Source organism: Peribacillus sp. SRI_006 (assembly GCF_057586375.1).
On sequence record NZ_JBYCZT010000027.1, the window covers coordinates 1 to 45,479 of the forward strand.

At 35.8% G+C, this 45,479-nt stretch carries 42 protein-coding genes and 3 pseudogenes; 32 read left to right on the top strand and 13 right to left on the bottom strand.

The genetic code is table 11. The features are described from left to right. Positions 1 to 101: 101 nt before the first annotated feature. Positions 102 to 1,592 carry a DHA2 family efflux MFS transporter permease subunit gene (locus AC2YHV_RS26315; RefSeq protein ID WP_487374471.1) on the bottom strand — a complete coding sequence of 497 codons (1,491 nt, stop codon included), beginning with the start codon at positions 1,590 to 1,592 and terminating at the stop codon, positions 102 to 104. Positions 1,593 to 2,095: 503 nt separating this feature from the next. On the opposite strand from AC2YHV_RS26315, the gene AC2YHV_RS26320 reads away from it, so the two are divergent. The 5 genes from AC2YHV_RS26320 to AC2YHV_RS26340 all read left to right on the top strand — a co-directional run bounded on the left by AC2YHV_RS26320 (position 2,096) and on the right by AC2YHV_RS26340 (position 7,066). Beyond that, on the top strand, positions 2,096 to 2,914 hold the full coding sequence (locus AC2YHV_RS26320; protein ID WP_400449745.1) for a TIM barrel protein: 819 nt from the start codon (positions 2,096 to 2,098) through the stop codon (positions 2,912 to 2,914). A gap of 24 nt (positions 2,915 to 2,938) precedes the next feature. Next, the gene (locus AC2YHV_RS26325; RefSeq protein ID WP_400449747.1) at positions 2,939 to 4,282 is read left to right on the top strand and encodes an amino acid permease; all 1,344 of its coding nucleotides are present in this window, start codon (positions 2,939 to 2,941) and stop codon (positions 4,280 to 4,282) included. 134 nt (positions 4,283 to 4,416) lie between these two features. Beyond that, positions 4,417 to 5,430: an SIS domain-containing protein gene (locus AC2YHV_RS26330; RefSeq protein ID WP_487374472.1), complete on the top strand. Its 1,014-nt coding sequence runs from the start codon at positions 4,417 to 4,419 to the stop codon at positions 5,428 to 5,430. Between the two features lie 57 nt (positions 5,431 to 5,487). After that, a complete protein-coding gene (gene frlD / locus AC2YHV_RS26335) occupies positions 5,488 to 6,270 on the top strand; it encodes a fructoselysine 6-kinase (RefSeq protein WP_487374473.1) in 783 nt (260 codons plus the stop codon). Between the two features lie 67 nt (positions 6,271 to 6,337). Then, positions 6,338 to 7,066: a GntR family transcriptional regulator gene (locus AC2YHV_RS26340; protein ID WP_048678490.1), complete on the top strand. Its 729-nt coding sequence runs from the start codon at positions 6,338 to 6,340 to the stop codon at positions 7,064 to 7,066. A 36-nt stretch (positions 7,067 to 7,102) separates the two neighbouring features. Here AC2YHV_RS26340 and AC2YHV_RS26345 read toward each other — a convergent pair whose 3' ends face one another. Both AC2YHV_RS26345 and AC2YHV_RS26350 read right to left on the bottom strand, forming a co-directional pair. Continuing rightward, positions 7,103 to 7,273, bottom strand: a complete 171-nt coding sequence (locus AC2YHV_RS26345; protein ID WP_170946962.1) for a hypothetical protein — start codon at positions 7,271 to 7,273, stop codon at positions 7,103 to 7,105. Between the two features lie 43 nt (positions 7,274 to 7,316). Beyond that, positions 7,317 to 7,823: a DinB family protein gene (locus AC2YHV_RS26350; protein WP_214811805.1), complete on the bottom strand. Its 507-nt coding sequence runs from the start codon at positions 7,821 to 7,823 to the stop codon at positions 7,317 to 7,319. 314 nt (positions 7,824 to 8,137) lie between these two features. Here AC2YHV_RS26350 and AC2YHV_RS26355 point away from each other — a divergent pair, with 314 nt between their 5' ends. Then, positions 8,138 to 8,344: a hypothetical protein gene (locus AC2YHV_RS26355; protein WP_053534520.1), complete on the top strand. Its 207-nt coding sequence runs from the start codon at positions 8,138 to 8,140 to the stop codon at positions 8,342 to 8,344. Between the two features lie 270 nt (positions 8,345 to 8,614). On the opposite strand, the gene mscL is transcribed toward AC2YHV_RS26355, so the two are convergent. After that, positions 8,615 to 9,013, bottom strand: coding sequence for a large conductance mechanosensitive channel protein MscL (mscL, locus tag AC2YHV_RS26360; protein WP_400449877.1), 399 nt, complete (start codon positions 9,011 to 9,013; stop codon positions 8,615 to 8,617). Between the two features lie 473 nt (positions 9,014 to 9,486). Next, positions 9,487 to 9,954 (bottom strand): DUF2306 domain-containing protein, encoded by a 468-nt coding sequence (locus tag AC2YHV_RS26365; RefSeq protein WP_400449749.1) that lies wholly within the window; start codon positions 9,952 to 9,954, stop codon positions 9,487 to 9,489. Between the two features lie 331 nt (positions 9,955 to 10,285). Between AC2YHV_RS26365 and AC2YHV_RS26370 the strand changes: the two genes are divergently transcribed. Then, the gene (locus AC2YHV_RS26370) at positions 10,286 to 10,636 is read left to right on the top strand and encodes a hypothetical protein (RefSeq protein ID WP_400449750.1); all 351 of its coding nucleotides are present in this window, start codon (positions 10,286 to 10,288) and stop codon (positions 10,634 to 10,636) included. Between the two features lie 89 nt (positions 10,637 to 10,725). Here the strand turns inward: AC2YHV_RS26370 and AC2YHV_RS26375 are convergent, their stop codons facing one another. The 3 genes from AC2YHV_RS26375 to AC2YHV_RS26385 all read right to left on the bottom strand — a co-directional run bounded on the left by AC2YHV_RS26375 (position 10,726) and on the right by AC2YHV_RS26385 (position 14,544). After that, positions 10,726 to 11,550, bottom strand: coding sequence for a DUF2935 domain-containing protein (locus AC2YHV_RS26375; protein WP_400449751.1), 825 nt, complete (start codon positions 11,548 to 11,550; stop codon positions 10,726 to 10,728). Positions 11,551 to 12,103: 553 nt separating this feature from the next. Further along, positions 12,104 to 13,744, bottom strand: a complete 1,641-nt coding sequence (abc-f, locus tag AC2YHV_RS26380) for a ribosomal protection-like ABC-F family protein (protein WP_400449753.1) — start codon at positions 13,742 to 13,744, stop codon at positions 12,104 to 12,106. Positions 13,745 to 14,082: 338 nt separating this feature from the next. Beyond that, on the bottom strand, positions 14,083 to 14,544 hold the full coding sequence (locus tag AC2YHV_RS26385; RefSeq protein WP_063576757.1) for a general stress protein: 462 nt from the start codon (positions 14,542 to 14,544) through the stop codon (positions 14,083 to 14,085). Positions 14,545 to 15,122: 578 nt separating this feature from the next. Here AC2YHV_RS26385 and AC2YHV_RS26390 point away from each other — a divergent pair. Further along, positions 15,123 to 15,893 (top strand): GH25 family lysozyme, encoded by a 771-nt coding sequence (locus AC2YHV_RS26390; RefSeq protein WP_400449754.1) that lies wholly within the window; start codon positions 15,123 to 15,125, stop codon positions 15,891 to 15,893. Between the two features lie 236 nt (positions 15,894 to 16,129). On the opposite strand, the gene AC2YHV_RS26395 is transcribed toward AC2YHV_RS26390, so the two are convergent. Further along, a complete protein-coding gene (locus AC2YHV_RS26395) occupies positions 16,130 to 16,309 on the bottom strand; it encodes a small, acid-soluble spore protein, H family (protein WP_400449756.1) in 180 nt (59 codons plus the stop codon). A 521-nt stretch (positions 16,310 to 16,830) separates the two neighbouring features. On the opposite strand from AC2YHV_RS26395, the gene AC2YHV_RS26400 reads away from it, so the two are divergent. From AC2YHV_RS26400 to AC2YHV_RS26450, 11 genes and pseudogenes are all read left to right on the top strand, one after another. After that, on the top strand, positions 16,831 to 17,580 hold the full coding sequence (locus AC2YHV_RS26400; protein WP_487374474.1) for a TerC family protein: 750 nt from the start codon (positions 16,831 to 16,833) through the stop codon (positions 17,578 to 17,580). Between the two features lie 319 nt (positions 17,581 to 17,899). Then, on the top strand, positions 17,900 to 18,127 hold the full coding sequence (locus AC2YHV_RS26405) for a hypothetical protein (protein ID WP_487374475.1): 228 nt from the start codon (positions 17,900 to 17,902) through the stop codon (positions 18,125 to 18,127). 299 nt (positions 18,128 to 18,426) lie between these two features. Further along, complete coding sequence (locus tag AC2YHV_RS26410; RefSeq protein ID WP_487374476.1) at positions 18,427 to 19,530, top strand: endospore germination permease; 1,104 nt, start codon at positions 18,427 to 18,429, stop codon at positions 19,528 to 19,530. After that, positions 19,502 to 21,013, top strand: coding sequence for a spore germination protein (locus AC2YHV_RS26415; protein WP_487374477.1), 1,512 nt, complete (start codon positions 19,502 to 19,504; stop codon positions 21,011 to 21,013). Before AC2YHV_RS26410 ends, AC2YHV_RS26415 begins: the two co-directional genes overlap by 29 nt. After that, positions 21,013 to 22,152, top strand: a complete 1,140-nt coding sequence (locus AC2YHV_RS26420) for a Ger(x)C family spore germination protein (RefSeq protein ID WP_487374478.1) — start codon at positions 21,013 to 21,015, stop codon at positions 22,150 to 22,152. Before AC2YHV_RS26415 ends, AC2YHV_RS26420 begins: the two co-directional genes overlap by 1 nt. A 190-nt stretch (positions 22,153 to 22,342) precedes the next feature. Beyond that, positions 22,343 to 22,627, top strand: a pseudogene (locus AC2YHV_RS26425) (SDR family NAD(P)-dependent oxidoreductase); the annotation flags it as partial. 51 nt (positions 22,628 to 22,678) lie between these two features. Beyond that, positions 22,679 to 23,422 (top strand): SDR family NAD(P)-dependent oxidoreductase, encoded by a 744-nt coding sequence (locus tag AC2YHV_RS26430; protein WP_054396643.1) that lies wholly within the window; start codon positions 22,679 to 22,681, stop codon positions 23,420 to 23,422. Between the two features lie 632 nt (positions 23,423 to 24,054). Continuing rightward, positions 24,055 to 25,254, top strand: coding sequence for a C40 family peptidase (locus AC2YHV_RS26435; RefSeq protein WP_487374479.1), 1,200 nt, complete (start codon positions 24,055 to 24,057; stop codon positions 25,252 to 25,254). A gap of 415 nt (positions 25,255 to 25,669) precedes the next feature. Beyond that, the gene (locus tag AC2YHV_RS26440; RefSeq protein WP_487374492.1) at positions 25,670 to 25,825 is read left to right on the top strand and encodes a DUF1572 family protein; all 156 of its coding nucleotides are present in this window, start codon (positions 25,670 to 25,672) and stop codon (positions 25,823 to 25,825) included. A gap of 41 nt (positions 25,826 to 25,866) precedes the next feature. Continuing rightward, positions 25,867 to 26,028 (top strand): annotated as a pseudogene (locus AC2YHV_RS26445) (hypothetical protein); the annotation flags it as partial. Between the two features lie 437 nt (positions 26,029 to 26,465). Beyond that, entirely contained in the window at positions 26,466 to 26,888 is a 423-nt protein-coding gene (locus AC2YHV_RS26450; protein WP_034313108.1) for a hypothetical protein, read from the top strand. A gap of 207 nt (positions 26,889 to 27,095) precedes the next feature. On the opposite strand, the gene AC2YHV_RS26455 is transcribed toward AC2YHV_RS26450, so the two are convergent. Beyond that, entirely contained in the window at positions 27,096 to 27,236 is a 141-nt protein-coding gene (locus tag AC2YHV_RS26455; RefSeq protein WP_487374480.1) for a hypothetical protein, read from the bottom strand. 303 nt (positions 27,237 to 27,539) lie between these two features. Continuing rightward, positions 27,540 to 28,010 (bottom strand): DinB family protein, encoded by a 471-nt coding sequence (locus tag AC2YHV_RS26460; protein WP_487374481.1) that lies wholly within the window; start codon positions 28,008 to 28,010, stop codon positions 27,540 to 27,542. Between the two features lie 473 nt (positions 28,011 to 28,483). Here AC2YHV_RS26460 and AC2YHV_RS26465 point away from each other — a divergent pair, with 473 nt between their 5' ends. From AC2YHV_RS26465 to AC2YHV_RS26480, 4 genes are all read left to right on the top strand, one after another. Beyond that, complete coding sequence (locus AC2YHV_RS26465; protein ID WP_255294707.1) at positions 28,484 to 28,606, top strand: hypothetical protein; 123 nt, start codon at positions 28,484 to 28,486, stop codon at positions 28,604 to 28,606. Between the two features lie 44 nt (positions 28,607 to 28,650). After that, the gene (locus tag AC2YHV_RS26470) at positions 28,651 to 28,863 is read left to right on the top strand and encodes a hypothetical protein (RefSeq protein ID WP_057276196.1); all 213 of its coding nucleotides are present in this window, start codon (positions 28,651 to 28,653) and stop codon (positions 28,861 to 28,863) included. Positions 28,864 to 29,237: 374 nt separating this feature from the next. After that, positions 29,238 to 29,624 carry an SMU1112c/YaeR family gloxylase I-like metalloprotein gene (gloA2, locus tag AC2YHV_RS26475; RefSeq protein ID WP_187049170.1) on the top strand — a complete coding sequence of 129 codons (387 nt, stop codon included), beginning with the start codon at positions 29,238 to 29,240 and terminating at the stop codon, positions 29,622 to 29,624. Positions 29,625 to 29,837: 213 nt separating this feature from the next. Further along, a complete protein-coding gene (locus AC2YHV_RS26480) occupies positions 29,838 to 30,722 on the top strand; it encodes a DMT family transporter (RefSeq protein WP_487374482.1) in 885 nt (294 codons plus the stop codon). A gap of 97 nt (positions 30,723 to 30,819) precedes the next feature. On the opposite strand, the gene AC2YHV_RS26485 is transcribed toward AC2YHV_RS26480, so the two are convergent. Then, positions 30,820 to 31,506 (bottom strand): ArsR/SmtB family transcription factor, encoded by a 687-nt coding sequence (locus AC2YHV_RS26485; RefSeq protein ID WP_487374483.1) that lies wholly within the window; start codon positions 31,504 to 31,506, stop codon positions 30,820 to 30,822. A 765-nt stretch (positions 31,507 to 32,271) separates the two neighbouring features. Here AC2YHV_RS26485 and AC2YHV_RS26490 point away from each other — a divergent pair. The 3 genes from AC2YHV_RS26490 to AC2YHV_RS26500 all read left to right on the top strand — a co-directional run bounded on the left by AC2YHV_RS26490 (position 32,272) and on the right by AC2YHV_RS26500 (position 36,238). Next, on the top strand, positions 32,272 to 33,036 hold the full coding sequence (locus AC2YHV_RS26490) for a hypothetical protein (protein WP_487374484.1): 765 nt from the start codon (positions 32,272 to 32,274) through the stop codon (positions 33,034 to 33,036). Between the two features lie 713 nt (positions 33,037 to 33,749). Then, entirely contained in the window at positions 33,750 to 35,162 is a 1,413-nt protein-coding gene (locus AC2YHV_RS26495) for a DHA2 family efflux MFS transporter permease subunit (RefSeq protein WP_487374485.1), read from the top strand. Between the two features lie 917 nt (positions 35,163 to 36,079). After that, positions 36,080 to 36,238: a hypothetical protein gene (locus AC2YHV_RS26500; RefSeq protein WP_487374486.1), complete on the top strand. Its 159-nt coding sequence runs from the start codon at positions 36,080 to 36,082 to the stop codon at positions 36,236 to 36,238. Between the two features lie 128 nt (positions 36,239 to 36,366). Here the strand turns inward: AC2YHV_RS26500 and AC2YHV_RS26505 are convergent, their stop codons facing one another. Next, a complete protein-coding gene (locus AC2YHV_RS26505) occupies positions 36,367 to 36,603 on the bottom strand; it encodes a hypothetical protein (protein WP_404664448.1) in 237 nt (78 codons plus the stop codon). A 266-nt stretch (positions 36,604 to 36,869) separates the two neighbouring features. On the opposite strand from AC2YHV_RS26505, the gene AC2YHV_RS26510 reads away from it, so the two are divergent. The 6 genes and pseudogenes from AC2YHV_RS26510 (at position 36,870) to AC2YHV_RS26535 (ending at position 45,255) form a co-directional block, all read left to right on the top strand. Continuing rightward, positions 36,870 to 38,984: an AAA family ATPase gene (locus AC2YHV_RS26510; protein ID WP_487374487.1), complete on the top strand. Its 2,115-nt coding sequence runs from the start codon at positions 36,870 to 36,872 to the stop codon at positions 38,982 to 38,984. Further along, positions 38,981 to 39,811, top strand: a complete 831-nt coding sequence (locus AC2YHV_RS26515) for an HNH endonuclease family protein (RefSeq protein ID WP_487374488.1) — start codon at positions 38,981 to 38,983, stop codon at positions 39,809 to 39,811. Before AC2YHV_RS26510 ends, AC2YHV_RS26515 begins: the two co-directional genes overlap by 4 nt. Before the next feature lie 285 nt (positions 39,812 to 40,096). Continuing rightward, positions 40,097 to 40,237 (top strand): annotated as a pseudogene (locus AC2YHV_RS26520) (transposase); the annotation flags it as partial. 863 nt (positions 40,238 to 41,100) lie between these two features. Beyond that, positions 41,101 to 42,867, top strand: coding sequence for an ATP-dependent nuclease (locus tag AC2YHV_RS26525; protein ID WP_487374489.1), 1,767 nt, complete (start codon positions 41,101 to 41,103; stop codon positions 42,865 to 42,867). Beyond that, complete coding sequence (locus tag AC2YHV_RS26530; RefSeq protein WP_487374490.1) at positions 42,864 to 44,204, top strand: UvrD-helicase domain-containing protein; 1,341 nt, start codon at positions 42,864 to 42,866, stop codon at positions 44,202 to 44,204. Before AC2YHV_RS26525 ends, AC2YHV_RS26530 begins: the two co-directional genes overlap by 4 nt. A gap of 253 nt (positions 44,205 to 44,457) precedes the next feature. Beyond that, positions 44,458 to 45,255 carry a hypothetical protein gene (locus AC2YHV_RS26535; RefSeq protein ID WP_487374491.1) on the top strand — a complete coding sequence of 266 codons (798 nt, stop codon included), beginning with the start codon at positions 44,458 to 44,460 and terminating at the stop codon, positions 45,253 to 45,255. Positions 45,256 to 45,479 lie beyond the last annotated feature (224 nt).

The following is a 45,479-nucleotide window of genomic DNA, read 5'->3' on the forward strand; positions in this document are numbered from 1 at the left end:
AAGAGTCTCTTTTTTTTGCCTTGTTTTCATGGGGCAAGTCAGTTTAATAATATAAGAATTTTTTTTACCTTGGAAAATAGGTTGGATTTAGCCTTTTTTATTCAAGATGTTTTTTTTGATAGGCGATTTGTAATGGTATCTTCTTGTGGTGAAGTTTGCCGGATATAAAAGGCCAGTATGAATGCAACTATGGTCAAACCTGTTGCTATCATGAATGCATCATCCACTCCCATTACGCTGCCTTGTTTAATGGCCGTCGCCATTTGTGATGTATTATCCGGTGATATGTTCCTTTGAGATAAGATTTCCTGAACATGTTTCGTTCCTTGGTTTGTCATGATGGACACAAAGAATGCCATGCCAACGGCACCTGCCACCATTCTCAATGTATTGACCATCGCTGTGCCGTATTTATTTAGGCTAAGTGCCAATTCATTTAATCCGGCTGTGAAGATAGGCATCATCAGTATCGACATTCCGAACATTCTAATGGTATATACCCACACCACATAAGAATAGGACGTATCTGTTTGAAGCCGCGTTAAAAGATAGGTTGTAATGATAGTGATGGCAAGTCCGCTCACCGCAAGCCATCTCGCACCAAATCGATCAAACAGCTTACCTGTGATAGGGGACATGATCCCCATTAAAATCCCACCAGGCAATAGCATGAGACCGGATTCCATCGGAGTGAACCCACGGATATTCTGCATATAGATCGGCATGATTATCATTCCAGAGAACATACCCATGGTTGCGATGATGTTGATGATTGTCGTTAAAGTGAACATCCGATACCGAAAAATTCTAAATTCCAAAATAGGATGTGATACAGTAAATTGCCTCCAGACAAATAAAACTAAACTGATTCCTCCAACAAGGAACATCGTCAGTACTTCGGGACTGCCCCAGCCCTTAGTACCGCCAGTAGCAAATCCATATAGAACCCCGCCGAATCCGATAGTGGATAGAATGACACCCAGTTTATCGAGTTTAGGCCGGCTGGTTTTCCCTACTTTTTTAATGATGAAAATGGCAAAGATGAAGTCAAGCAGGGCAAATGGGAAAATGATAAAAAACAGAACCCGCCATGAATAGTTTTGGATAATCCATCCTGATAGCGTAGGTCCTACAGCCGGGGCAAAATTCATCGCGATACCAAATATGCCCATTGCGAAACCGCGTCTGTTAGGCGGAAATAAAGTGAAAATCACATTTGTGATCAACGGGAACAAAATCCCCGCACCTGCAGCTTGAACCACACGTCCGATCAATAAGACGGAGAAGCTGGGGGCAATTCCGCATAAAAAAGTTCCTATGGCGAAGAGTCCCATTGAAGCTAGATATAATTGTCTTGTATTGAATCGTTCCATTAAGAAAGCGGTAATCGGGATGACAATCCCATTGACCAATAAGAAGATAGTAGTAAGCCAATTCGCTGTTGCAGCTGATATGTCAAAATGAGTCATTAATTGGGGCAATGCGATATTAATTAAAGTCTGATTTAAGAAAGCGACTAGAGCACCAGCCAGCATCACCGCAAACATGGGACCTGTACGTACTTTAGTGATGGCTGTTTTGTCGTGATTCATTATTATGGCACGTCCTTTCCGCTAGGATAGTACAAATTGTACTGCCTGCTATTTTTTAAAGTTTTAGAAACTAATTCGTCTCACGAAGTATTAGTGTAAACCCACCTATATTTTCCGATAAAAATACAGCATTTAAGGAGATTCACCTCAATTACGGCTTTTTTGAGGTGTTTATTCTTTATTAACCACTCGCTTACAATATTTCAGGAAATCCCCCAGGTTAACATCCATTCTACAGGTATATCATATTTCAAACAATAATCACCCATATAATACTTACAATGTACCAGAGAAATTTGTTCACTAGGTATAATACTTTAACATTCTACCATTCGTATTAGCTAAAAAATAGTTAATTAATGTTGAACAATAAAATCACGACTTTTCTGTATTTTGCGAATAATTATTTTTTTAATATTCAAAATAATTATTGCAATCAATGTACTGGTTAATTATAATACAAAGCATAACAAATAAAAAGTCATTATGAGGGGGTGAAATAATTGAATATTGCAGGGATGAACATAACTTTTAGGCATTTCCCTTTTCATTATTTTTTGGATTGCATGGACAACCTTGGGATTAATAGCATTGAGTTATGGGGTGGGGAGCCACATTTGTATGTTTATCGAAACATATTAGGAAATATAAGGAGTTTGAGAAAGGAAATTAAGTCTAGAAATATGAAAATCATTTGCTATACCCCAGAACAATGTATCTATCCTTATAACATTGCATCCTCGGATGCTCATTGGCGAAAAAAAAGCATGGAATATTTTATGGAAAATCTTTATGCCGCGCTGGAGTTAGACACCAACATGATGCTTATCACTTCTGGAATAGGGGACTTTTCTATCTCACAAGAGGAATCATGGAAATATGCAAGTGACTCAATCTTTCAATTAACCAAAGTAGCTGAGATGGAAGGTTTGATTCTTGTTTTAGAGCCATTGACAAAGTATGAATCCAATCTGGTAATCGACTCAAAAGGGCTAAAGAAAATGTTAGAGGAAATCCAATCTACTTCATTAAAAGGAATGATAGATACGGTTTCCATGCATCTGGCGGGTGAAACACCTGATGAGTACTATTCCTTCCTTCCCGAATTAGGCCATTTTCACCTTATGGACGGAGATGGTCAATCAGATGCACATTTGGCACTGGATGATGGGGTTTTAAATTGGAGGGAATACTTAACAAGCCTTCAAAGCCATCGTTACAAAGGAAGTTGTACTTTAGAGATTATGGGATCAAATTATTATCAAAATCCAAGAGATGCAATCAAAAAATCAATTGAAAAAGTTAGGGAATTGGGAATTTAATCATCTAATTTGGAGGAACTCTTTATGAGTAATGGCACACTTACACGAAAACTGGGTTTTTGGTCTGCTCTGGCTATTGCTGTTGGAACTACAATAGGGTCGGGTATTTTTGTCTCATCCGGTGATGTTGCAAAGGCTGCGGGTACTCCTTCCATTTCCATTCTGGCCTGGATAATAGGCGGGGTGATTGCCATTCCACAAGTAATGGTACTGGCGGAGTTATCGACAGCATACCCCCAAAATGGAAGCGGTTACGTTTATTTGAATAAAGCTGGGTGGAGGCCTCTGGCATTTTTATATGGATGGGCCACTTTCTGGGCGTTAGATCCTCCATCCATATCGATTATGGCTTTAGCTATCGTTTCTTATTTAGCAACCTTTTTCCCATTTTTCTCTGGGGTCGCCGGGAAATTATTGGGTATTGCGATCATCCTGCTCATCACATCGATTCATTATCGAAGCGTGAAGGAAGGAGGTCTTTTCCAAGTCATTATCACGGCTATCAAGATCATTCCTTTCCTGATTGTCATTGTCTTGGGAATTATGTACATGAACCCTGATAACTTTGCTTATACACCAGGACCTGGTGCCCAAAATTCAAGTTTAATGGGTGGCGTATCCGCAACCACATGGGCATATACGGGAATGGCTGCGATTTGTTTCATGGCTGGGGAGTTCAAAAATCCAGGGAAAATACTTCCGCGGGCTCTTATTAGTTCGGTATTCATCGTGTTGGCTTTATATACACTGTTAGCCGTTTGTGTCATCGGTTTGATGCCGTTTGATGAATTAATCAACTCCAATGCGGCTGTTTCTGAAGCTGTAAAATATATTCCGGGATTATCTGATATTGCATCATCATTCGTGGCCATTACGGCGATTATTGTTATCTTGGGTTCGCTGAGTTCTTGCATAATGTTTCAGCCCCGCCTTGAGTACGCAATGGCAAAGGACGGACTATTCTTTCAACGTTTTGCAAGAGTTCATCCTAAATATGAAACTCCAAGTTTCTCTATCATCGTTCAGGTTGCGTATGCATGTATACTTGTGTGCTTCAGTAATTTAACTGTGTTACTGGGCTATTTCACACTGATTCAATTGGTAATTAACATCCTGGACTTTGCCGCTGTTTATAAATGCCGTAAAAGGGATGATTATAATCCAATCTATCGTATGCCAATGTGGAGGTTAACGACGGTTTTAGCTATTCTTGGAGCATCATGGCTTGCCTGGGGAACATTTACTTGGGCGCCTATTCAAGGAGTGATTGCAGCGCTGATCGTTATCGTAACAGGTCTGCCGGTATACTATTATTGGGAAAGGAAATATGGATCAAAGAAAAATAACGACAGCGATATCGTGGCTTAGCAGAATGATAAGGGAAGTTAGGCCTTCTTTTGATAAACCAAAAAAATTTTAAAATAAAACGATTGTGCAAATTATTATGTTTAGATATAATACAAGACATAACAAATAAAAAGAGGTAAAGGAGGAAGCTGTTAATGCTAAAGTTTGATGAGGAGTTATTTCTAAATCTTGTAGAAAAAGAGGGCCTTGCTTTTAGAGGCCAGATTGAAGAAATCGTAGATGGAATCACAAAAAGGGGCTACAGCAATATTTTCCTTATCGGTGCTGGCGGCACCATAGCCATGATGTATCCATATGAATACATTTTAAAATCAAATTCTACCATCGATGTCCATGCAGAAATTGCTGCTGAGTTCATGGTGATGAATCATAAGCATTTCAGCAAAGATTCAGTCTGCATTTTTACATCTGTATCAGGGACTACTCAAGAAACAGTTGCAGCGGCTGAGTATTGTAAAGAAAAAGGGGCCACTACAATCGCTTTAGTTGCAGAGCCAAATACTCCGTTAACACAAATTGCGGATTACTGTATAACGACCGGTTCTGAAACGCACTCTTTTGATACTTTCTTTATGCTTTTGTACATGGTCGTCTTCCGTTTCATGCATAACAACGATGAATTCCCGCAATATGAACAATTCACGAAGGAGGTCTCTCTACTTCCGCGTGCAATTCTAGATGCCGTTAAATCTTTTGACAAAAAAGCAGAGGAATTCGCCATTACACATAAAGACACGGATTACCACATGATGGTCGGCTCTGGTAACCTATGGGGAAACACTTATTCATATGCCATGTGCATTTTAGAGGAAATGCAATGGATCCAAGCGAGATCCATCCACGCTGCAGAATTTTTCCATGGTACGCTTGAACTTGTTGTTGAAGATACAAGTGTTATTTTATTAAAAGGGGAAGATGAAACTAGACCGCTGATGGACCGTGTAGAGAGATTTGTAGAAAAAATCTCAAAAAATATAACGGTTATTGATACCAAAAGCTTTGAAATGGAAGGCATCAGCGAAGAATTCAGAAAGCACTTTTCAGTTAGCATCAACTGGTCAGTATTAAGTCGAATCAGCGTATACCTTGAGCGTGAGAGAAATCATCCATTAACACTTAGAAGATACTATCGCCAAATGGAATATTAAGATAAGTGGAGCACTACTTAGTAGTGCTCTTAAGTTTAAAGAAAGCGGGGGAAAATGATGAGAACGGTTACAGTCGGAGATAACTGTATGGATGTTTATCAAAAGAGCGGGGAGGTCTATCCTGGCGGTAATCCTTTAAATGTGGCTGTCTATTTAAGAGGGTTAGGTGCTGAATCTGCTTATATCGGCTGGGTGGGCTCCGATCAATACAGTGAAAAAATGGTTAAAGCGATACAGGAAAAAGGTGTTGATATTTCTCATCTTTCGCGGAAAGAAGGAAAAACAGCTGTTACCTTTGTTGAAATGGTAGGAAATGACCGCAGGTTTGGAGAATACGATGAAGGTGTCATGAAACATTTCCGCTTAACGACGGAAGAACTCCATTACATTCAAACATACCAGCTCATACATTCAGGGATTTGGGGACATGCGGATAAGTACTATTCCTTATTTAAAGAAAATGGAATGCTCACGTCTTTTGATTTCTCAGATCAGCTAGATCACGATCTAGTGAAGACTTTACCGCAGTTTGTTGATTATCCTTTTTTCTCTTATACGAAGGATGATGCTTTTATCCGCCAATTTTTAAAAGATGTAAAAAATCAAGGATCTAAAATTGCGGTCGCCACTTTAGGAGAAAATGGTTCACTTGCCTATGACGGCATTCAATTTTATCAATGCGGTGCCGTTAAAGCGAATGTGGTGGATACAATGGGTGCGGGGGATTCCTTCATTTCCGGTTTTATTTATGGATTATTGAAAGGCCAATCTATCGAAAATTGCTTAGAATTGGGTACAGATTCTGCTGCGAAAACCATTAGCTATTTCGGTGCGTGGTGACTGGGACTGTAAATCATGTATAATAGGTAGTAAATAATAAATTTTGACGGATAAGGATGAATCTAATATGAATTTAAATCCTTCAACCCCCCAGCCACTATATATGCAAATAAGGCAAATGTTGAAGAATGATATTCAGAACGGTAAATACAAACCAGATGAACAAATCCCAACCGAAGCAGAGCTTTGTGAAACTTATAACGTCAGCCGCATCACCATTCGAAAAGCAATCGAGGAATTGGTGAAGGAAGGAACACTGACACGTATTCCGCGCAGGGGTACCTTTGTTGCATCTAATAAGTTTCATAATGAGTTGTTATCCATAAGTGGATTCTCAGAGTTTAGTCATCAGCTTGGGAAGATACCGAATTCCCGGATTTTAAGAAGTGAGGTCATAGCCGCACCAAAAGATGTTGCAGGTCATCTCCTCATTGAAGAAGGAAGCCCCGTTCTCGAACTGGAGCGACTCATGTATGTAGATGAGCGTCCGCTTTTCTACGATACCGCTCATTATTCGTTACTTCGTTTTCCGGATTTGGAAAAGAAGATTGCAAGGGATGAATCAACTTATAAGATCCTATTGGAAGATTACCATACCGAAATAGTCAGTAACGATAAAATTATAGACGTGATTGGTGCTACAAAAATCCATGCTAAATATTTAGAATGCGATATTGGCGCAAATTTATTTAGAATAGTGAAGATTGCTTTCGATGCAAACGACCAGCCTGTGCACCTCTCAACGTTCATGTGTGAAACCAACAAGGTCAATCTGACTGTTCATCGGGCAAAATAGGTCATGCCATTAATTTGGCATGACCTATTTAAACATCTAGTTTTGATTTTCCTCCTCCAAACTTTCTTCTTTGATCATCGCATTTAAAATATCCTTACAATTAAAACATAAGATATTCTTGTTATCTAAAAGAATACCGTTCAGAAAACCAGCCGTACAATACACATCATGTGCACAGCGAACACAAGAGCCAACTAGTTCATCCATCGATACATCCCCCTATTCAGGAAATGGTATATAGTTTGGTGTTCTATTTTGTATAAAGGTAAAGGCCAAAATCTTGCATAACGGAAGTGTGCCCCATTTGCCGTAACATGGTAGCTATATTGCCACGATGATATGATCCGTGAGTGACAACGTGTAATACCGATTCGGAAATGGTAGTTTCAAGCGACCCAGCATATGGGTTATCCACAACCATTACCTTTTCCATATCCTCTGTACTCAGAAGTGCTTTGTTTCTTTCGTACAAGTCTATAAATATTTTTTTCATTTCCTCAATACTTTTCTTTTCCACCTCTTTTTTTAATTCACTAGAAGATGCCATTGCTTCATCCATACTTATACCAGAGATAATATCAAACCACGTGTAATCTGTCAGATAAATGTGAGACAACACTTTTGATACCGACGAAAAACCACTCTGAATTTCCTTATGGTAAATGTGTTCTGGAAGTTCATTTAACCGATCGATGATGACTCCATTTGCCCATGCGTGATAGTTATACATTTCTAATACTGGCTCGGGGTGATTCATTAAAAAACCTCCATATACACTAGTTTTTTCGTATTGTACAATTTATGCAGTAAGAACAAAGTATTCAGGTTTATTCAATACAGCATATTCATTAATATGCTGTTCTATAATTTATATAACAATTCCTCCTTATGATTCTACGGGTATATGTGCTCCTCAAATGTAATATATATATAAATAAGGGGTTTTGAGATAATACGAGCTACGAACATATTGGTTATAAAATGAATAGATAGTGGAGCATCACATATAGGCTTTTTTTCTTGCAGGAAAATAGCTCCCAATATCGAACTCATAGTAAAGGAGATGGTAATATGAATCTAAGGATCAAATATAGGCTTTATATCCATGTAGACGGAAAACTTATTCCAGAACAGTATGACCGATACGAGATACTAAACGTCAGAGAAGGTATAGATCCCAATGATACTAAGGATTACCAAGAGCTTATTAAAAAATTGAGTAAGTCGATTAATCGGCCTTTAAATGAATTTGAAATAAAAAACTATGAAACAATGTAAGTGCATCCTTTCGGGGATGCTTTTTATTTGGAGAAGGAGAGGTGAATCAGGAAAATTTGAACTTTCAGCGTTATTTAATAAAACAAGAAAATGCCATTGGCAATTTAGAGGGACCAGTTATTAAACAGGCAGTGAAATAATCATGATGCACTAATATACAATTTGGTCAAAAATCACTGATAGAATAAGATAAAGCCACTCTCTTAATCGAAAGTGGCTAGTTAAAAGCGTTGGTTATTGAAGACACAATGAGTTGAATTAAGTATGAACTTATGATTTTTCGTCCTGCCGTGCATTTTTTTGTAAAAGATCACGGATTTCCTTTAAATATTGCTCGGATGCCGGTACCACTTCCAATACCTCTTCCTCGTTACTTTGTTTTTTTCTAATAAGCGAATTCGCTACCTTCATAAACATGAAAATCGCAAACGAAATGATCAAGAAATCAATCACAGCTTGGATAAATTCACCGTATTGAACTACTGCGTTTCCAACTGTAATCTTTAACGAAGAAAGATTGATCCCCCCTAATAAAATTCCTACTAGCGGTGTGATAATATTATTGACTAGTGATGAAACGATCTTCCCAAAAGCAGCACCCATCACTACAGCTATAGCAAGATCGAGAACGTTTCCTTTAGTTATAAACTCCCTGAATTCCTTTATCATCGTAACTACACCTTTCTTTTTTAATTGATAAAAGCATATCAGAAACATGGTGAAAATTGAATAGAGTAAGAGGTATCTATTATTTCCAAAGAGAGGACCACCCATCCGTTAAATCATTTGAATCCTTAAGTTTGTCGCAATGACGGCAGTCCGATCATAGAGGAAAGAACTCTGGCTTCCATTTAATAAACGTTAAAGATCCGTTATAATAGCAGGGACTTATTGTAGAAGGTTTAAGAATGGTCATGGAACAAAGCAAAAAAGTAATTGAAGGGCAGAGCGGGAACGACTAAGAGCCGTTTTCACCAACTTGAGGAAGGGGGTGAATATAAATGTATTCGTTTGGCGATAATTATATTATTGTACTACCCCCTAAGTGGTACTCCTCCATTGTTAAAAGCCCTTCTCTTAATCGAGAGGGCTTTTTTTGTTTAGCGCTTTGTTAAATAATTATAGGAGCTTTTGGACTGCAATTAGATTGATTTGCATTTTTTATACTTCTGTCCAACCAAAAATATCAGCGGGGAACCTATAATGCTTGGAAGAAACCAGAAAATTAATGGGTTCCATTGATTCAAGAAAGTTATATTGGATACATTCACTACAAGAATTGCTGTACAAATAGCGATATAGGAACCGAGCATCCCGCTTATATGAAAGGCAATCCAGTTGTTCCATTTCTTCTTAGCAGATACATAGCCTAAAAATGCGAAAGAATATGAAAATATCCCAATGAAAAATAAATATGCACTGCTATCCCAATTCAATATTGCCATTGTCAGGGATGTGACAAAGACTATAACATACGCACTGTGATAAATTTCACCACAAATTGTATGCATACCTCTTTTTTTCTTTGAAGACATAGCACCTATTCCACTAAAAAGACATATTGCTCCAGCGCAAATGTGAATGAACAGAATGATCTTAAAGATAAGCAACTTTCCCTTCGTTAAATAATCATTATCATAACGTAACAGAGTAAATATTTATTTTATTATAATATAAATATTTACCAAAAATATGAATATTAATTTGCAAAAAACAAAATCAATTTAGTCATGGCAGATTAGTTTCCATACAATGGAGCATCCTTTGCAATACGGTCAGGCGTTGTATGCGTTGCGGGAAATCGTCAGTGAATCTGGTTTTTATGTGTTAATTTCTATATTTGGAATAACTCAAAAGGGAAGTGTGTATCGTCCTTTTTAAGGAAAAAGGAGGATTTTACGTTTCGTTTGAAGAATGTTTTGACGAATGGGGGTGGAATAATTGCGACATGAAATTGAACAGGATTTAACTAAAGAAGATATTTTCAGAATGATTGTTAAGCACCTTGATGTATTTCCATTGACTAGTGTAGAGGCAATCAGAGAAGTGATCAGAAGTTCATTAAATCAAAGAGGCTTGATAGGGGGGATAACCAAACAAACAGGAGCCGCTTCTTTAACATTTAACCGGAAAATATCAGACCAAGATATCCAATTAATAAATGACTGTATTTGTGATCTATTAAATAGCCGCGTTATCCAACCTGGTATTAATGATGATAATCTGGATTTACCATGGATTTCTGTATCTGATAAAGAGAAACTTAAAACATTGGTGAACTCACTGTCTTAACTTTTTACATATAAAAGCCCTTCTCTAAATCGAGAGGGGCCTATTTAAGGTTAGAATTTCTTTATCCTTCATACTCAATTAATTGTATTTTAACCTGTAAGATGGGATTCAAACATATCAATAATTTCAAGGAAACGTTCGGCCTCACGGAAAACGTGATCAGCCAATAGTGGATGAATGATGCTCTTGATTTTGCATTCTTCAATTAAATCTCTGGCGGTTTTCTTAAAGTCTCGAAGTGATACGACGGAAACACGGTTCTGATCTAGAAATTGATCCAGAAGAGGGGCCGTTTGAGATTGCGGTTTCATGGACTCTAAGTCTACGGCTTGAAAGACTAATTGATCAAAATCATTACTAAAGTTTCGCGCCATATCCACCAGCTTTCTTTCCGATGGATCAAGGAGATGTCCAATGAATTTTGCATGATCCGCCATTATTCTTAAAAAGAAAACATTTTCTTTGATGATGGCATCTGCCAGTGGTTTCAATTTACCCTCATTTAATTCTTTTAATCGTTTTCTAAAATAATTGGCTTCTCTGCTTGTATGGTCAACTAAAAGTGGGAAGTTGTTTGCACCAGGCAATTTACAGGTGAGTATTAATCCTAATACCTTCCTTTTAAATAAAAATATGCCTGTAGCAGCTTGCTGCACCTCCGCGTTAAATCTCCTGATCTGTTCTGGATCAGCTTGATTTGTAAATGAATGGGATTGCTGTTCTATCCGTTCAAATAAAAGATAAAACTGATTAGCTTCCTCAATTAGCTGTGTATCTTCACATCTAAAACCTAGTCTTAGAAATAACGAGTGTTCCTTCATTATTCTTGACCAAAAACGAATCTCATCTAAAGAGCGTTCAACAAACATTCCAGAGTTTTTCCTCATATTGGCTTCCTGTGTGTTCTCACTCATAACTAATGCCCCCTTTTAACAAATCCATCATTAAAAGCATATTAAGGAGGGGGCATTATTATTCTGTTCAAATTGCAAATCGTATCATTACCGATATCCTTTTAACACCTCAAACCAATGAGTTTTTTTGTTTTCTCTTGTAGGAAAAATACCGTGATTCATCCATGTTCTTGAAGAAAAGTAAGCGAGTATAAAGGAGGGGATTTCGAACTGTGGGGTGTACAAAAACCCTGGACGATTGAGTCTTATCTAAAGGCTGTTTTCACATACTTTGTTGCTATTTACCAGGTAGTGAGTTGTGGTTGATTTCCCCTCCAGATGCTCGCTTTCCTTGGTGCGGGCGGTGAGCCTCCTCGGCGTAAACGCCTGTGGGGTCTCACCTGTCCCGCTGCTCCCGCAGGAGTCTCGCACTTCCGCTCCAATCAACCTTAAATAGTTTCGTTTAAAAACAACAATCTTTACGAAAAGAGCCTATCTAAAAAACCCTTAGACTTATATCATTCTAAGGGTTTCTACATTTAATTTATCCGTTTCAATAAGTTACAGTTGATAGTCATTTGTCACCAAGTTCGTTTATTTTTTTCGTAAGCTCATTAAACTTCTTATCGAGTTCTGTGTACGCTTTATCGTTTGGAGTCATAAAGCTAAGCTTTCCCAAAACTTCCTGCCTTTCTGTTTCAAGTGTTAATCGCAGTTCTTCCAAATTATCTCTTTTTGAGGATGTTGATTCATGCAATTGCTTTTGTATGCGATTATTCGAAATGACAAGTTTACTGCTTGTCGTTTTTTCGAGAAAATATCGATCATGCGAAACGACGATTAGCGTTCCAGTATACTGTGCTAAGGTTTCTTCAAGTTGTTCCCGTGAAGCTAAGTCCAGATGATTTGTCGGCTCATCCAAAATAAGCACATCTTTTTCTTCTAATATATATTCCATTAACTTACACTTCACCCGTTCACCCATACTCATATTCTTAATGGGTTCTGTCCAATGAGACGCCGTGAAGCCTAAATGCTTCATTAAAGTTTGAACGGTCCCTCTCGACTCGAATGTATCTTTATGAAAAAGCTGGGCGGGTGTTAGTTCAAGTGGTAAATCAAACACTTCTTGCGTCAGATAGCCTATTTTTGCAGATGGAGAAATCCATACATCGCCCGCAAAAGTTTCATGTCCAAGAATTATTTTTAATAATGTCGTCTTTCCGCAGCCGTTGGGGCCTATAATGGAAATCTTCTCACCATGCTGAATCGTGAAATTGACGTTTTTAAACAGTGTTCGCCCGCTAAAAGTCTTCGTTAAATTCTTAACTTCCAAAAAACGTTTTCCCGTCTTGTTTTTTGTTTTAATTGAAAAGCGTACAGTATATTCTGATTCAACAGGTTCAGCTTTTGCTTTTTCAAGCTCTTTTTCAAGACGCTTTTGTTTAGATTTTACCTGTGCATCCATTCGCTTCGCTTTCACGCGATAGTATTCCTTAACTCCTTCCTTTTTCGTCGATTGTGAATGGGCTTTTTTTGACCAAGAAGTAATTTCATTCATTTGTCCCTCGATCTGTTCAACCATTTTTTGCTGTTTTTCATATTCACGTTGTTGTGTAAGTCTTTTCTGTTTGCGAACCTCCATATAACTAGAATAATTCCCTTTGTGCTCAATTAGCTTTTTATCTTCAATCGACCAAATTTTCGTTACGACAGCATCCAAAAAATAACGATCGTGCGAAACAAAAATAATGGTACCTCTATAATTTTTTATTTGTTCATTGAGGAATCCTAAACTGGCCTCATCAAGATGGTTCGTCGGTTCATCTAATAGTAAAAGATCTGCACCTTTAGAAAGTCCTTTTGCTAGCCGGGCTTTGAGTTTTTCTCCTCCGCTTAATTGTGGGAAGTCATGGCTTGGTACATGCATTTTATCCAGTAATTTAACTTCGGTAGGCGTCTTATCTTCTGAAGAATGCGACTCGACTTCTTGTTCAACCATAAAAACTTTCAAGTCTTGTTGCAGCCATTGGATTTGTCCATGTGCAGGCTCTAAATCATTGTTAATTAATTGCAACAACGTAGATTTACCGGCACCATTTTTGCCAATGATACCGATGATTTCCCCTTGTTGAACACTAGCATTAACATTTTCAAAAATGTTCTGGTCCAATACTTCAAAGCTGATATTGGTTAATTTTAATAGTTCTTTCATATAATTATCCCTCTCCTTAAAGGGAGAATAAAAAAAATCCTCCCAGTTCATATGGAAGGATTAGCCGTACCTGTGCATTATCAAATAAGAGCTATTTTCATGATAGCTCTACAATTTATAGAAAATGGGCAGACTAATCCTATTTCGTATGATTTGAAATATGTGATTTCAAATTTTAAAAATAAGATTAGTTAATCATCGGCCACCCATCATCCCTTCTGATATTAATAAAATCAGTATAACATAAAATAATCTTTGAAAACAAAAGGAAGCTTTTCATTTATTGAAACAAATTATCTAGCCCTAATTACTGCTTTCTGAATGAATATTAGTGCCGGTTATCTTCTATAAGTAGAGGGGCCTTTTTTTATATCATTATCAACTAGTATTAAAACTTTTCCGGCCTTTATATCCGTTTCATAACTTTCTGCCTCTTTTTCTGAAATGCCTAATCCAATGAGAGTACCAGCCAATCCTCCAGTTCCTGCACCAACAGCCACTCCTGCCAGTGCTGAAACGATAGGTCCAGCAGCGAGCAGCGGTCCTATTCCTGGAATGGCCAATGCACCCGCGCCGGCAAGAAGGCCAGCCGTCCCGCCAATAACTCCACCTGTTGCAGCTCCAGTTGCTAATCCTTCTTCAGCCTTCGTACCCGTTTTTCTCTCGACCACTTTTGTTTCCTTCCGATCTTTGGCAACAACAGAAATTTCATCACGTTTATACCCTTGTATCAAAAGTTCTTCAACAACTTTTACCGCATCTTCACCGTTTTCATATATTCCTACCACTTGTTTACTCATTAAAGTCATCCTCCTTTAACTTCCATCTATTGTTCACCTCATAATATGAGTCATAAAAGGTTTATATTCGTTACGTTAAAATAACAATGTTAATAAGGATATTAGGCTTGGTGTCTCGATAGATTCAACACTTTTTTTTCGAATAAAAGGTTCAAAAGATGCAGTTAATATTTCTCCTGGAAGGGTATGGAGAGAGACATCATTTTTTAAAGTTGAATTGCTCTAATCCTGAAGAGGTTTAGGGTTATTTAATCTACATAATCGATGCTTGAGCTTTAAAGTAAGCAGGCTATGTTAGATATAGGGAGCGGGGTATTGATATTGGAGAAAGAAAAATAAAATAAACAACTCCCTGATACAAGCCGGATCAAAGATTTTTATAAAGAAGGAAAAAATATTAATGTTTTACTTGTATTATAACGGCAATAATATCCACAATTATAGTGTGGGCAATAGAACGGTATGTCTGCTAATTAGGTGTTAATAAAAACTGATACATAATGATAAAACATAGAAAAAAAGGATTATAATCATGTCCAATGGGTGAATCTTTTTTGAGAAAGGAGGAGGTCATTAATATGGAATATATCAAGGGAATCGATGTTTCACATTGGCAAGGTACTATAAATTGGGGGGAAGTTGCAAAGGCAGGCGTGAAGTTCGTTTTCATTAAAGCAACAGAGGGAACGAGTTATTCTAAGCTATCCTATTTCAAAGAAAATGCACCACTAGCATTGGCAGCGGGATTGAAAGTCGGGGCCTATCATTATGCAAAGTTTGCAACTGTTGCAGAAGCAAAGGCTGAGGCTGCTTATTTTTTAGATTCAATCAGCTCGTTTGCTTTAAATTACCCTGTTGTTCTTGATCTTGAGGAAAATAAAAAAAAGGCAAATAAAAAAACGCTGACCGATGCCGCAATCGCTTTTTTAGCAGCCATTGAAAAAGCTGGATACACGGCTATGCTGTATACTGGTAAATACTTTCTCGAAAATGATTTAGAGGAATCAAGGTTAAAGAATTACGCTTTTTGGATTGCCAGATACAACAGGACGTTGGGGCGCAGCACGGACATTTGGCAGCATTCTGATTCAGGTAAGGTAAGTGGGATCAGTACAAAGGTGGATTTGAATATAGCCTATAGGGATTTTACAAATACCATAAATACTTTTAGGACTGACGAACCACGTGCATTTAAAACTGAAACAATCTCAACTTATACTGTAACAAAAGGCGACACACTTAGCTTCATTGCAAAAAAACATAAAACAACCGTAAAATCGCTTGTCAGTCTAAACGGAATTAAAGACCCAGACAAAATTTATATCGGTCAAAAATTAAGGTTGAAATGAGCAAAGAAACTTTCAAAAGGTCAAAACAAGTAGGGGGAGCGGGTGTGCGAGACTCCTGCGGGAAAAGCGAGTCCAGGGGGAGACCCCACAGGCGCAAAGGCGCCGAGGAGGCTTCCCGGAACGCCCGCGGAAAGCGAATGCCTAGAGAGTAGATCAACGTACAATTTGTACAAATCCTTAATTTACTGTAGACAAACTGGCTCTTCTTATTAAGGAGGAGCTTATTTTAATGGATATTATATTTCTTTAAGTTCGTCTATTACTACGTCAGATCTTTCCTCTAATGGGCCTCTTAGATGTACTGTAGCTGTTCTTCCATCTTCATTTAAATTATCAATCCAAACTGAAGTGCCATTATATCTAACCTCAATGTCAGATGAAGACGAAAGAATCTGCTTTACACGCTTAGCATCCAAATAAATCCCTCCCTGTTAATTAGTCTTCCTATTATTTAGGGAAATCCTTGATTTTATTCATTTGATTAATGTTGCAACTAAATCATATAAGGAACAATGATGTTTACCTTTCCATGTTATCCGCCGTAGCTCTCTTTTTAATTAAGCTTGTATGAAAAGGTGGAAATTATTAACACTCAAAAATGAAAGTGGCTATGTTTTTGTTACGAATATCTCCGTACAATTGCAGACGCCAGGAACATCATAAAAATACATTGCGGAAATATCATTTAATGGAAGAATAGGAATTAAGTTGGTGCCTTTCGAAGTGCGAGGATATAAATCCTAACCAATTGGAATGAAGTCTAAGCATAAAAGAATATTATAGAGCTGACGGATGCTTTACTTTAAATAGGGAGTAAGCTAATTGGACGGAAGGATTGAATAAGGAAGAAGAGAAGATGGGACAATATTTGGAGGAGAAAGTGTTGTTGGGTTTGAAGTCATATACGCATTCTTTTACATGCTTTTAGGGGGGTATCATGGAACTATCGTTATTATTGGAATATGGCTGGGTGTTAATTATTCTAATTTTTTTAGAAGGTTTATTATCTGCTGATAATGCATTGGTTTTAGCCATAATGTCAAAGCATTTACCAAAAGAACAGCAAAAAAAAGCGATTAATATTGGGTTGCTTTTGGCTTTTATATTTAGGATTGGTGCAATCTTCATCATTTCGTACCTTTTCCATGTTTGGCAAGTTCAAGCCATTGGGGCTGCATATTTGATTTTCATCTCATTAAAGCATTTATTAAAAAGGGACCACGGTGACAAAGAAAAAAAAGGGAAAAGCTACCGGATGACCATTGCGCAAATTGCATTGGCTGATATTGCTTTTGCTATTGATTCCATTTTAGCTGCAGTCGCTCTAGTCATTGCCTTGCCAGATACGCCAATGGGGGATATAGGAGGAATGGATGGGGCAAAATTCATTGTTATTTTATTAGGGGCCATTGCAGGCTTAATCGTCATCCGGTTTGCGGCAGGATACTTCGTTAAGGTACTGACGGAGCGGCCTAGCCTCGAAACGGCAGCCATGTTAATCGTTGGTTGGGTAGGGGTTAAGTTATTAATGCATACCCTTGCACATCCAGCCGTGCACATTATCTCTCACGATTTTGTTGAAGGACCGGTTTGGAATATAATTTTTTGGTCAGTCATGCTTCTTATCGCTATAGGCGGATGGTTTTTATCTGGAAAAACAGTGGAAAACGATAAGCAAAATCACTAATGTTATTAAGAGTTGAAATAGTTCATTTAATTCCCTGAATGAGCTCCTTAGGGTTATTTTTTTGTTAACGTTGCCAAATTAGAACTTTAGACAGACTTCAAGTTTGAACTGCACCTCCAATTGTTAGACATCATTCTAACAATTGGAGGTGCTTTTTTTGCCATTGCTGCCATTTACCAAAGCCTTCCCGGCTTCAGTATTGCCTTGTTTTCCATAACATTATCACGCTTATTTTTCTTTTAGTGACACTAGACTCTTCGTCATTCACAGTAGCAAGCGCAGCATCAAAAAAGTTGTCATTAGATTAAGAGCTAGCTGGATGGCACAAAATATTTTGGACTTTGGTCACAGAACTTTAGCGTTTTCCATGATGTTTGGAGAAGGACTGCATGCACTTCAACCAGTAGTCTTCGTTACCTACGTTACACTCATCTTAATTATGGCGATGGCATCGATATCTCTCATTAAATGGATTAAAGAGGATCAAGCAGAATGCAGCAGTATAGAAAAAACTATCAATGAAGAACCTATAAAGCTAACATCTTAAAGTGCCATTCATACTCAGAGGATACATTATAAGGGATAAAACGCCAACAGGCACCATCATAAAAAAAGCTGGTGCCTGTAGTGCGTTTGATGAAGACGTACAAAACTTTTTTGACATGTAAACAAAAAATGCTTCTAAAATTACTCATTGCAAAGCCGATGATAAATGGCAGGTGATTCAGCGGAGCTTATTGTCGGGAGGGACTCAATTACCTATCTGTCTCTCCATTAAAGAAATGATGCACCGTATGAATAAAAACAAAAATGGCTCCTCATATTAAAAGAGAGGGGATGTGTCACATGATAAAAAGTATATCTACTTTTCAAGCAATAATGGTACTGATTCTATCTATTGGGTTGATGAACCATGTTATCGTTTTGCCTTCACTGCTTGGTGCATCCGGAAGAGATTCATGGATAAGTACTTTAGTAACCGGGATGCTTTTTCTATTATGGCTTCCCATGGTTTATTGGATAATAAGTAAAACAAAGCAACAGCATATCATTGGTTGGCTTCATACTCACAGTCACCCGCTCGCCGCCTGGACCATAAAAATCCTTCTTTTCTTATATATTTCATTAAACTTATTTGTCACTTTATATAGCACATTTTCCTGGGTGAAAAGTACTTATATGATTCAAACGCCAGAATATATATTATTCATACCTTTCATCATTCTATGTTTTATTGCTGCCGAGGCTGGAATCAAAACAATAGCCATTGCCGGGGGATTGGTTTTACCCCTTGTTGTTGTACTTGGATTTATGATTATGACGGCAAATATACAGTATAAGGATTACTCCTTGCTTTTCCCTATTTTTGAAAATGGGATTACACCTGTTTGGGACGGTATCGTAATACTAGGTGGAGGTTTTACAGAGATCTTTCTTCTCGTTTTAATTCAACAGTTTGTAAAGACTGATATAAAGTTCAGGAGTTTATTTTTTTTAGGTTTATTTCTTTTGTTTATCAGCATGGGACCCATAATAGGCTCCATTACAGAGTTTGGTCCGGTACAGGCTGCAAAAATAAGCAATCCTGCATACGCTCAATGGCGGTTACTAACCATGGGTAAGTATTTGAACCGGCTGGATTTTTTATCAATATACCAATGGCTTTCAGGTGCATTTATCCGTGTTTCGTTATCGATATTCCTAATGGGGGAACTGTTTCAAATTAAAACAAAGAAAATAAAAAATATTGTATTGCTTGCTATATCAGTCTCCTTAATCATTGCGCTATGTATACCAATCGACATTCCAGCATACAGGAATTTTACGGAACGATATTATTTTAAATTGAGTGTGATTAGCATTTTGGTTATAACCTTTTTCATTAATATAGTCATTTTTTTGAAAGAAAGGGTGAAGAAGAATGGAGCCTCTATTGAACAAGGCAAATAAGGGGAGTTCTTCGGAAATCCAACTAACGACGGAATATTTCAATGAACTATTCGGAATGAGCTCGGATGTAAAATTCAAAAGGCATATGATTACATCTGAGGGGAAAACAGATCCGGCCCTTATTTGTACTTTGATTTATTCAGAGGTGTTGGTCGATGTCAAAAAATTGTGGGAATCAGTAGCACGGCTTGAAGGTAGTGTATTCATTAATTCTAAACTGAAGGAAGAAGAGGTTATAGAGGATCCGCAAGACGAATTTAAAGTCAGTAGGGTTTTCCCTTCCTCCACTATAAAAGAAGATGTGGAGGAAAACGTATTTTCCGGGATGGTCCTGATGCTATTTGAAGAATTGGAATTATTATTTATGTTTTCCCTACCAAGCATCCCGAATCGAAGTCCCGAAGAAACAAGTAGTGAAATTTCCATCCGAGGTCCACGTGATGGATTTATCGAAGATATCTCTGTTAATTTAGGGTTGATCAGAAAAAGATATAAAACGGCATCACTCGTAAATCAAGCATTTACTATTGGCAAAAGGAGCAAGACAAAAATCAATTTATTATATGTGAAGGATGTTGTAAATCCAGAAACCATTGAAAAAGTAAAAAGGAAAATCTCCTCAATAAACACAGATATCTTGTTGGGAACTACTGAACTTGAAGAATTTTTATCAGACAGTAAGTTCAACCTGATCCCGTTATTTGATTATACAGGGAGGCCGGATTATGCTGTAGCCAGTTTAAATAATGGGCGCTTTGCCATTTTAGTGGATGGGTCACCAACTGCCTTAATTGGACCAGGCAATATTGCATTATTGTTAAAAGCCGCGGAAGATCGTCATACTCCATCTTACTATACAAATTTCGAATATTTATTTCGCATTTTCGGACTAATGGTATCAATATTTCTGCCAGGTTTTTATATAGCACTAATATCATTTCAATTAGACCAGCTTCCCTTCCCATTTTTGGCGACAATAACCGTATCTAGATTTGGGTTGCCTATATCACCTCAACAAGAGGCCTTCTTGATTTTGGGTTTATTTGAGTTGTTTCGAGAGGCAGGGATCACACTCCCAAAAGCAATCGGTCAATCACTTGCCGTTGTGGGTGGGTTAATTATAGGGGATGCGGCAATCAGAGGAGGGATTACATCCCCGACGATGTTGGTGGTGGCAGGTACTACTGCGGTAGCCACCTATACATTAATCAATCAATCTTTAGGTGGAATTGTAAGCATGGCCAGGTTTTTTGTATTATTTCTATCTTCTGTTTTAGGTTTATTCGGATTCTTTCTCGGTGTTTTCTCTATTGTCCTTTATTTATCAAGGCTGCAGATTTTTGGTTTACCCTACTTAGCGCCTATATCACCACTATCCTTGAAAGATCTTTTAGGGGGCGGTGTCTTTGTGAAGCCATATCTCTTTAGAAAGAAACGAGCCGAAATGCTGAAAACAAAGGACAGAACAAAAGGGAATCGCTAATGAAAATGATCCTTAGATTTATACTATTCGTAATGAGCGTTGCTCTTTTAAGTGGCTGCTGGGATACCAAGGATATTCAAGATATTCAATATATAAGTGCAATGGGAATAGATTATCAGAATGGGCAGTATGTCATTTATGTGCAGGTGACGTCTTTTGCCGGTGTGGCTAAACAAGAAGGCTTGGAACCAAAACCAACACCTGTTTGGGTCGCCAAGGGACGCGGGAAAACAATGAATGAGGCCATGAATGACATTTATAAAAGGTCAAACCAGTATATTTATTGGGCTCATGTTAAATTGATCATTTTCTCTGAAAGCTTACTAAAACATGGATTGGACAACGTAAACGACCCCATTTTAAGATTTCAGCAAATTAGGGAAACAACTTGGTTATATGGAACGGATGATTCATTAGAAAAGATTCTCTTTGTCAATAGTTTATTCGGCTCTTCAGTGCAAACAAGCATTTTCAATCCGATGGATATTTATAAATTAAGATCCTTTGTCGAACCCATCAGGATCCAAAGATTTTATACGCAAAATTATGAAACAGGGATGACAATAAAACTACCGAAGATTTCATTAAAAAATGAGGTATGGAAAGCAAAAGAAAAAGCACAGAACACCGTAAAACTATCAGGGTCCTATTTTATTAAAAATAATCAGCTAAAGGGGGAGATAGCAAATAAACATCTTGGGGGGATGAGATGGTTAACAAAATCAACGGTAAGGTCCCCAATTGGAATAAAAATCAACAAAAACAAAAATGTTCAAATATCTCTAATGAGGCCAAAATTCAATATAAAGCCTATCTATGTAAATGATGCAGTCGAATTCGATATTTCAATTGAAGCAGAAGGTGCCATAACGGATATGGAAGAAAACATCTCCTTACCCCACCTTAAAGAAAAAATCCAAGGGGCATTAGAGAAAGAAATCAGGGATACCTACAAATATGCTCTTGAAAAAAATATAGACATCTATAATTTAGAAGGAGTTATCTACAGAAAGGATTTGAAAAAATGGAAAGAAATTTCTAAAGAGGATTTTAGCCTTAATGAAGGATCAATCCGTAATATTCAGGTGGAAGTTGCTATTAAAATAACAGGCGATTATAAATATGAGTACATGAATTGATCCTTCAAAAGTGGATTGCGGGCTGCCATGACAGAATCTTTCTTCAAACCTGTTTTCAATGATCATGATATGGCAGCTAATGTAAATGATATATTCAACAACTAACTATGTAAGGATTTAATTTGGCTTACACAATGATTAAAGGTAATTCAATTTTACTTCAATTTTACTTCAATAGGCCTAACCGAAAACCAAGGGAGCGGTCCGGACTATGACTAAAGATGCTGCCATCGAGTATGCTTCAAAAGGGGTATGTGTAAACTCGATTCATCCAGGATATATCGATACCGGGATGGCGGACTATGCTTCTGAACAAACGGGCAGTTCAAAAGCTGAATGGGGTAAAGAATTCCCGTTGGGACATCTGGGCAGCGTCAATCATGTGGCGAATACAGTGCTTTTCATTGCCTCGGACGAGTCTTCCTATACGACGGGTACTGAATTTGTGATAGACGGCGGAGCGACTGCCCGCTAAAACCTGGCTTTCTAGCGGATAGTAGTAACTAAAACTAAGGAGTGTTTAGATATGAGATTAGAAAATAAAGTGGCAATCGTAACAGGGGGAGCAAGCGGGATTGGAGCAAGTACGGCTCAATTATTTGCAGAAGAAGGAGCAAAGGTGGTCATTGCCGATTTTGCTGATCATGGACAAGCGGTGTCAGAAGAGTTAAATGGAAAAGGGTATGATACTCTTTTTGTTAAAACTGACGTGACGAATGAAAATGACGTCAAGAATATGATCGAAGAGACGGTTAACAAATATGGAAAACTGGATATCATGTTCGCAAACGCAGGAATTGCCAGAGACGGAAACATCCATGAGTTAAGTTACGAGCAATGGCAAAAAACGATTGATATTAATTTATCCGGTGTCTTCCTATCCGATAAATATGCGATAGAGCAAATGCAAAAACAATCTACTGGCGGCGCCATTGTCAATACGGGATCCATCCATAGCCATGCAGGGAAACCGGGGGTAACAGCCTATTCTGCTGCTAAAGGCGGTGTCAAACTATTAACACAAACATTAGGTGCGACTTATGCGAAAGATGGCATTCGTGTCAATGCAGTTTGCCCTGGATATATTGATACACCACTTATTGCCGAAGCACAAGGTGAAATAAGACAAGGTTTGATCGATTTACATCCAATCGGCCGTTTAGGCAGAGCGGAAGAAGTGGCTAAAGCCGTTCTCTTCCTTGCAAGTGACGATGCATCATTTGTTACTGGCACTAGCCTAATTGTCGACGGCGGTTATACGGCAGTATAAAACCTTGTAAGGGTTAATAGCTGGTTCTATCAATCAGGAAAATCGTTAGATGTGATAATTGCATGTGAAATTGAGCTTCTTCCGTAAGATGAGTGGTGTTAGGTTACTCAACTCTGCTGGAGGGCTCTTTTTTTTGCATATTATAAAAAAATACCGGGGAATGCTAAAAAACATTTCCTTGGAAGAAGAAACGAGAGGGAATTCAGTAATTTTTATGTTAACCGCCCGCGAAAAACGAGGCCCTATGTTCCAAGCGACGTTCAAGGTTTTATATACCTAAATAAAATGGAGACAAACTTGTTCTTCAGCGAGTTCGTCTACAGTCTGAACTCAGTTCTTTTTTACTTTGGAACTGAGCTTTTTAAATTTCGCGTCATATCATTTTTATTGTTGATCCTATAATTAGCTTAATAGCGTATTTCGTAAAAGACACTTTTGCGAGGGGGCATTTTTTTACAAAATGGCCTTATATTAATATCGCAAAAGTATAATCAAAAGAGAAGGTTAGTTCATTGATGAAAGTGGAAGTGAATCCAATTAATAGTATTTTTATGTTAAAGTTATACAGTTGATATTTTATTACATAATTTCAATAGGAAGGAACAAAATCTGTATGATAAAGGAAGGGTCAAATGGCGAAAAAAATAGTAGGTAGTATGTTGTTTTTATTACTAGGCATGGTTAGTTTTACTTTTTTATCTGGCTTAAAAGTTGAAGCAGCAGATCCAGTGCATACTGTATCCTCTCAAGAAACGGTAGAATCGATTGCAGCGATCTATGATATATCGACAGAGCAATTAATGGATATGAATGGTTTACCGGATGGTAAGTTATATATTGGCCAGAAGTTAACCATTCAAAATGCTTATACTCCTTCGAACTATCAGTGGTCAGAGAGAGGGAAACAAATTGGGAATTATGCGAAAACTTTTACAGGATTTAAAAAAACGGCTGGACAAGAGACACCTATCAAAGGGTTTGATTCTAGCGGATTGATTCATTGGGTACTCTCCCGGCAAAAGGTGCCTATCGACCGTTTGTCAGTTGAAGGCTATTATAAGCAAGGAATGGATACAAATACTCCTAAGGCTGGAGATGTTATATTTTTTCTGGAAAAGGGGAGTTCAAAAGTCGTGACCGCAGGGATCTATCTGGGGGGAAATCAGTTCGTTAATTCTGGATACGGAGCGGAGACAGTCCAGGTGAGATCTACCATAGAAAAATATTTTGCACAATACCAAGCCGAGTATAAAACATATACACCAAAAGGAGAGCATGTCGTTCAAAATAATGAAACACTTAAAAGTATCTCGGATAATTACGGTGTATCGGTGGATACAATCAAAAAGCGTAACGCGTTACCAACTGATAGCTTGATGCAGGGACAGTATCTTCAAATATACAGCAGTCCCTTGTATCCATTTTATGCAAATCAAGAGGCTTCCTATGATAAAGCTTATGATGTCATAAAGTATGCTTATACTCTACGTGGATTTACCTATGTTTTCGGAGAATATGATCCGATGATTGGAATGGATTGCAGCGGTTTTATCTATTGGGCCATGAAGGAGCAGGGCATTTCCCTTAAACGGGGTTCGGCAGCGGACTACTATTCCTTGCTGCCGAAACTCAGAGATCCAAAGGCAGGGGACTTAGTATTTTTTAGAGATACAGACTTAAGTCAAGAGATAACCCACGTCGGTATTTATCTAGGGGATGGTCGTTTTATTCATACAACAAGGAATACTGGTGTTCATATATCTGACCTTACTTCAAGTGATTTTAATAAGAAGTTCGAAAGTTTTGGGCAAGTTCAAATCAATATGGACTAATATAGACACGAGAGAGTTAGATACTTGGATTTTCTAGTCATATTATCCCCTTAAGGTAGGCAGTGTAACAAGATCACGAACAAACGATGTTACAACTACTATCTTGAGGGGTTTTTAATGGCTTAAAAAGGGCAAAAGTTTTGTGGAATATACAAATGAAAAGAAAATGAAAGTTGTTAAGTTTTATCGGATATTAATAGATGTTTTAACTGCGATAAGAATCGAAATTGTGGATTAGAAAAAAGTTGTACTGTTTATAAAAAAGAAAAACCGAAATGACCTGATTTCGGTTTTTCTTAATGAACTAAATAGGCAGTTAGAAGAAAACTTTATTTTAATGGTTGTGGTAAAATTTTCAAAATGCTATTTTTAGAAGGAACTGACTATGATATTGGAAACGAATATTTAAAGATTAATCGAAAGATTTAAAAGTGTAAAAAGCCTTGGAGATAAAACGGTAAATCAATTATCCGAAAGGAAAATACATGGGACTCATAAAATCGAGTCTGTTGCGGTAATAGTAAAGCGTTTGAGTGGAAATATGATTTCACAAGGTAGAATGACTTTTTAACTTTATACGGAGAAAAGGGATATAGAAATCGTGATGAAGAATTTATAGAAGATATATCTTCAAAATCCGAGCTAACTATTGTTTGGGAAAAGGATGGAAAATCCCAATTGATATATACTTCAGAAAAAAACTGTTTTCTTAACGGGTGCCAGAGAATTTTATCTTGGTATAATCCATATGGATATTTTTATTTACTTTCATAATTTCTGCCACCAGCTTTTCTTGGTGAGATGATCTTAGATCCTTTTACTATATTCATCGATTTCGGTTAACATAGCAGCTGTTTTTCTTACTCTTCGAGTTGTTGAGCCTAATACTTCCCGCAATCGAATGGCTTTGATCCTCTTGTCCCTATATCCTTAAACAATGCTTGTCTCGTTCTTTCCCTTACGTTATGAATGCGTATACTTCCAATTTTTGTGCGATTGATTGAATATTTAAAAAACATTTGTTAGTTTCTGTAGTTTTATATTAGATTCTGTGGTTCCTATGATAAATTAAAGGTGTTTTTTTGTAAGAGAAAATACGAAAAAACAATATATGTGTTTTGGGGTTTTATGGTATGCAAACTTTAAAGAAATGGTAGAAAGAAACTTTATAATTTTTGCAATTGGAAACAAACTTAAGAGGAGAAACCAATATGAATCATCTACAAAAGCAAATACTTTCTTTCCTTGAGGAATGCAATAGAGAAAGATGTGTAAGTAAAATTGCTGAAAAGTACGATAAAAATCTTGAAGTGGTAAGGGCTGAGTTAGTGATACTTGCGAACAAGAAGCTCATAGCTATCAAAAAGAGTACAACTGGGAAGATAAGCAGAGCAACGATTAGTCCAAAAGGTAAACAGTGCTTCAGGGAAGCTACTGCAATTAAGGGTTCAGTCCAAGAGCAAATCAATGAGTTGAAACAAAAGTTGTCAGCTCTGGAAGCCTCCTTCATACGTGCAAAAGAGAATCCAACTGGGGAGAACAAACAGTCACTATTGGATAATGCGAATACGGTTCAATCAGTGGCTTATGGATTAAACTCATTTTTTAAAGTTGGATTGGATACCTTAAAGTAAACAATAACCTCAGAGGAGAATCTGGGAACTCTTGTACATCTACATCATCAGGGTCAAAACAGGCTAGCTCATGGGTTAATTGTCGAGGTGAGCTAGTTAATGAGATCCACCAAAAAAGGACCGAGCCTGGTTGTATTGTTATCATCCATTATTTATTGTCAACCCCTTAAGGGAGCGACAGTCTGTGATGCACCGAGGCCGTTGGAGTCAGACTAACGAATGGGCTCTATTGGCACCATAGTTCATCGCCTTACTCACCCAGCCATAGAATGAGTATGGACGATTTTCCACGATTTTCATTCTGTAGGTGGAGCGCTGATTTTTGCGCTTAATGGATATGACTGACATATTTGCAAGCTCTTGCCCTAATTCAGTACCAGTAAAGGTTGCTACAGATAGTTGAGTGTCTATTTTTTTTGCTGTTGTTTGTTTTTTGACATAATAGAAAACCTTATTTAAATAAATTATGGCTAAGGGGCAGAATAGCTTAATAAAAATAAGTAGATTAAGTGTGTTCAAGAAAGAATCGTTTGTGGAGTAATGAAAATAGAGAGTGTTATGTAGACTAATGATGTATAAAATATAACAAACAAAGAAAAAACCAGTTTTATTAGACTGGCTTTTTCATCTTAATATAACACTTTGTTAAATTCAGTTTTTGAGACTTACCTGCTCAATCATCCGCTTCATTGCCTGAATTTGCCCCATATGAGTCGCTTCATGCATTAATGTTAAACCTGCAAGTTCTCCAACAGTCTTACATCCTAGGAATGGTGTATCCAAATCTTGATCTAGCTGTTCAGGAGGAATTTGCTTTAAACGAGTTAATTGATCTTTCAACTGTACAACCAGCTGATCCATAGCAGGTATATTCCCTGTCCAATCAGCTGGTTTTGTGCCATTCCCAAATAACTTTATATAATTCGTGGGAAGATGGGTTGTTACATTCGGGAAACCAAACATAGTTTGTTCTGTAATTGTCAAAACGTGACCAGTATGCCAATGAATTGTGTTATTAAAGCCATCTGGCTGCACATCGTTTAGTTCCTTAGGAATGGACTCTACATTCTTGATGAAGTATTCTCTCGTCATCTCAAATTGCTTAAATACAAGTTGATTCATCTTTTCTCCCCTCTCACTAACAAAATCATCCATATTATACCAGTAAAAGCCGGAAAAGAATATGGTTTGAATTTCCTGAAATTAGCTTTATTTCAACCGGTTCTTGTTCCGCAATAGGGAGCAATCTTTTATTGGAATCGCTTTACTTATAGAACTATATTATTAGCATTCTTACAAAAATAAAAAGTCCCATGAGGTTTTTTGGGCTCAACTGAAAATTCGATAAACACAAGTTAAATGCTAAACGATAATTGTTATACAATTGTAAAATTATACAGTTTTATTTGCGGTATAATGGAAATTATTAGAAATGTATTCTGGTGTATGAATATTTACATATAAAGAGCTATTCATTCTTCAAATTCTAGAATTAAAAAGGATCCAAACAATTTCTGAATAAAGATACCCTCAAAAAAATTAACTATTAAAGTAATGTTTGAGGGTAAAGTGATTAAAAGGGAGGGGAATTGTTTTTGACTATAATAGATATTGACCAATTGCTTTTTGCTACTGAAGAACTTGCCGAAGAGTCAATTCCATTTCATCTCGATGCATTTGATATTGATCAATTATTAGATAAAACGAATAACTGGTAAAGAAAAGCATACGTGAAGTGAACTGCACCCTAATGGAGGTTGCATTGGGGGTGGTCAATTTAAAGATGCAATTGGCTGGCTCCATCGCTCCTTTAACGATTGGTTTTGTCATAGACGCTTTCGATGGATCGTTTAATGGAGCTGTTTGGTTATTGGTTTCATTCGGAGTCGTTTGTTTTATCGCTTTCATGACCTTGAAATCGGATAAGGAAAATTTCATGACTGAACATCCACAAACAATTCCTGCTGTAAAATAGTTTGAAATCAATGCAGGAAAAAGTGGGTATGATTTATAAAAGTTTGTTCGAAATCATATATAGATAGTAAAAAACTCAACCGGTTAGATCTTGAAAGCCTGATGTTACTGAATTTCAGCTAACAGGGCTTTTTATTTTTTTATACGCCATTAGCAATAATATTAATCAAACAGTATGGCCTTTGCATTTTCCATGATGAATATATAACTTTTCTAATGTCTGCAATTAATCTAAATGGTGGACCTGTGAAAGGGAAATGAATATACCATATCGTGCAGTAGAGTCCGAGGGAAGTACTAAAATCTAAGTTTTTATTAATGTATAACTTTGGTAAAATCAGATTAAAATAACCAATGTTTTTAAGGAGGAAGCAAATGAAAGTAAATAAAATACATCATGTAGCAATAATTTGTTCCGATTATGAAAAGTCAAAGAACTTCTATGTAAATATTTTAGGGTGTGATATCGAGAAGGAAACATATCGGTCAGAAAGGAAATCGTATAAATTGGACTTAATCGTCGGAGGGGAATATCAGCTGGAATTATTCTCATTTCCTGATCCCCCGCATCGTCCTAGTTATCCTGAAGCTAGGGGGCTTAGACATCTTGCTTTTGAAGTGGAAGATATTAATCAAGCGATTGAAGATTTAGAAAATGAAAACATTCCAGTCGAACCAATCCGTGTTGATGAGTTAACAGGAAAAAGGTTCACTTTTTTTAGTGATCCGGATGATTTGCCTCTTGAAATATATGAAAAATAGGATGAGGTTACCTCTATTTCTTAAGTTGATTTCAAAGATGAATACGATGATTTAAAGAGGTTACTTATATCAATTAAACTATGAAGATTCCCTATGATATGTCGATACAATTAAGTTTGATCCACTTGTATTCCATATTTCGATGAGAGCTGAAATAATCACCGGTTATACTATCTGTAGATTGGTCATTTAAATATGTCAGGAGATAAAAAAATGAATGTTTACAAATTTACAGTGTTGATACTTTTAACGACATTTTTGATGGGTTCTTCTTTTGCAGTAGTTAAAATTGGTCTACCTTATTCATCCCCATTATTATTAGCAGCATTACGCTTCACACTTGCCGGACTCATAATGGCGACAATCGTAATCTTTTTAAAAAGACCGCACCCAAACTCTAAAGGGGATTGGATAAAAATGCTCATTATCGGCACTTTTCAAACAGCCGGAGTAATGGGGTGCATTTTCCTGAGTTTACGCACGATTACAGCAAGTGAATCCTCCATTCTTACATTCACGAACCCGTTGCTTGTTGTTGTTTTCGGTACGATCTTTTCACAAACACGCTATAAACTATATCAATGGATTGGTGTTTTATTAGGATTAGTTGGAGTAATGATAACGATGGGCGCGCAACTTGAATTTAAGGTTGGTATTCTTTTCGGCATTCTTTCTTCTGTTTTCTGGGCGATTTCCACTTTATTGGCGAAAAAATGGGGGGCGATTTCCGATACATGGGTTTTATCTGCCTATCAGATGCTTTTTGGCGGTTTACTGCTTTTACTTGGCAGCTTTATTCTTGAAAAACCATTTTTCATACTGAATGGCAATTCGTTGTTCATTTTATTATGGTTAAGTATCATGTCATCGATCGTGCAATTTGCTGTTTGGTATTACCTTTTACAAAAGAGTGATCCAGGAAAAACAAGTGCCTTTTTATTTTTGGCACCTTTCTTCGGTGTATTATCAGGGTGGGCACTATTAGGTGAACAGATATACACTTCACTCTTGATTGGCGGACTGTTTATCATCATTGGCATCTATCTTGTAAATAGCAATTTCCAAAAGGAAAATAGATTCGTTAAAAGAGCTTTATAGTAATCGTATGGATTGATTCTTGCCGCTAAAGACAGAAATTCCCTCATGATGAAAAAGAAAAGTGCCCTTTTCTTTTTCACTATGAGGGATTATTAAATTATACCTCTATGCAAAAAACTTCTTTAAATCCTTCTTTCCCTTTAGGTGTGACCTTTACTGCGCGAATAGATGGAACACGGTCTATCCAGCCTAAATCAAATAAATGTGTAAGAAGCCCATTTCCTAAAGCTCCGCCAAGATGATGTTGACGTTCACTCCAGTCTAAACATGAGTGGGAAAATGAACGGCGTTTTCTTCTTAAATCAAGTAAATCGACGCCGAATTCTGAAAAAAAGTGGTCTCCTTTGGGTGTAACTGTAAACTCCCGCTCTTCTTTTTTCAAATATCCGGCTTTCAACATCGATTCAGTTAATTGGACGCCTAGTTTTCCTGCCAAATGATCATAGCAAGTTCTGGCTTCCTGAAGCATTTTGACCTGACTTGATTGTTTTAACGACCGAACTTCAGGAGGCGGGGAAATGGCAAGAAACGATTCCAAAATGTGCGCAATTTCTCCATTTGCTAGCTGATAATAGCGATGTCGTCCCTGTTTTTCAACTATAACAAGGTTTCCTTCCACTAACTTAGAAAGGTGAAAGCTGGCGGTTTGAGGTGTTATTGCAGCCATCAACGCTAATTCACCTGCCGTATGAAAACGCCCATCCAGCAGACTTGCAAGTATTGTTGCACGTGACGTTTCCCCAAGGAGGGAGGCTATCTCCACCATATTTGGATTTATACTCAAAATAGTTACCAACCTTTCTGCCGATAGATTAGTTAATAAGCTGAACGCCAATTAATCAGCATTAAAAATAAGTAAACTTATACTTCCATTATACAGTACCGCTGCCCTAGGATATTCGGTATATTCACGATGCCTGCTTTAATTAAATTTGAAAAAGAACCCTGCAATAAAAGTGGATAGTGTTTATTTCGTATTTTTTCGGAGCATATATGCAGAAATGATAACTTGGCATTAAAGCAGTGCATATGAAACAAGGAGACTGCCCAAAATCAAAAAATTCATCTATAAATTATTTAGATGCTAGTTAATCCTCACTCGAAGGAAATTAATGGTCTTTGCTTTTAGTGAACGTTTTTTAACATAACTTTTTTAAACGGTTAACTGTGGTTTTAATTTGGAAGCAGGAGAACTGTTTTTAGGCTAACTAGAAATAAGAATGAAATGGGAAAGGGTAAACCCCAGGTGTCAAGCACATTACATCTAGAGTTTTCTACAAGGATTTTATTGATGAAATGAACGAGTTAAATTGGGTGCTTTTTTTATTAGGAGAGATTATGAAATCATTAGAGGCTAAAGAGAAGACTGTAAAGAAGAAAAGACTGTATACCTTTGGATAAGCGTTTTTTACTGAAGTATATTCTTTGTAAACTAGGCATACATTGGTACATGTTCACTAACAGTAAACGTTCATAATAGTCTTGGAATAAATACCGGTGATTAGTCCCTTTTGTGAATTTAGTAGTTAAATAGGAGGGAATGCAGCGTATGAAAATGTCAGACGTTGGATTTAAAGGTCAAGTTTTTGGATTTATAAAGTTCACACCTTTTGTGGAAAGTTTTTTGTCTGGAGATTTATATATGAATAATTTCAAAAAGTATATTGATATAGAAAGTGCTTCAGGAGAAAAAGGTGTAGGAGACAAATTTGAAGCAACACATGTTTTTACGGAATTAACCATGAATTTTTTTACTCAAGATACCAATGAATTAATAATGTCGGGGCGAACTAAAAAATTGAATTTCAGAAAAAATATAAATGAAAAAAGACCATTATATTGTATGTTTGCAATTATTGGCGATATGTTAAAAGTGGTTAACGAGGATGAAAAATATTACTATACCAAATTTGATTTACCTAATGAACAAATCGATAAAATGATCAGGGAGTTCGGAGATAGCTTAATTTTTGTTACCCCATCGCAATTTATTGACAGAATTACTAGAACACTCAATGAAAAAGGTTATGCTTACAGAGGGGGCTTGGTAAAATATGATGATTATAACATCAATTCCTCAGCTAGGATGAGCTCTTATAAAAATCAAGGGACAGATATTTATTTTTGGAAAGATAAATACTTTGAAAATCAATATGAATATCGCATAGTTCTCACAGATCAAGAAGTTGATGATGCCTTAATTGTGAACATAGGTGATATTTCAGACATTAGTACGATTTTTAATGCAAATGAGTTTTTCAGTGATAAATTTGAAATAAGATTACGAAAGAAAGGAAATCTAAGCATCCATTAAATTGGGTGCTTTTTATATTTGCAGGATTAGGTGTGGAAATATCTATAAATCTGGACTACTTTTCATATCTTTAATTTTGGCTGTTTTCGCATACTTTATTGCTATTTACCAAGTAGTGCGGTGTGGTTGATTTCCCCTCCAGATGCTCGCTTTCCGCGGGGCGGGCGGTGAGCCTCCTCGACGTAAACGCCTGTGGGGTCTCACCTGTCCCGCTGCTCCCGCAGGAGTCTCGCACTTCCGCTCCAATCACCCTTGTTTTAAAAACAACAATCTTTACGAAAAGAGCCTTAATTTTTAAACCATTTATGTTTTAAGTGACCGCCATTCAATAGAATCCAAAATACAGCAAAACTACCCTGAAAATGACGACTTTCTTCTATATTATTTATAAAAAACAAAAAAGTATCATTCGCTATTAGATCATAGGGAATGTTTTGATGTTTGCTGCAGCTATTTGATCCGCTCTTATAGGGGAGTGACTTTTGAAGGTACTTCCTTTCGTGTTTGGCTCAACAGCTACCCTTTGACTAGGCTAATACACATCAATCGCAACCTGTTCTTCAAACGAAATCCCCTTTTAGTTGTAGGAAAAGTAATGATTTAATGCCGAATTTATTGCTTTTATTTTTAACAGCAAATTACTGGAAATCTGATGTGAATTCGTGTAATCTACAAAAGTATGTTTTTTTCCAAATCGTAAAGGGGGACCATAATTGAGTTCAAAAAATCGTAAACAGACAACAATTGTTGCTCTTTTGCTTGCGGGTACATTCATTGCGATCTTGAATCAAACTTTAATGATTACCGCCATTCCTCCTGTAATGGAGGAGATGAATGTTACTGCAAATAGTGCACAGTGGCTAACAACCGTTTTTATGCTGGTTAATGGGATCATGATCCCTGTTAGCGCGTTTTTACTGGAGCGCTTTACCACCAGACAGCTTTTCCTTTCCGCGATGGGGATATTTGCTATTGGTACATTGGTTGCTGGGCTGGCTCCTAATTTTGGAATGCTGCTGCTAGGAAGGATGATTCAGTCGAGCGGAGCAGGAATCATGCTCCCGTTAATGCAAACAGTCTTTCTAATGATTTTCCCTGTGCATAAACGGGGTGCAGCCATGGGACTGGTCGGGCTGGTCATTTCCTTCGCGCCGGCTATTGGGCCCGCTTTATCTGGCTGGGTTACGGAGACCTACTCATGGAGAGTGTTATTCTTTATCATACTTCCAATTGCTATTATTGATATCATAGTTGCGTTCTTCGCTTTAAAAAATGTAACAGAAGTTACACGGCCAAAAGTGGATGTGCTTTCGATTGTTTTATCTTCCGCAGGTTTCGGTGGATTATTGTATGGATTTACAGCGGCTGGTAATTATGGCTGGACAGACGAGAGTACAATCATATCCCTAGGCATTGGGACAATTTCACTTGTTTGGTTCATCAACAGGCAATTGCGACTGAAACATCCAATGCTGGAGTTCCGTGTGTTCACGTATTCATTATTCCCGATTGCTATCATTATTGGAGCCATTACCTTTATGGGTCTGATCGGCGCCGAAACGCTCATCCCGCTATTTATGCAAAACATGCGAGGATTTACTGCATTTGAAGCTGGATTAGCCATACTTCCTGGAGCACTTATTACCGGAATAATGTCCCCGTTCATTGGACGTATTTTTGACCGGATTGGGGCCAGGTGGCTGGTTATTGGCGGATTACTCCTCATAACCGCTTCCTCCTTTACTTTTATGAATGTTGGCCCTTCGACAAGTTTTACATTTATAATGGTCATGTACAGTATTCGGATGTTCGGATTAGCCATGGTTATGATGCCTGTTTCAACGGCCGCCTTAAACCAGCTGCCTAAACGGTTAATCGCCCATGGTGCAGCAATGGATAATACGATGAAAATGATTGCCGCATCTGTAGGCACGGCAATACTTGTTACTGTGATGACATCAGCTACCGAAAATGCTCAGCAGCGTCCCGAGATAGTCCATCCTGATATGTATGGCGCGCAAATCTCATTTATTGTCATCGCTGTACTTTCATTAATTAGTTTCCTCATTTCTTTTAAAATAAAGGATCAAAGATCAGCAGGAAAAGAGTTCGGGGAGAAGAATTAAAGATTTGAATCCGAGTTTTTCAAACTAAATAATTAGAACTCCATTTTTTAACTTGTTATGAACATTTTCCAACGCCGCCCCTGGTGGCTTTCCCTCCCAGGCCCTATCATTCCTTTGCCGTGCCTATCTAGGGGATTCTAAAAAAGAGGGAGAACAAGTCATCCAGATGATTTGTTCTCCCTCTTTTATTTTTTTCTTTCTTTATAAAAAAAGTAAACATACATGAATTAGATGTAGGTGTGAATTATCTTTTATTTAATCTGGACTATTTTTCAAATCCTTAATCTTTAAACGATTTTCGAAACTGGATCTTTTAAGAGTGCGCCAAAAATCACAAAAACCCCTCTGAATATGAAGATCTTCTTCTATATATACTCCCCAAACCACAAATGAATCGCATGACGTTCTTTTCAAAAACTTTCTCTAAATATATCTCTGAAGTGGAAAGCTGCTCATGGCCCAGACTCTTCATAATCTGATAGACATCCACTCCATTTAAGTGAGAAATGATGGCAAAAGCATCCCTAAAGGTATGAAGTCCTAAATAAATCCTCCATTTTATATGAGATATAATTAATATGAAATTAGATTCTGAAAATTATAACAATATTGTATAATTCAAATGTTAAATCTTAATGATTATATAAGAGAAATTTATAATTACTTATTTAAGACAACATTATATATTTTGATAGATATAGGAATTAAATAGTTAGACATGAAATAGAAAGAAATATAGCAATAAAAGATAAAAGGTGAAGAGACAAATGATGAATAAACTAAACCATTAAAAAAACACGCAGACTGCATCTTATGAAATGGGGGAAACAGTTTATGTACTCCAACATGTACGGAAGAAGAAGACCCAGAGAGTTTTTACTACATTAAACAATTTGAAAAAAAAAGAAGGCGAGATTTTGGAAGTGATCGAACAGCTACGTCTCCAATATCGGGTAAAATTTGGCCAAGCGGTAGCAGTCTTGTATCATGAGGAATTGACGAATGGGAAACAACGGGATGTTCCAATAACAGGAACGGATAATCAAGAAGGATTGCTTCATTACAGAGAACCATGAAAAAGATAAGAGAGAACCCCTCTATTCAGGGGCTTTAATAGCATACCATCTACTTTAATTTCTGATCCTTAAAGTTACAAAAGAAACACAAGTTATGTTTCGGTCAAATTATTTCTACATCTCCAGATTTACCCTTCAAAAATCATACTCTCGAAGATCTTTAGATCTGCTAATTCTTCAGCACGTTCAATATCAGTTTTTGCCTGTGATTTTGTTAAAATAGTAGAAATTTCTTCTCTAAGATGAGGGATCAATTTAAGGTAATGTTCAACCAATTCTGCTCTCGCTTGATCAATTGTAATTTTCTTTTTTTGATATTCACTTATAATACTCTCTACATGTTTCTTTGATTGAGATGCATTCATAATTTTATCCTCCTATATGGAAATATCTTTAATAATATGGTTCTATTATATCAGGTATATAATAACTAAGTATCCGTAAAAACCCAAAAATTATAAAAAATGGTTAAGATTATAACACATTATTGTATACTAAACGGTAAAGGACCTTTATTTTTAAAAATCAGGTTAATTATATATTATGATTTGAAATGTTATGCTAAAGACCTTGTTAATAACTTTAAGGATATTTACTTAGAAATACTAGTTTATTAGTAAGGGGATATATAATGATTTATATTGAAAGACGTAAAACACCAATAATGAGTAAACAGTTAAAAATGGAAAAACAAAATTTAAAGAATTATGTAAAGCACTTTAAAGAAGTCGATAATAGTGATGATGAATATTTTTATGTATTAGATAGTTATAAAGTAAAATCAATTAAAAATTTAGATAAAAATTGGTACACGAAATTACGAGATCAGTTTTCCGATAAATGTGCTTACTGTGAGACACCTGTTTATGGTTTCGGTCATATAGATCGTTTTCGCCCTGTCAATGGAGTTATAAATACTAATGGTGATTACTCAGCAGAACATTACATCTGGCTTGCCTATGAATGGAAAAATCTTTATTTAGTTTGTAATAACTGCAATGTTTTAAAAAGAAATGTATTTCCTGTTCAGGGAAAACGTGCCACTCTTTTCTCAAGTGTGGACAATGAAAAACATTTGCTTATAGATCCTTGTCAAGAAAACCCTGCAAAACATATACACTTTAGGGAAGATGGTTTTGTAGAAGGTAAGACTAGAAAAGGGGCAACTACAATTAAACTATTAGATTTAAATCGTTCCTCATTAATAAAGGAAAGGAAAGATAGTTTAAGTAAAGCAAGATATTCTTTTAATGCTTTTGTGGATAGTAAAATTTTTCATTATATATATGAAATAGAAAATATATCAATTAAAAGTCAGTATTTTGGAATAGTAAAACAGTTCTTGGTTAAATGGATTGACACAATTAAAGAAGATATTAAAGAATTGATTTTTAATGATACTGAATTTATGAATTTACTGAAAAGTCTATATGGTGACTTTAGAACTGTCAGCGACTTCAGTAATAAAATAAATCCCTATATAGAAAAAGGACACAATATTAAACCACCTAAAAGCTTCTATTTTAAAAGAAACTTAATTAGGTCAATTGAAGTTCACAATTTTCGTGGCCTTAATTTTACACATTCTTTTAATATTGAAGAAACAGCTGGAGCTTGGTTAATGCTTTTGGGAGAGAATGGTTCTGGTAAAACCTCTATACTTCAAGCGATTGCACTAGCTTTGTCAGCTGATAAAAAAGATAGACAATCGCTAAAATCTTTTTTTTTAGGTGAAGAAGGTTATATACGAATAATATTAGTAGATGAACACAAACCCATTGAATTGGTTTTTAAGGATAATAGCCTAATAATTGACTCTAAGGCTACTATTCCAGTTATTGCTTATGGAGCGACAAGACTTTTAAATGAGAGTAAATTTTTAAAAAATAATATAGAGAACAACAATGTTGATAATTTATTTATAAGAAAACAAGAGGATTATTTTCTTCCTCATCCAATAAGTTGGTTAAAAACTGAGGAAGAACAAAGAGCCTTATCTCAAGCAATAATGGATATTCTTCCTTTTCATGAAGATAACCCCATAAAAATTTTTTTAAAGAATGAAGAACTTTATTTAATTAGGAAAGGAAGTGCTAGGGAGGTCTCTTTAAATGAATTAAGTAGTGGATATAAAACTATAATTTTACTTGTTTCAGATATCATGAGAAGTATATATAAAGTTTACAAGAGTGGCAATCTAGCCGAGGGAATTGTACTGATTGATGAAATTGACGCTCATTTACATCCAACTTGGAAAATGAGAATTGTAAGTAGACTACGTCAAGCTTTTCCAAGAATGCAATTTATAGTTACATGTCATGACCCGTTATGTTTACGTGGAATCCATAATGGGGAAATAGCTGTACTTCAAAACAACAGAGATTACATTAATGTAATTGATGATTTGCCTGACCCAGCAGGTCTACGTATAGATCAAATATTAACTTCTGAAATGTTCGGTATGAACAGTACGATAGACCCAAAATATGACAAACTAATAAAAGATTTTCATTACCAATTGAGCCTCCCAATTGATGAAAGAACTGAAGAGTTTCAGAAAATAAAAGAAGATTTAGAAGAGTTTAAATATCTTGGTTCCACGAATCGTGAGCGTATACTTTACCAAGTTATAGATGAATATATTTCAGCAAGAAAGTTAAAAAACCAATCTTATCATAAAGTTGATAAAAGCACACAAGAAAAGTTAGTTGAGCTGTGGAAAAATTACGGGGTTGAAGAAATATGATATATGTTACTAGGACTAGTGGCCCTCGAGAATTAGACGAAGACAGTAGAATTGAAAAAGCCTTAGTGATTAAACATTTTGAAATTGAAAAGAGTAATTTGGCCTTTAAATTGTTTAATGTTTATAAAAAAACATATGTAAGAGAGGCACTTAGAGATTTATTTAAGAAAAAATGTGCTTATTGTGAAAGTTTTCTCACTCATATTGAACACGCACACATTGAACATTGGAGGCCAAAAGGAAAGGTAGCAGAGGAAAAAGAACATATTGGGTATTATTGGCTTGCAGCAGATTGGGATAACTTATTTTATACATGTGGGGTATGTAATAGTTCGTTTAAAGGAAATAAATTCCCCATTAATCCTAATTCACGTTATGCGATGAACAGTGAAGATGATTATTTAACTCTTGAGCGTCCTTTATTAATAAATCCGTGCGTTGATAATCCAGAGTTATTTTTTAATTTCACGGATGAAGGAACTATACATTCAAAATCTTTAAAAGGAATTAAATCCATTGAGGTATATGGACTAAACCGAGAGGATTTAAACTTACGAAGAAAAGTATATGCACGTCATACTATTATTAATAGGCTCGACGATATAATTCAAGATATACTTGATTTTCAAGATAACCCAGATGTTCTTTTTAGACGTACTAAAAGGAATATTAAAGATTTAAAGTGTTATATCAATGAAGAAGCAGAATATATAGCCATGACTAAAAGTATTATTAAACGATATCGTGCAGAGTATAAAGAAAATTATTTTTTTTTAGAGGTAACAAAATCATTGATTGATAAACCTAAGGTTAAAGAAAAAATATAGTATTCCATATTAATTCTTTAAAGCCTGTTCTTCTATTATTTAGTTATGAGAATTAAACACAATGGGTTAGTATTAAATCAGTTAGATTTTCACTCTCAAATTTTGTTAAAAAAGCTACCAAATAATATTATGTTGGTTGCTTTTTTATTGTTTCCTATATGATTCTTAATTTTATAGTAAGTTAAGAATTCTTTAACTACAAAGGATAGTGAGTATATATTACAGCATGAATGGCATCCTTCTTCATAAAGGAATGGAGATTATATATTGTCCTTTAGATAATTCAAGATGGTTGACTTTGCTGGAGTAGATCCAAGTGTTCAGTCATCGGGTAAGTTTACGGCAACCATTAATCGTATGACTAAAAGAGGTTCGAGCAGACTACGTCATTCTCTGTATCTTGCCGTCCTTTGCAGCATAAGAAATTCAATCGCCTCACTAACTTGACTACCGCAATATTGCTATTAACAGTTTGGAAAGCATGCAGTTAAGAGAGCTTTCTCTTTGTTCTGGCTGGCAACAGCTTGGAGGTCCTGCAAACTTCAATCATTGTAAATAGATCTCCTTTTTCTGTCTCTGCCATGAATGTAAAGAAGCTAGCCAACAGGATTCTTCAATAAGGAGAATCACTTATTATTGTTATGTAGCTAACATAGCTGCATTCTTTGAGTTTTTGACTAAAGATTCCATAACTTTAGAAAATAAGTAAACAGTTATTAATTGTGATTTTTTAGATTATTTTTTAATTTTATCAGATGTACTTATAATTTAGATGTACAAAAAAATTGCTGAAATGACAAATAATTCACATTTCATTGATGTATCTTTCCTGTTTTTGAAATAAAAGGTGATTGTCTGGCAATTTTAGCTAAAAAGATAGTTGGTTTGATATAATAATAGTAAAATGTTCATAGGAGGAAATATGGGATAAAACATAAGGGGTCAGCGCCATGCCCATCAAGCTGAGATATTTTTTATCCCCATTAATCAATAAGGTTGAATTATTCTCCTTAATGTAGTTAGCGTGATTAAAGTAGAACGAGAAGATAAATCGGTATCTACTTTGATATGTTTTGTATATTATCAAGAAAATAAAGCAGACGCTTATCAACAGGTTTTAAGGGGGATTAATTAATGCTTATGTGGCTTGTGATAAAGAGACAGTCAGTTTGCGTTTTTTTAACTTTTAAGAATGGAAAAAGATATTAATCATAAACTAACTTAATATTTAATAAGGATAGATAAGTCGTTGAATTAAATAATAACTATAGATTATGGAGAATGATCGAATGCTAATTTCAAGCGCTTGTATTAAAGGATATAGAAATCTTAAAGAAGTAAATTTAAAGTTAAACCGGTTAGTGATCTTTATTGGAGAAAATAATAGTGGGAAAAGTAATCTACTTAAAGCAATGACTTTACCATTTTTAAATAATGAAATAGGGAATGTTAATAAAAATCTTGGCTGGGATGATATAAATAATGAATTGAAAAAAGCTTATTTTGATTTTATTAAAACAAATTTAGAATCGATAAAACAGAACGAATTAGAGTTGATAAATTTCGAAAATATTATTCCATTTGTATCTGTAAAAGTAAGTTTTGAGACAAAAGGTGCAGATGAATTCTATGTTCGTAAATGGAATAATTCATTGGAAGATGCTAAAGCTTTATACCAAATTGAATATAAATATTCTGTTGAAAATCCTAAACAGTTACTAGAACATATAAAAAATATTTTGGCTGATAAAAATGCAGACGATGTAGATAAACTAAAATTGAATTTATTACCAATAGAGATGTTCAAATATGTAATAGTAGTACCAATAACAAATGAACATGTATCTTTTACTGATTTAACTAATTTTAAATATAATTCCCTTGCCGCAGAGAGAGATGATTTTTCTAATAAAAACACTCAATTGGGATCTCAAGCGTTGGTTAATCTACTACAGAAAAAATTAGGTGATGAACAAAAAGTGAAAGTTGAAGAATCTTATGGAAACTTCTTTACGGAGTTAAAGGAGATTAGTAATTTAGAAGGTATATTTAATTGGCAAGAAACATCTGACATAGAAAATGCAAAGGAGTTTTTTGAACAAATTAGCTTACTACCCAATATGCCAAGTATTAGTTCGTTGTTGAATAACGTTAGATTGGGCGTTGGAGATGAGTATCTGCATAGTCAAGGTTTAGGGTATAGGAACTTGATATATTTACTTGTGATGATGAATTCATTAGAAGTAGACAAAGACATTGCTTTAAATATTTTGACTATAGAGGAACCAGAAGCACATTTATGTTTAAGTAATCAAAGGTTATTAGCAAGCTTTATTAACTCAAATATAAGTTCTAGCGAACAAACCCAGCTATTTGTTTCTACACATAGTTCAGAATTTTTAAGTAAATTGGAATTAAAAAATGTAACGGTTGTAAAAGAAGGCAAAGCATTTTCTCTAACATCAGTTGTAGAGGAAACTCATTTAAATTACTTAGCTAAAAAACCAAATCTCGACTTCTTGAAATTTTTATTTTCAAGAAAATGTATCTTAGTAGAAGGACCTAGTGAAGAAATGTTAATCAAATCACATTTAGCTTTCCAAAGAAATATGCTAAATGATATAGAAGTCATTTCTTTACATAAAGGATTTAAGAATATGTTAGATATTTGGTTGAAGGTAAACGATGGAACATCACATAGGATAGGCATTATTAGAGATTTTGATAATCAACCTAATGCTCAACAAAGTCATGAAGAATATAATAGGCATGATAATATACTTGTTACTACTACTACTGAATATACATTAGAACCTGAATTTGTTGAAACAGGTGAAAATTATGCCAATTTGAAAAAATACTTTTCTGAAGAACACGGTTGGAAAGATGATGAAATAAATACATCAGAAGCATTATCTGATAAATGGAGAAAAGCTAAAACGGATATTATGTTAAAGTTTTGTCAAGATTTTGGTACAGGACATTTAAAGGATATCCAATTGCCAAAACACATTGATCGAGTTTTAAAATTTTTACAGAGTGGTGTTAAAGAATGAAGATAGTAGTTGCTGGTGCTGGAGCAGGAAAAACTACTTCAATGGCTGAGGAAGTTTTAAAAAGGTATAGAGAAGTAGAAGCTGGAAAAATAATATACGTCATAACTTATACCAATGCTGCTAGAGATCATATAAGAAATAAAATTATTGAGCAACACGGTAGTATTCCTAATCAGATTAAAGTTGAGACTTCACATGTATTTTTATTACAAGAAATTATTTTTCCTTTTTACCATCTATTATATGGACAGTTATATACACGAGTATCAGTAATAAATTTACCAGATAACTATATTTATAAAGCGAAAAGGTTAAAAGAATTAAGAGAGCAAAGCATAATACATGTTGAAGAAGTAACTAAGATAGCTCGGTATGTTATAAGTGGCAAAAGTGATGATAGGAAGTTAGTAAAAGACAAGAGATTAAAAGTTATAACAATTATGAAAAAATACTTAGATTCAATTTTTATAGATGAAGCTCAAGATATGGACTCAGAATTATCTAAAATAATAGAAGTATTATATAATAATGAATTCTATTTACATGCAGTTGGAGATCCTAAACAAGATTTGAGAGGAAGAAATGAATTTAGAAAATTGATTAGGAAGTATACTCAACTGGTAGAATATAAAATGGAAAATCATAGATGTCCTATTTCACATGTGAATTTATCGAATAAGTATGTTCTGAAAGAAGAACAGCAGGATTATCAAACAACACAAGAAGGGTCCGTTAGATATTTATTTGAAAATGATGTTGATAATCTAAAATTTTTTGAAGAAGTAGTATTTGATCAAATTTATATATATCAAAAAAACGGAATATTTATTACCAGTGATAAAGATAGAAATGCACAAAAAAATTTGTTGGAATATGAATTAAAAAGGTTAATACAAAAATCGAAGTTTGCAGAAGAACACATTGAAAAAATAAATTATGTTTTATGTAAAATGATTAGAAATAATATAAAAGAAAAAGATAATTGGAAGATTATAAATAAAGTAAGCGAGATTTTGGAATTGAAATTGACTAAAGAAGACAAGGGACGTATGTATACAACTTTAGACGAAAATAGAATGTATAAAAAAGAGGGAGTAATAACAGTAAATTCTATTGATCGTATAAAAGGATTAGAAGGGGACAGATGTTTATTTATTTTAACTACTGAACTAGCAGAGTATTTTTTTCAAAATAAAGTTGATCAAAACAAGATGTTAAATTATTTATACGTTGCATTAACAAGAGCGAAGCGAGAATTGATTATATTTATTACTAAAGAAGTGGAAGGAAAGTATGAAAGAACTTGGATAGAGAATAAATTGTTGGATTTATTATAATCTGCATTTCATAACTTTTAATTACTAAAAAATCTTTGAAAGTAGGGTGTAATAGCCAGGCTGTTGTTTAGACAGCCGTTTCTTATATAACTAACGGTGCAGGTTAGTTCAATAAGGAATTCGATCAAATACAGGACAACTTCCTGTAACGTTCCCACCCATTGGCACGGCATATGATTTACGAGGAGGATTTTTACTATATGATTTAATATAATTAGTGACTTAATGGAAGTAAATATAGGGGGAACTAGGCGTGGAATTCAATGACGAAAAAATTCTTCAACATTTTTTCAACGGTGAGGCGCTATACGAATTAAATCAAGTGCTTCAACAAGTAGTAAATGAGTGTGCTGTACAAATTAATAAGGAGAGGTTAGTACAGCAGGCAATAGACCGCAATAAACAAATACAACAAGCGTTATTAAGTCAGCTTACAACTGGTTTACCACCTTCGCAAAATAAAAGGTCGCTTGTAGATTTAAGGGAAGATAAAGAGCAATGGGTTAAGGATGTCATTGACATACTTACCAACGGTAGCGGGGGAGGTACTAAGCAGGCTGCCATTAAACGTATTACTGATAATTGGACAAGGGTTAATGGAAATTACATCGGATGTAAATTATGGACCATCAATGCTTTGGAAGAATATAAACGTTTAGGTTGCCCGATAGAAGAGAAAGGTTTAAATACATACTTCATCCATGAACACGCCATGCCTCAGAATGCTTTTATCAAAATTTTCCTAGAGCCACAGACTCATTTTGCTGTCTTGGCGCTGCTTTACAACGGCTTAAACGGAGTGGTGGTAACAAAAGCCGAAGACGAGATTTTAAATAAAAAATATCAACGCAAAATGCCTAGGTCATTTTCAAATCCAAAAGACAGTTTGGAAAGAGAGTTGTGTTACTTAAATCCATGGGCGCGCTACATTGAAGTAGATATGACAAGGGACATCCAAATTTGCGAGTGGGATAAAGATAGTAATTTGATTTCTCATGACGACTATAATATCCGTACGGACGTAAGAATAGCCCCCGAAACCAAACTTTAAAGGTAAGAATAGAATGGAAGGGGATATCCTATTTGGACAAGCAGGTTTGTACCTATTGGTGAGAAAAAGCATTTCAAACCTTAGTTTCAGGTATCTTACTAGTTCGCTCATTCGAGAAGAGTTAAAATTAACTAGAGTAATTGAACTAACAGGTGCGTTAGCTGAAGATCGGAGCTGTCTATAAGGCAGCTTTTTTGTATGAAAACACAATAGTAAAAAAGCCG

What these genes read in the sequence shown, in the direction of transcription:
- AC2YHV_RS26325 (WP_400449747.1), top strand. Translation starts at nt 2,939, where the DNA reads ATGAGTAATGGCACACTTACACGAAAACTGGGTTTTTGGTCTGCTCTG.
- AC2YHV_RS26460 (WP_487374481.1), bottom strand. Translation starts at nt 28,010, where the DNA reads ATGAATCAACTTGTATTTAAGCAATTTGAGATGACGAGAGAATACTTC.
- AC2YHV_RS26435 (WP_487374479.1), top strand. Translation starts at nt 24,055, where the DNA reads ATGGCGAAAAAAATAGTAGGTAGTATGTTGTTTTTATTACTAGGCATG.
- AC2YHV_RS26450 (WP_034313108.1), top strand. Translation starts at nt 26,466, where the DNA reads ATGAATCATCTACAAAAGCAAATACTTTCTTTCCTTGAGGAATGCAAT.
- AC2YHV_RS26345 (WP_170946962.1), bottom strand. Translation starts at nt 7,273, where the DNA reads ATGGATGAACTAGTTGGCTCTTGTGTTCGCTGTGCACATGATGTGTAT.
- mscL (WP_400449877.1), bottom strand. Translation starts at nt 9,013, where the DNA reads ATGATAAAGGAATTCAGGGAGTTTATAACTAAAGGAAACGTTCTCGAT.
- AC2YHV_RS26510 (WP_487374487.1), top strand. Translation starts at nt 36,870, where the DNA reads ATGATTTATATTGAAAGACGTAAAACACCAATAATGAGTAAACAGTTA.
- AC2YHV_RS26505 (WP_404664448.1), bottom strand. Translation starts at nt 36,603, where the DNA reads ATGAATGCATCTCAATCAAAGAAACATGTAGAGAGTATTATAAGTGAA.
- AC2YHV_RS26350 (WP_214811805.1), bottom strand. Translation starts at nt 7,823, where the DNA reads ATGAATCACCCCGAGCCAGTATTAGAAATGTATAACTATCACGCATGG.
- AC2YHV_RS26490 (WP_487374484.1), top strand. Translation starts at nt 32,272, where the DNA reads ATGAAAATGTCAGACGTTGGATTTAAAGGTCAAGTTTTTGGATTTATA.
- AC2YHV_RS26420 (WP_487374478.1), top strand. Translation starts at nt 21,013, where the DNA reads ATGAAAATGATCCTTAGATTTATACTATTCGTAATGAGCGTTGCTCTT.
- AC2YHV_RS26390 (WP_400449754.1), top strand. Translation starts at nt 15,123, where the DNA reads ATGGAATATATCAAGGGAATCGATGTTTCACATTGGCAAGGTACTATA.
- AC2YHV_RS26480 (WP_487374482.1), top strand. Translation starts at nt 29,838, where the DNA reads ATGAATGTTTACAAATTTACAGTGTTGATACTTTTAACGACATTTTTG.
- gloA2 (WP_187049170.1), top strand. Translation starts at nt 29,238, where the DNA reads ATGAAAGTAAATAAAATACATCATGTAGCAATAATTTGTTCCGATTAT.
- AC2YHV_RS26315 (WP_487374471.1), bottom strand. Translation starts at nt 1,592, where the DNA reads ATGAATCACGACAAAACAGCCATCACTAAAGTACGTACAGGTCCCATG.
- AC2YHV_RS26340 (WP_048678490.1), top strand. Translation starts at nt 6,338, where the DNA reads ATGAATTTAAATCCTTCAACCCCCCAGCCACTATATATGCAAATAAGG.
- AC2YHV_RS26375 (WP_400449751.1), bottom strand. Translation starts at nt 11,550, where the DNA reads ATGAGTGAGAACACACAGGAAGCCAATATGAGGAAAAACTCTGGAATG.
- AC2YHV_RS26455 (WP_487374480.1), bottom strand. Translation starts at nt 27,236, where the DNA reads ATGTCAGTCATATCCATTAAGCGCAAAAATCAGCGCTCCACCTACAGA.
- AC2YHV_RS26530 (WP_487374490.1), top strand. Translation starts at nt 42,864, where the DNA reads ATGAAGATAGTAGTTGCTGGTGCTGGAGCAGGAAAAACTACTTCAATG.
- AC2YHV_RS26405 (WP_487374475.1), top strand. Translation starts at nt 17,900, where the DNA reads ATGGCACAAAATATTTTGGACTTTGGTCACAGAACTTTAGCGTTTTCC.
- AC2YHV_RS26400 (WP_487374474.1), top strand. Translation starts at nt 16,831, where the DNA reads ATGGAACTATCGTTATTATTGGAATATGGCTGGGTGTTAATTATTCTA.
- AC2YHV_RS26355 (WP_053534520.1), top strand. Translation starts at nt 8,138, where the DNA reads ATGAATCTAAGGATCAAATATAGGCTTTATATCCATGTAGACGGAAAA.
- AC2YHV_RS26515 (WP_487374488.1), top strand. Translation starts at nt 38,981, where the DNA reads ATGATATATGTTACTAGGACTAGTGGCCCTCGAGAATTAGACGAAGAC.
- frlD (WP_487374473.1), top strand. Translation starts at nt 5,488, where the DNA reads ATGAGAACGGTTACAGTCGGAGATAACTGTATGGATGTTTATCAAAAG.
- abc-f (WP_400449753.1), bottom strand. Translation starts at nt 13,744, where the DNA reads ATGAAAGAACTATTAAAATTAACCAATATCAGCTTTGAAGTATTGGAC.
- AC2YHV_RS26330 (WP_487374472.1), top strand. Translation starts at nt 4,417, where the DNA reads ATGCTAAAGTTTGATGAGGAGTTATTTCTAAATCTTGTAGAAAAAGAG.
- AC2YHV_RS26385 (WP_063576757.1), bottom strand. Translation starts at nt 14,544, where the DNA reads ATGAGTAAACAAGTGGTAGGAATATATGAAAACGGTGAAGATGCGGTA.
- AC2YHV_RS26525 (WP_487374489.1), top strand. Translation starts at nt 41,101, where the DNA reads ATGCTAATTTCAAGCGCTTGTATTAAAGGATATAGAAATCTTAAAGAA.
- AC2YHV_RS26410 (WP_487374476.1), top strand. Translation starts at nt 18,427, where the DNA reads ATGATAAAAAGTATATCTACTTTTCAAGCAATAATGGTACTGATTCTA.
- AC2YHV_RS26430 (WP_054396643.1), top strand. Translation starts at nt 22,679, where the DNA reads ATGAGATTAGAAAATAAAGTGGCAATCGTAACAGGGGGAGCAAGCGGG.
- AC2YHV_RS26415 (WP_487374477.1), top strand. Translation starts at nt 19,502, where the DNA reads ATGGAGCCTCTATTGAACAAGGCAAATAAGGGGAGTTCTTCGGAAATC.